Annotated in this window: 43 protein-coding genes (1 of these 43 only partly in view); 29 read left to right on the forward strand and 14 right to left on the reverse strand. The window is 40.1% G+C overall.

Annotated elements, in window-relative coordinates:
- From H5203_RS06850 to H5203_RS06860, 3 genes are all read right to left on the reverse strand, one after another.
- A protein-coding gene (locus tag H5203_RS06850) for a hypothetical protein (protein ID WP_145237303.1) crosses the window boundary here: on the reverse strand, positions 1-137 show its 5' end (the start). The gene continues 535 nt to the left of window position 1, outside the view; 137 of the gene's 672 nt are visible here — the first part of the coding sequence; the start codon lies at positions 135-137; its stop codon lies off the left edge, out of view.
- A gap of 227 nt (positions 138-364) precedes the next feature.
- Complete coding sequence (dapE, locus tag H5203_RS06855; protein WP_145237306.1) at positions 365-1552, reverse strand: succinyl-diaminopimelate desuccinylase; 1188 nt, start codon at positions 1550-1552, stop codon at positions 365-367.
- Positions 1553-1833: 281 nt separating this feature from the next.
- On the reverse strand, positions 1834-3252 hold the full coding sequence (locus H5203_RS06860; RefSeq protein ID WP_145237310.1) for an MATE family efflux transporter: 1419 nt from the start codon (positions 3250-3252) through the stop codon (positions 1834-1836).
- A gap of 237 nt (positions 3253-3489) precedes the next feature.
- Here H5203_RS06860 and H5203_RS06865 point away from each other — a divergent pair, with 237 nt between their 5' ends.
- Complete coding sequence (locus H5203_RS06865; protein ID WP_145237312.1) at positions 3490-4143, forward strand: OmpW family protein; 654 nt, start codon at positions 3490-3492, stop codon at positions 4141-4143.
- Between the two features lie 46 nt (positions 4144-4189).
- On the opposite strand, the gene H5203_RS06870 is transcribed toward H5203_RS06865, so the two are convergent.
- Positions 4190-4726, reverse strand: a complete 537-nt coding sequence (locus tag H5203_RS06870; RefSeq protein ID WP_182731090.1) for a thioesterase family protein — start codon at positions 4724-4726, stop codon at positions 4190-4192.
- A gap of 110 nt (positions 4727-4836) precedes the next feature.
- On the opposite strand from H5203_RS06870, the gene H5203_RS06875 reads away from it, so the two are divergent.
- Positions 4837-5325, forward strand: a complete 489-nt coding sequence (locus H5203_RS06875) for a hypothetical protein (protein WP_145237744.1) — start codon at positions 4837-4839, stop codon at positions 5323-5325.
- Positions 5326-5352: 27 nt separating this feature from the next.
- On the opposite strand, the gene tyrR is transcribed toward H5203_RS06875, so the two are convergent.
- On the reverse strand, positions 5353-6909 hold the full coding sequence (tyrR, locus tag H5203_RS06880; protein WP_145237318.1) for a transcriptional regulator TyrR: 1557 nt from the start codon (positions 6907-6909) through the stop codon (positions 5353-5355).
- A 252-nt stretch (positions 6910-7161) separates the two neighbouring features.
- Here tyrR and H5203_RS06885 point away from each other — a divergent pair, with 252 nt between their 5' ends.
- From H5203_RS06885 to H5203_RS06945, 13 genes are all read left to right on the forward strand, one after another.
- Positions 7162-9387: a CapA family protein gene (locus tag H5203_RS06885; protein WP_220491207.1), complete on the forward strand. Its 2226-nt coding sequence runs from the start codon at positions 7162-7164 to the stop codon at positions 9385-9387.
- 25 nt (positions 9388-9412) lie between these two features.
- Complete coding sequence (locus H5203_RS06890; protein ID WP_145237321.1) at positions 9413-11404, forward strand: hypothetical protein; 1992 nt, start codon at positions 9413-9415, stop codon at positions 11402-11404.
- Positions 11397-14513 (forward strand): poly-gamma-glutamate biosynthesis protein PgsC/CapC, encoded by a 3117-nt coding sequence (locus H5203_RS06895; protein ID WP_182819524.1) that lies wholly within the window; start codon positions 11397-11399, stop codon positions 14511-14513. The genes H5203_RS06890 and H5203_RS06895 overlap by 8 nt, the downstream gene beginning before the upstream one ends.
- The gene (locus tag H5203_RS06900; RefSeq protein ID WP_145237327.1) at positions 14500-16773 is read left to right on the forward strand and encodes a hypothetical protein; all 2274 of its coding nucleotides are present in this window, start codon (positions 14500-14502) and stop codon (positions 16771-16773) included. Before H5203_RS06895 ends, H5203_RS06900 begins: the two co-directional genes overlap by 14 nt.
- Positions 16757-17527, forward strand: coding sequence for a hypothetical protein (locus tag H5203_RS06905; protein WP_145237330.1), 771 nt, complete (start codon positions 16757-16759; stop codon positions 17525-17527). Before H5203_RS06900 ends, H5203_RS06905 begins: the two co-directional genes overlap by 17 nt.
- A gap of 77 nt (positions 17528-17604) precedes the next feature.
- Positions 17605-21852: a hypothetical protein gene (locus H5203_RS06910; protein ID WP_182819525.1), complete on the forward strand. Its 4248-nt coding sequence runs from the start codon at positions 17605-17607 to the stop codon at positions 21850-21852.
- A 1-nt stretch (position 21853) separates the two neighbouring features.
- Positions 21854-25966 (forward strand): poly-gamma-glutamate synthase PgsB, encoded by a 4113-nt coding sequence (locus tag H5203_RS06915; RefSeq protein ID WP_182819526.1) that lies wholly within the window; start codon positions 21854-21856, stop codon positions 25964-25966.
- A 313-nt stretch (positions 25967-26279) separates the two neighbouring features.
- On the forward strand, positions 26280-27494 hold the full coding sequence (locus tag H5203_RS06920; RefSeq protein ID WP_182731084.1) for a hemolysin-type calcium-binding protein: 1215 nt from the start codon (positions 26280-26282) through the stop codon (positions 27492-27494).
- Positions 27495-27911: 417 nt separating this feature from the next.
- Positions 27912-29342 (forward strand): peptide MFS transporter, encoded by a 1431-nt coding sequence (locus H5203_RS06925; RefSeq protein ID WP_182819527.1) that lies wholly within the window; start codon positions 27912-27914, stop codon positions 29340-29342.
- 624 nt (positions 29343-29966) lie between these two features.
- Positions 29967-31013 (forward strand): 4-hydroxyphenylpyruvate dioxygenase, encoded by a 1047-nt coding sequence (gene hppD, locus H5203_RS06930; protein WP_145237345.1) that lies wholly within the window; start codon positions 29967-29969, stop codon positions 31011-31013.
- 153 nt (positions 31014-31166) lie between these two features.
- Positions 31167-32480: a fumarylacetoacetase gene (gene fahA / locus H5203_RS06935; RefSeq protein WP_145237348.1), complete on the forward strand. Its 1314-nt coding sequence runs from the start codon at positions 31167-31169 to the stop codon at positions 32478-32480.
- Positions 32481-32622: 142 nt separating this feature from the next.
- Positions 32623-33780: a M23 family metallopeptidase gene (locus H5203_RS06940; RefSeq protein ID WP_145237350.1), complete on the forward strand. Its 1158-nt coding sequence runs from the start codon at positions 32623-32625 to the stop codon at positions 33778-33780.
- Positions 33770-34261 carry a polymer-forming cytoskeletal protein gene (locus H5203_RS06945; RefSeq protein ID WP_182819528.1) on the forward strand — a complete coding sequence of 164 codons (492 nt, stop codon included), beginning with the start codon at positions 33770-33772 and terminating at the stop codon, positions 34259-34261. The genes H5203_RS06940 and H5203_RS06945 overlap by 11 nt, the downstream gene beginning before the upstream one ends.
- Positions 34262-34271: 10 nt before the next feature.
- On the opposite strand, the gene H5203_RS06950 is transcribed toward H5203_RS06945, so the two are convergent.
- Complete coding sequence (locus tag H5203_RS06950; RefSeq protein WP_145237355.1) at positions 34272-34745, reverse strand: hotdog fold domain-containing protein; 474 nt, start codon at positions 34743-34745, stop codon at positions 34272-34274.
- A 153-nt stretch (positions 34746-34898) separates the two neighbouring features.
- Between H5203_RS06950 and H5203_RS06955 the strand changes: the two genes are divergently transcribed.
- The 3 genes from H5203_RS06955 to H5203_RS06965 are packed head-to-tail and all read left to right on the forward strand — an operon-like array spanning position 34899 to position 37215.
- Positions 34899-36092 carry a multidrug effflux MFS transporter gene (locus H5203_RS06955; protein WP_145237358.1) on the forward strand — a complete coding sequence of 398 codons (1194 nt, stop codon included), beginning with the start codon at positions 34899-34901 and terminating at the stop codon, positions 36090-36092.
- Positions 36093-36097: 5 nt separating this feature from the next.
- Positions 36098-36733, forward strand: coding sequence for a LysE family translocator (locus H5203_RS06960; protein ID WP_145237361.1), 636 nt, complete (start codon positions 36098-36100; stop codon positions 36731-36733).
- A gap of 17 nt (positions 36734-36750) precedes the next feature.
- Positions 36751-37215, forward strand: coding sequence for a methylglyoxal synthase (locus tag H5203_RS06965; protein ID WP_145237363.1), 465 nt, complete (start codon positions 36751-36753; stop codon positions 37213-37215).
- Positions 37216-37222: 7 nt separating this feature from the next.
- Here H5203_RS06965 and yegD read toward each other — a convergent pair whose 3' ends face one another.
- From yegD to H5203_RS06990, 5 genes are all read right to left on the reverse strand, one after another.
- Positions 37223-38590, reverse strand: a complete 1368-nt coding sequence (yegD, locus tag H5203_RS06970) for a molecular chaperone (protein WP_182759000.1) — start codon at positions 38588-38590, stop codon at positions 37223-37225.
- A gap of 64 nt (positions 38591-38654) precedes the next feature.
- Positions 38655-39503: a DNA ligase gene (locus H5203_RS06975; RefSeq protein ID WP_182819529.1), complete on the reverse strand. Its 849-nt coding sequence runs from the start codon at positions 39501-39503 to the stop codon at positions 38655-38657.
- 34 nt (positions 39504-39537) lie between these two features.
- Positions 39538-40194 carry an HAD family phosphatase gene (locus H5203_RS06980; RefSeq protein ID WP_182759004.1) on the reverse strand — a complete coding sequence of 219 codons (657 nt, stop codon included), beginning with the start codon at positions 40192-40194 and terminating at the stop codon, positions 39538-39540.
- Between the two features lie 61 nt (positions 40195-40255).
- A complete protein-coding gene (locus H5203_RS06985) occupies positions 40256-40555 on the reverse strand; it encodes a hypothetical protein (RefSeq protein WP_145237374.1) in 300 nt (99 codons plus the stop codon).
- Positions 40556-40670: 115 nt separating this feature from the next.
- A complete protein-coding gene (locus H5203_RS06990; protein WP_145237377.1) occupies positions 40671-42953 on the reverse strand; it encodes a TonB-dependent receptor in 2283 nt (760 codons plus the stop codon).
- Between the two features lie 497 nt (positions 42954-43450).
- Here H5203_RS06990 and H5203_RS06995 point away from each other — a divergent pair, with 497 nt between their 5' ends.
- Positions 43451-43999: an HdeD family acid-resistance protein gene (locus H5203_RS06995; RefSeq protein ID WP_145237379.1), complete on the forward strand. Its 549-nt coding sequence runs from the start codon at positions 43451-43453 to the stop codon at positions 43997-43999.
- A 77-nt stretch (positions 44000-44076) separates the two neighbouring features.
- On the opposite strand, the gene H5203_RS07000 is transcribed toward H5203_RS06995, so the two are convergent.
- Positions 44077-44949, reverse strand: a complete 873-nt coding sequence (locus H5203_RS07000) for a mechanosensitive ion channel family protein (RefSeq protein ID WP_145237382.1) — start codon at positions 44947-44949, stop codon at positions 44077-44079.
- A 180-nt stretch (positions 44950-45129) separates the two neighbouring features.
- On the opposite strand from H5203_RS07000, the gene H5203_RS07005 reads away from it, so the two are divergent.
- From H5203_RS07005 to H5203_RS07030, 6 genes are all read left to right on the forward strand, one after another.
- A complete protein-coding gene (locus H5203_RS07005) occupies positions 45130-45339 on the forward strand; it encodes a hypothetical protein (RefSeq protein WP_145237750.1) in 210 nt (69 codons plus the stop codon).
- A gap of 252 nt (positions 45340-45591) precedes the next feature.
- Positions 45592-47724, forward strand: coding sequence for a M3 family metallopeptidase (locus H5203_RS07010; RefSeq protein WP_145237386.1), 2133 nt, complete (start codon positions 45592-45594; stop codon positions 47722-47724).
- A 144-nt stretch (positions 47725-47868) separates the two neighbouring features.
- A complete protein-coding gene (locus H5203_RS07015) occupies positions 47869-49296 on the forward strand; it encodes an amidohydrolase family protein (RefSeq protein WP_145237389.1) in 1428 nt (475 codons plus the stop codon).
- A 91-nt stretch (positions 49297-49387) separates the two neighbouring features.
- Positions 49388-50233, forward strand: a complete 846-nt coding sequence (locus H5203_RS07020) for a DMT family transporter (protein WP_145237392.1) — start codon at positions 49388-49390, stop codon at positions 50231-50233.
- A gap of 69 nt (positions 50234-50302) precedes the next feature.
- On the forward strand, positions 50303-51628 hold the full coding sequence (locus tag H5203_RS07025) for a glycerophosphodiester phosphodiesterase family protein (RefSeq protein WP_145237395.1): 1326 nt from the start codon (positions 50303-50305) through the stop codon (positions 51626-51628).
- 69 nt (positions 51629-51697) lie between these two features.
- A complete protein-coding gene (locus H5203_RS07030) occupies positions 51698-52432 on the forward strand; it encodes a dienelactone hydrolase family protein (protein WP_145237398.1) in 735 nt (244 codons plus the stop codon).
- A gap of 8 nt (positions 52433-52440) precedes the next feature.
- Here the strand turns inward: H5203_RS07030 and H5203_RS07035 are convergent, their stop codons facing one another.
- Positions 52441-53364: a LysR family transcriptional regulator gene (locus H5203_RS07035; RefSeq protein ID WP_145237400.1), complete on the reverse strand. Its 924-nt coding sequence runs from the start codon at positions 53362-53364 to the stop codon at positions 52441-52443.
- Between the two features lie 144 nt (positions 53365-53508).
- Here H5203_RS07035 and H5203_RS07040 point away from each other — a divergent pair, with 144 nt between their 5' ends.
- The 3 genes from H5203_RS07040 to yghU all read left to right on the forward strand — a co-directional run bounded on the left by H5203_RS07040 (position 53509) and on the right by yghU (position 55967).
- Positions 53509-54192 carry a type 1 glutamine amidotransferase domain-containing protein gene (locus H5203_RS07040; protein WP_145237403.1) on the forward strand — a complete coding sequence of 228 codons (684 nt, stop codon included), beginning with the start codon at positions 53509-53511 and terminating at the stop codon, positions 54190-54192.
- A gap of 103 nt (positions 54193-54295) precedes the next feature.
- On the forward strand, positions 54296-54892 hold the full coding sequence (locus H5203_RS07045) for a rhomboid family intramembrane serine protease (protein WP_145237407.1): 597 nt from the start codon (positions 54296-54298) through the stop codon (positions 54890-54892).
- Between the two features lie 235 nt (positions 54893-55127).
- Complete coding sequence (gene yghU / locus H5203_RS07050; RefSeq protein WP_145237410.1) at positions 55128-55967, forward strand: glutathione-dependent disulfide-bond oxidoreductase; 840 nt, start codon at positions 55128-55130, stop codon at positions 55965-55967.
- Positions 55968-56011: 44 nt separating this feature from the next.
- On the opposite strand, the gene H5203_RS07055 is transcribed toward yghU, so the two are convergent.
- On the reverse strand, positions 56012-56515 hold the full coding sequence (locus tag H5203_RS07055; protein WP_145237438.1) for a DUF6622 family protein: 504 nt from the start codon (positions 56513-56515) through the stop codon (positions 56012-56014).
- 361 nt (positions 56516-56876) lie between these two features.
- Between H5203_RS07055 and H5203_RS07060 the strand changes: the two genes are divergently transcribed.
- Positions 56877-57476 (forward strand): FMN-dependent NADH-azoreductase, encoded by a 600-nt coding sequence (locus H5203_RS07060; protein WP_182731070.1) that lies wholly within the window; start codon positions 56877-56879, stop codon positions 57474-57476.
- The last annotated feature ends 195 nt before the right edge of the window (positions 57477-57671 follow it).

The raw sequence follows: 57671 nt of genomic DNA on the forward strand, positions 1-57671 counted from the left end.
AATGAATTTATGAAAGACATATTTGCTTGATGGGTTAATTTATCATCTAATTCATCCGTGCTTTCACCACATCCACTTAAAGCAGCTGCCACACCAAACAACAGTGCAATACTAAATCCTTTATTACTGGTGCTCATAACAATCTCCATAATGTTTAATTTTATCAACGCTAAAAACCGCACTAAACGCTGTTATTACTTTAATAATTTTTTATTAATCAATTACTAAGTATTTTATTTCGAATAGCGAAATTTACTGAAAAAATGTTAGCATATCCTTTACGAGACATCTCTCAGCGCTTGTCGGACATTGTCAGAAATTGTCTGTTTATAATGAACAGTTTAATGATGGCCTTGCGTTATAGTCAGCTGATACGGCTAAATACCTGCTCTAAAAGCTGTGTATATATTTTCTCAATTTTTAGTAAGTCATTAATAGGCACATGCTCGTTAACTTGGTGGATGGTATTATTTCGTACCCCGCATTCAATCACTTGGGTGTAATCATTGGCAAAAAACCGCCCATCAGAAGTTCCGCCACTGGTACTTAAAAAAGGATAACTGCCTGTCACATTAAAAATAGCTTGTTCAACTTGAGTCAATAAACAGCGACGCGTTTGATGACTCGTATAAAAAGGCTCACACGGACGCTCCCATTCCACACTCAGCAAAGCTTGTAAATCGTCTAACGCGAATTGAATCTCATTTTTTATATCACTGCTTTTATAACCATGGCTATAACGAATATTAAATGTCATTTCACATCGTGCTGGCACCATGTTATCGACAACATTAGCAATATTAATCCCGGTTATTTGCAAGCTCGTATGTGAACTTGGCTCGTCACGCTGCCAAGTTATGCTAGTCAAGCGCTTGATTACTTCTGCACTAAGATGAGCTGCATTGATGGTGTTTTCTGGATAAGCAACATGCCCTGCTTTGCCGTTGATCACTAACCGCGCAGACAGTGCACCTCGACGGCCATTTTTGATTGTATCACCAACATGCAAATGACTGGTTGGCTCGCCGACAATGCAGCCGTCAAGTTGGATGCCCTGTTGCGCTAAACGCTCGGCAATCAGTAGTGAACCATATTCCGCTTCCCCTTCTTCATCAGAGGTGATCAACCAGTAAAAAGTACCTTTTTTTGCAGCTACGTTAGCCAGTAATGCACGACTGGCACATAACATGGCGGCAACGCCCCCTTTCATATCAGCAGCGCCTCGGCCATAAATCGCGCCATCAATAATATCACCTGAAAATGGTTCTGCTCGCCACGCTCCTCCAGATGCGGGGACCACATCAATATGCCCCGAAAAAGCATAGCGTGGCCCATCACCAAAGCTTACTTTAGCTATTAAGTTAGTAACATTATTAAAGGTAAACTGTTCACAGTTAAAGCCAAGGTCTGTTAACTGCTTTGCTAACCAGTCTATTGCCCCGGCTTGCTGTGGCGTAACAGATTTAAATTGGATCAGCTTTTGAAGGTAACTGACCACAGTATCAGTGTGGATTGCATCATTCGTGGTGTGAGATTGGATAGCTAAAGTCATAATTAACACCCTTATTAAGAGAGAGTGTATTCATTACAACCTGAATTCATGACCGCTTTATGAAACACGGATTATACTAATCGTTTTAAGTTACTGACCATTTATAGCGACAGAAAAATACAGTGATAACAAGGCAGAGATTTTGACATGTAGTTGTTCTCGGCAATTGCTCCTGCATTGCTCTACCTATTGCATCCATGCAGTCGTACATGAAAAATTACTAACGCAGTTAGCGCTTTATTTAGCGCGCTAGAATGGTTAAATATTTAAGTCGATTGGTATTAGTGTGCACCTTCTTCGATGAATGCTTCTTGGCTGACTTTAGCGATATCTTTATCATCTTTGGTCAATTTTGTTTGTTGCCAACGACCACGACAAAACCACAAATACGATAGCGATGCGACGATCACATTGGTGACAGCAAACGAGTACCAAATGCCGTGATCGCCCAGATGTGTGTGTTTTGACAAAATATACGCCACCGGAAACTGTACTACGCATTGAGAAAACAGCGCCAACAACATCGCATTAAGCATGTTCCCTGATGCTCTAAATGCAGCCACCACACATAATTGCACGCCTATTCCGCCCCAAGTTAAGCACATAACACGAATAAACTGTGCGCCTTTGGCTATCACACCTTGATCATCGGGGATAAAAAATGCCACTAAGTAAGGTGCAAATATAAATGCAATCGCCCCAATAAAAGACAAACCACATAATCCCCAAAGTACCGCCAACTTAGTAATTTGCTCTGCTCGTTGCGGGTTACCTGCGCCCATATTCTGTCCAACTAAGGTCGACACAGCCATCGAGAGTCCCATAGCCGGGATCATCACCATCTGTAATATATTTGAACCAACACCATAAGAAGCAATGGTTTGAGTGCCAAAACTAGCCACTAAAAAAGACATGATAATCAAACCAAATGCACGCGCTGACAACTCCACAGAGCCTGGTGCACCTAAATAAAACGCTTGTTTGATATAACTGTAATCAGGAATGAAACTTGATAATTTTAGCTTAATACCATGGCGACCACGCATAAAAATAACAATGCCAGCAATGGCTGCCAAACTTTGTGTCACCAATGTAGCCAGCGCTGCCCCCATCACCCCAAGACCTGTAAAGCTGCCATAACCAAAAATAAATAATGGATCGAGTACAAAGTTTAGCAACACGGTTACGGAAACAATGATCAGTGGCACCTTGGTTTGGCCAATACCCCGCATTAAGGCTTGAAACATGGCATAAATAAATACAAATACCACACCCACAAATGACACATGCATAAATTTTAAAGCATCGTTATAAACGGCATCTTCAACACCCAGTAAATGTAAAAAGTAAGGAGATAGCAAATAACCGATAATTCCTAAACAAATGGCCGTCACAGTCACCATTAACACTGTTTGTGCGGCCACATGGTTTACTTTATCTTGCTGGCCAGCCCCCATATATTGCGCTGACAAAATAGCCCCCGCCATCGCAAGTCCAGAGCCAATCGCAATCACTAAAAAAGTCACTGGCATACTTACTGACACCGCTGCAACTTGTGCCGCCCCTAGACGACCAACCCAGAACGCATCGGTTAATTGATAGGCAGATTGTAAAATATTGATAAGAATAATAGGAACTGCAAGTTTTAACAGTGCTTTGCTAATAGAGCCAGACAGAAAAAGATGGTTGGTTTCGTTCATTGTATACCCTTGCTTTAAGCAGCAATTATAACTTATTTTCCTGACCTATTGATGAATAGCAATAAAAAAGAGTGCACTGTCAATCGATTTTAAACGTCAATTAAGTAAACCTTAATCTAAATCAAACAAACGCTGCGCCGTTTTATACGCTGTTATAAAGCTTGATCTAGAACAGTTTTTTATTTTTTTTTTGGCTGATAATAACGCCAATTCAAAAAGTAGTTCTCGGAGAACAGCATGAAAAAACAACTTAGCGCAGCGTTACTCACCTCACTTTTAATCGCATCTCCTTTCGCCAGTGCAAACTTAAGCGTTAATGTCGGTGCTATTAATGTTAATCCTGACAATAGCAGCTCAGCGATCAATGAAGATCCAAGTTTAGGCTTAAAAGGTAGCTCGGATACACAACTGGGTATTACAGTTGACTATGCATTTAACGATCAGTGGGTTCTAGAATTGGTTGCTGCAACACCCTTTTCTCATGAAGTTAATGGCACCGGTGGTTTAGCTGGCAATAAAATAGCTGATATTAAGCAATTACCGCCGTCACTAATCGCTCAGTACCACTTTTTAGAAAGTACTTCAGCATTTCGCCCATTCGTTGGTGTAGGTATTAACTACACAGTGTTTTTTGATGAGCAACCTTCTACAGCGCTAAAAACAGTACTGGGCACCAACGACGTTGAAGTAAAGCTTGATAACTCATTTGGTTTTGTAGCTCAAGCAGGCTTTAACTATATGCTAGATCAAAACTGGGGCGTACATGCGATGGTATCAATCATGGATATTGAAACCGATGCAACTGTTTATGCCGATGGTAAACAAGCTCTTACTTCAACAGTAAAAATTGATCCTGTAGTTGCCATGTTAGGGGTTAAATACGCTTTTTAAACATACTCTAAAAAGGCCTAACGACCTTTTATCAGTGTATGTAAATTCAACTGGGAAGATTTGTTATTTTTTTCTGCTCTAACATTTCTTTCCAGTGCATAATTTCCGTAGGTAATATAGGCACAATACCATCAAAGTTTACCGCCTCTAGCATTTCTTCTACGCTGACGACACCTCGCTTGCGCTTAAACACACCTCTTACATAGGCGATCGCATGCAAGCCACGCTCGGAATGAAATTTTTGCTCAATATAAAAATACTTATGATCCCAACCAACTAAGCGCGTGCTAATGGTATATCGTTGCATTGGCTTAATATCACGAATATAAGTGATGGCCGTGGCGTTAACGATAGGAAACCAACGTTTTTTCATAATCGTTTCAAGCAAGCCAACTCGCTCAGTCATCCAAGTGCGAGCTAAATCCATCATTGCTAAATAACGAGAGTTAGTAAGATGTAAATTAATATCACAATCACTTGGCAGCGCTTTGTAATCTATATCCACAGTGTCTAACAATGATTGATAATCACGGTTACGTTTGATTTTAAAAAATAATAATAAAAGACGAAAATATAAGTTCACAATAAAGGTCTTACCAGTTAACAGTTTTGTGAGTGCAGCATAGCGTATTGCATTGGAGAATATTCTGCTCTACTCTGAATTCTCTGATTATAAATAATAGTAGAAAAATGATGAAAAAATCAGTTTCTTATTTGAGTATGGTATTTGCATTGATGAGTACCAGCGCGATGGCCGACTTTAACTATCCAGGCGAAGGAGACGTACGTTATCCAACTGGGGTTGAAAAGCCGTTTCAATTTGGGTTTGCTTGGCAGCAACAAAATAGCAAGTTTACTATAGGTAAAAAAAGCTATGATATGCAATTACCTGAATCCTATTCCATTGCTATTACTTTAGCAAAAGACGACCAACAAGTGTGGGTGCAAGAATTTAATAATGGCTTTATTGAAGGATTCAGCTGGGAAATTGGCGAACACACAATCAAACTTGAAAAACGTCAATATAAAGGCGCGGTAAAAGGGGATTATGTTATCAGTTTAGATAACAAAGATTACTTTTTTGCCCGTAATAACATCAGTATCTTAATTAAGTTCACCGCTGAGGGTATCGATACTGTCGCTATTGACGGTGTAACCAAAGATATGGGTACTAAGCAATAGTACCCAATACTGTTGATTTGAGTCAGTTTACACTTTTACCGTTTTACGATTAATGCCGTAATCACGTAGCTTATTTGCAACTGCGGTATGACTTAACCCTAAACGCTTAGCCAATTGTCTCGAACTTGGGTAAGCAGGGTACAACTTACGTAATAATGTAGCCTCAAAACGCTTTACAGCTTGATCGAGCGAGCCCTCAAAATCAGACTCCAAGTACCCTAAATCATGGGTAAATGCAGGTAATTGTAAATGCTCAACACGCAGCTCGTTATCATCTAATAACGAGACCGCACGGTATATCGCATTTTCTAATTGGCGGACATTGCCCGGCCAAGGATAATCTTGTAAAAACGACAAACACTCTGCAGATAGTTCCGGAATTGCATGACCATTTTGCTGCGCATATTTTTGAATAAAATGTTCTGCAAGTGGCCCTACATCAGCTTTACGATCACGTAGTGGAGCAATTTCTAAAGTCAGTACATTGATCCGATAGTATAAATCTTCTCTAAACGTACCCTCTTGTACCATCGCGGGTAAATCTTTTTGCGTGGCGGCGATAATGCGTACATTTACTTTTACTTCGTTCTCATCGCCAACTTTGCGAAATGTGCCATCTTGTAAAAAGCGCAGTAACTTAGTTTGAAGTTGGGTAGACATTTCACCCACTTCATCTAAAAATACCGTGCCACCATCCGCTTGCTCTAACACGCCGCGTTTTGGCGCTGCATTTTCTTCATAACCGGCATAACCAAATAATTCAGACTCAGCAACATCATCAGGCAGTGAAGCGCACGATAAAGCGATAAAAGGTTTCACAGAACGATTAGATGCATAGTGACAAGCGCGTGCCAGTAACTCTTTGCCGGTACCGGTTTCACCAGTGATAAGTATCGGAGCTTCAAGTTGCGCCATTTTACGCGCTTCACGAACCACACGACGCATCGCAGTGCTAAAGTTGTGAATAGTTGCAAAGCTTTCTTGACCATAACGACGAAACGCACTTACCTGCTGACCTAAACGGCTTTGTGATTTAATGTTGATCACCGCACCGGCCAATACATCACCTTCATTGCCTTGTGGTACTGCGATTGGCAAGATATCCGCGATAAAATCTTCACCAGCCACCTCAACCCGGGTTGTTTGTCCCAGTACTTCTTTGCCTTCTAACCAACGGGTAAAGTTAAAGCCTTTCAATAGATTATTAATATTTGAACCAATAACTTCTTTTTCAGTTAACTGTAAGTCTTTACATGCAGCATCGTTGCAAAGCCTTACCCAACCTTTGGCATCAATTGAGATCACACCATCTGGTAGCGCACGCAACAATGTGTTGAGCTCATTATGCTCACGCTCAGAAGGTAAAAAAGCGGTGGTACGTACATCCTGTACACCATCAATTAATCGAATTGAGGGCATGATTTTTTGAAACTGCTCAAATTCAATCGGTGGAAAACTCACATACATACGACAGTTAATTGAATCAACTTCAATACCTTTTAAATCAACGCGATAGTTGACTAAAATATTGAGTATTTCTTGAGCAATACCGATGCGGTCTGCACAATGGATATCTAAACGCATTTCACCCTCAAAAAGAGAAAACCTACTATGTCGCAAATAATACGCTAACTACCCATCGCTGGGTAGTCTATTGTAAAGATTTTTGGACAAATGATACTAACCATTATTGCAAAGACTTTTTATGGCAACTGACTATAATTTAGTATGAATGATATTAGAAAAATTCAAATACTTGGCTAATATCATTTCCACAAAAAATCCGTATAATGAAAACGTATTAAAAAATGTAACTACAGTGATAACGAGGCTTGTTTGAAAATTAAAAAATATAAACTCTTTTCTATTCTCTGCTTAGCCCTAATTATCGCTGGCTGTAAGGTTGAAGACCCCTATGATACAGGCGAAACACAAGCCCAAAAGAGCGATGCACAACTGCGCGATGATTATTTAAAAAAAACGTTTAATGGTGTAATCACAATAACCGATCAGCAAGCTAATAGTGTGGCTGGCATCATGGTTGAGTTTGCAGGACAGCAGTATCAAACAAATGCCAGTGGGCAAATTAATTACTCAGGTATTACAACAGGTAACCATCGGTTAATGATCGCTGATGAAAGTTACTTCCCTGCTGTCGCTACAGTCAAAATTACTGCTGATAACACTCAGCAACAGCTGACCCTAACAGCTAAGAGTAGTAACTCGGTTAGCCTGCTATTTGCTGGCGATACTATGTTTGCACGACGCTTTTTAGATCCCTCTTTGGCAACTATGACGGCTGCGATCCCTGATGTCGCAGGGGCACTTATTCGTCCAGCAACAGCCAGTGAAAATGCTCAAGCATTAACACATTTTGTCGCACCATTTTTTCAAGCTGCTGATTTTTCATCAGTAAACTTAGAGACACCGATAACAAGTAGTCCTGAAGCAGCACATCCAACAAAAGAGTTTAGCTTTTTTTCATTACCTGAGACGCTAGATGGGATCAAAGCCATTGGTATTGATTACGTCGCACTAGGAAATAATCATGTGTATGACTTTTTAGAAGATGGCCTCAATGATACTTTGCTTGAAGTAGATAGCGCTGGCCTTGCTCACAGTGGCGCAGGGAAAAACATAGCCAGTGCTTACCAAGCAAAGTTCATGGATGTGGGAACACTCACGTTAGGACTTTTTTCAGCGACCTCCATTACAGGTAAAGAACATGCAATTACCTATGTTACCGATGCCACAAAAGGCGGTGCCGCAGATTTAACAGAAACAGAATTAGTCTCCAACTATCTTAATGATGCAGTGCAAAATAGTGATTATGTAATTGCCCAAATGCATGGTGGTGATGAATACACTTATCAACCCAGCGGTTACATTAAAGGCAGGTTTAATTCTTTATCCAAACAACAAACCAATTTATTAGTTGCTCATCATCCGCATATTGCCCAAGGCTTTGCAGTTTTTAATGGCGTACCTGCCATTTTAGGCTTAGGCAATTTTGTGTTTGACCAAGACCGCTTAGAAACGCTGCTTGGCGTTGCGGTGTTAGTAAATGTAGACAAAGATGCATCTCCTATGACGAAGCGCGCTTTTGCTTACCCTGTTTATGTTGAAGGGTATCAGCCTAAATTTACCAATGGTTTTTTGAGTGATTATTTATTACGACGTCTGGCTGAGTTTTCTGATAATAACATTACCTTGATCCCACGAGATGGTTATGCCGATGTATTTTTCACCGCAGATCAAGCGACTGTTTCTCAGCACACGGAAACAGTTACAGTTACCCCAAATCAAAGCATTCTAGATTTACGCAACTTTGCTCCATCAACAAAAGCATTTTTATCTAAACTTGAAATCATTGACGGATCGCCAAGTGATGTCACTTTAGGGCGCGATTTAATGATTTTCGGTGACTTTGAAGATTGGGATAACGATGATGAACAACTAGAAGTTGCTCGTTGGGATCACACCGGCGACAGCGTAACGCCTTGCTTAAGTGGTGCTCGTTCAGGTGCGCAAGGCTTATGCTCTGCTCGCACCCAGTTTGATAACACGCCATCGCTGCTCCCATTTAGACAAACCATTCGTGCAATGGAATTACCTAATGATGATGGCTCAATTGACGTCTTCAAGGAGTTTAGTTTGTTTGGTTACAGTAAAGCTGAAAACGCCGGAAAACTAGACGCAAAAATAGTTTATACCACCGCTGAGGATGGCCTTGAATTTTCTACTCAATTGGTCGATATTGAACCGGCTGGTAACCATGACTGGCAAGCCTTAAACTATGACTTTTCACTGCCTTCTGACGACTTAACACTTGGCCCAGAAAAGTTACCACCGCGCGGTATTAAAGTTACCTTGCGTCACTTTGCGCCAAATAGTGGCGAAGCAAGCTTGGCGTTGGATGATATGGCAATGATTTCATGGCAACAAAAAGTAAACTTCACTGATACGATGTGGCGCACGGATAAAATCCATGGATTTGACTTTTTACGTTTAAATGCAACGTCTTCTGTTACGTTTAAACTAACGTATAGCACCTTTAATTAATCTCTATTCTATTTTGGAGCTAATCGTGGCTTTTAAACAACAGTTTTTTTTACTTAAACGCCAGCGTTCTTTTTGGCTTACTATTTGCCTGTTTATCATTGTGGTGATCTCAAATTCATTATCACTGTTTAATTCATCAAATGCCTTTTTCTATAGCCGTTTAGCAAATCTTACACAAAGCCAGCAAAGCAATGTTGTGATCATTGAAAGTGAGCATTTAAGTCGCGAACATAATGAACTAGTACAACAACTATTAAGCTATCAACCAAAAGCAGTATTGGTTTTTGCTAATGAACAACTAACAGTAAATAAAACCTTGACGGACATGGCACAAAACACTGTTTTTTACCCACACCCTAAAAATGACTACTGCCTACCACATATAAACGATTGGTCTGGCTACAATGTTGAATTAGCCGCTATGGCTGACAGCTCATGTCTGGCAATTTGGCCGGCACTGTTTAACGACCTTGATAGTAGCAAAAGTGTATTGCTTAACTTCGCTTTAGCCCCTTCTGCACTGCCAAAGTTTTCAGCTGAACGGCTGATGACAATGGACATTATGGCCAGCCAGTTACAAAACAAAATCATTATTCTCGGTCAACATAATGCTGGTTTAGGGGTAAAACTTAATGCGCCTAAATTAACCCAGACATCAAACTATTTATTACTTACTGCTTATATTGCCGATACACTTGATAAGCAAAGCAGCATATCGCTACTGACACTATGGCAAAGCACCCTACTGCTGCTTAGTATTTCTTTACTACTGCTGTTCGCTTTTCAAAAATTATCAATTAGTTACAGTATCGTAATTGCAGTGCTAACAAGTATATGTTGGTTTGGCTTAGGGTATTTTATTTTAGTGTTTCAGCATTTATTTTTACCCGTTGGCCAGATGACCATTTTTACCTTTATTACACTAGTGTGGGTAATATTGGTTAGAAAACTCAACGAAGACAGGGAGCTCACTAGCCTAATTGGGAATATTCAACAGAAAATGGCTGGGCGCTATTTACCAAAGTCATTTATTTCTCAAAGCTCGCCTTGGGATGCGATTATTCGCCTGGTAACTCAACAACTTGCTTTGAATAAATCGATATTTTTAGCGCGTAAAGAAGGCGATCACCGACTAACCGAAATAAGAGCCGTCAATTGCCACCTTAGTGATATTAAAGAAATGCGCCGCGATTATAAGCGCGCGCCATATTCAGATGCTTTAAAAGAATTTGGTGTTGTGCCAATTTTGCGCCCATTTTTTAATGAGCTAAGTGACGGTGAGCTGCAATATATCGTGCCATTGATCTATGCCGGTGATGTGCGTGGTTTTTGGGCAATGACAGTAATGCCTGATGCACAATTTAACAAACAAGCATTTGAGCGCAATGTAAATGCCTTTGCCGGACAAGTGGGTGAATTACTGTTCCATTATCGAATTATTGAATCACAAAATAATGCTAATGATAGCGCCCTATCTCAACTACTCACTTTGAAATTACAAGAACCGCTCAGCCAGCAAGTGAAAACGTCGATAGCGGAAATGGAACAAAAGCTAACGACCTTAGAGCATGTGTTTAATAATGTTCGCTCTGCGACTGTATTATTTAATTTATTTGGTCAAGTGGTGCAAATAAACAAATCGTTAGAAAAACTAGCTGCGCAGCATCAATTCTCTATTTTTGATATGACAGCATTGGATTTGCTCTGCTTAGTTACTGATTTAGATACTGAAACCGCGAAAGGTAAATTACGCTTTATCACCTTACAAAAAGGCGATATTTATCTTCAAGCTAAGCTTGATGAAAATACCTATATACTCAATGTTCGAGCAATGGATGCAAGTCATCTACAAAATGCATCTGGCGAGCCATTTCAGGTTTCAGGTATTTTATTTGAGTTTATTGATATTGCGTTTTTTATTGAGCAAATGCCCAACAGCAAACAACTGTGTGATTCATTATGCAAACAACAGCAATTTTACGCTCAAAACTTGATGGAGCCATCAACTAGTGGGTGATTTTATTTTACAATTGTTTCCAGCAGGTGGTGGCTTAGGTCAATCGGTGATCACCACTGTATGGATAGGCATTACTGTTGTTTGTTTGTTAAATTTACGATTTGGTTTTCCGCTTACTGGGCTTGTTGTGCCTGGTTATTTAGTGCCACTACTTATTGTTAGCCCAACCTCAGCCGCCGTTATCTTAATTGAAGCGGTAGTAGTGTATGGCCTAATGCTCTTTAGCGCTAAGTACGTAATGCAAAAATTTGGCTACGCCGAGATGTTTGGTCGTGACCGCTTTTTTGCCATTATCTTGATCAGTATTTTAGTGCGTGTAGTCATGGATACTTTGTTTTGGCCATTGATTGCTAACGTGCTCAGCGGTTGGGATATAACCTTTGATTATTCATCACAGCTTTATTCCCTGGGGTTAGTTATTATCGCCCTCACTGCCAACGTGATGTGGAATGGTGGCTTTAAGTACGGCATGAAAGTTACCATTGTTCAGCTACTAATTACTTTCTTATTAGTTCGTTTTGCACTCATGCCAATGACTAACTTTAGCATCGCCAATTTAGCAATTATGTATGAAGCGGTTGCCGCATCAATTATAGCGGCACCAAAAGCCTATATTATTTTGGTGATCACTGCGTTTATTGCGTCGCGTGCCAATATTAAATATGGCTGGGAATTTAATGGCATTATGCTACCCGCATTATTGGCGCTGCAGCTTATGCAGCCAACTAAATTGCTCACATCCTTTGCAGAAACAGCCATTATACTGATCATTGGTGCTTCGCTATTAAACTTTACGCGGTTACGTAATGCCAATATTGAAGGTGCAAGATTATTGCTATTTTTCTTCAATATCGGTTTTATCTATAAGTTATTTTTAAATTATTTTGTGGTGCACTACTACCCTGAAATAAAAGTTACCGATACCTTTGCTTTTGGTTATATGCTGTCTACGCTTTTAGCATTAAAAATATATCAAAAAAGCGCACTAGGCTTAGTGATCCGAGCCACCTTTCAAACTTCAATCCTAGGCGGTGCGTTAGCCATTGTGATCGGCTTTATTATCATGTTTATCCCTTCTTTATTTGTTACAACTGACATTAAAGAATTGCAAAGCACAAACAAAGTCAGCGCTCTTGGTCAACAGATCAGTGAATATAAAAGCTACCTTTATACGAGCAATAAAGGACAACTAGACATCAGCAGTTATCAAGCTAGTCAGGACAAAAATAACTTTAAACAAGCGATTTATGAAATTAATAAAGCCCCTAATTCAATAGAAAACTTACTGCTGAATAAACAGCGCTTAGCTAAACTTGATTTTCAATTGCAATTTGATGATAGTTATATTTACATTCGCGATGCTAGAAAAACCTCGCAACGCGGGTTATTTGTTATTTCTCGAAAACCAAGCGCAGATTTCATAGTCACGGTACCATTTCCCACTTCAGAAAGTTTAGCGAGCGACTCTGCGGGGCTTATATTTTCACACTTTGACAGTCGTGCCTTAGTATTTGGTACCAGTGCTACACCAACGACGGAATTAACTCATAATAATAAACAAAGTCCTTATTATTTAGCATTTATTGAAGCGCTGGGGCTTGAGCAACTATTTCAAGTACGGGAAGTTAACAATCGCACAAATCGTTTGTTAATCAAAACCCCTGTCGGCGCAACAAGTCAGTATTGGATTTACAATCAGTTACCAAGCTCACTCAGCCAACGTTTGATCCAACAGCTATTAGGACATCAAGAGACTTTTTTTGGTCAAGCAACCAATAGCTCTTTACCTGCAGCAAATTTTAATGGCCAGCTGTTTGAAGTGTTTTTAAATAGTGATAACTACACTACGTTATTAGCTAACATATCTCGTGATGAAAGTAATAACGAGGACAACGCAATTAGCTATGCAACGCAGAGCCTGAATGAAGTGATTGAGCTATTTGCTGACAACATTACCGCTAAAGGCAGTGGCGCTTATAAACCATTAACGGCAAATCAAGCCGCCTTGTGGGAATTTGAAATATTACACCCTCTATACCGTTTAAAAACTAAGCTGACGGATCAAGATGTAGATGAGAATATAATCAATCAACTAAATCAAATTAATGCCACAGCCAGACTAATGGGCTATCAGCTAACATTACTCAATAACGCGCAAGGTCGCTTTTTACTTATCGCCCCTTTCGTTGATGGGGCTGCAATAGCCTATGGTCAAGGTTTCTATGTCATCAATCTGACATCAAGTACCCAACTTAATATTGAAGTACCGCGACCATTATTTGAAAGTAATACCTTAAAGTTTGCCACTGAACTATTTGTAAATAGCCGGGCAGAGCATTTACTGATCGCCGGTGCCCATCCTTATGCGCATCCACAAGCGAATGTATTATTACCCAATAACGTTGATTCATTATTTAATGTGGTTCATCAAAGCTATTTACGGTTTGCACAAAATAATGCCATTTTAAACTTACAAATTCGTAGTCACAGTGCACCATTATGGATCAGACCCACCGCCCTAGCTTTTGAATATACGCAATCAAATAACGCCCACCAGCATCTTTTACAAACACTTAATCACAGTTTGCAAGATTTGGCTGTTGATTACCAAGTTGTGCAAGGCCAAACCGCGACAAGAGGTTTAGAGCTTGGTACGTCGCCGCAATCTGGCTATCAAATATTTGCTCCCCACAGCGAACTAGCAACCCTGTGGCTTGCATCTGATTTTAAACAGCAATTTTCTGTTAACCAGCAAAGTCTTTTACAACGCTTGCTCGCGATTTCAGCGCAACCAACAATTAAAGTAATGAATATAACCACATTATCGCCTGCCAATTGGCAAGCTGTAAGTTCACAGCAGCAAAGTCATTTTTTAAAAACGATTGAGCGTTATGCCAGCACGCAACGCTTGACGGCACTGGCACAACTATGTAAACCATTCGCTAACTGTGAATTACAAACAATTGAATTTGAAGGCCGCCAAGAGTATGCCCTCGCGATCAGACAAAAAGGTAAGCTGTTGGCAATTTTTAATCCGATAACAAACCGTCTCACTGACCAAAACCGTTTTAACACTATAATGATTGAGGGATCGTATGCAATTTATTAAACGACTCTTAAAAATACTCATATTGCTCCTAATACTTACTGGGCTTAGTTTTGCGCTGTTTAGTTTTTATCTGTGGATACAGTCAGCTGAACCTATAACTAGCCGTTCGGATGAAGAGACACGCTCTAACGTTCAATGGCTAAGCACTGAAAAACCATTGATTTTTTCGTTTTCTAGCACTAGAACACACTCGATCCGAGTATTATCAAATGCGATATTTTCTGAACCACAGGATTTAGATAAACCGATAAACTATGCCATTGAATACGCATTCTTAAATGAAAAAAAACAAGTAATTAGTAGTCATGTCTATCACCATGCGTCAAAACTAACACCTCCCGACAATGAGCAACAAATAAAGCAAATTATTGAAAATCGGCAAGCTTTACAGGTCTCATCTGGGCAATCTTTTTATATCAGCCCAGAACAATTAAAGAACGTTACCAGCGTATCATTAAAGTTAATTAGCGAAGATAGCCAAGTTATGGGAGTTGTAGTGCGAGTCCATGCTAAAACACATAACGATAATGATGATAAATACAGCGCGTGGCTCAAGTTACCATTAGAGCGAAGAGAGCGAAGCAGCGCATATCACAGTATTGGGGTTAATGCGTTATCAACCACAGAAATAAACAATGCAGTTACCTATTCATGGCTAAAACTTGCTCCACAAGGTATTCCTGGGATCGACTTTAAAGCCGACATTTTATATGAAACGCTGCCCTACAATGTTGTTACTTATGACTTTGCGCAGCAACAACTTAATTTAAATGACTATTACACCGATGCGACACTGTGTGCGAGCATTGAACTAAAACAGCCAGATTCGCTTATTTTCAGTCTGGACAAATCAGCTGAAATCAATTTAACTTGGTATGATTTAAGTCAGTTTATTGCACCACATACTGTGCTTTATCGCGCAAATACAGCGCAGCCACTGAGCTTTATTACCGAGCCATTAGATATTGGTTTAGTAACTATATGCAGCACCGAGCCACTGTTAAGTAATTGGTCTTTTAGCTCACTACAACCGTTAACGACCGCACAAGATGGTTACTATCAAATAAGTAACTTATTAAATGCTCGCTTCACACTTGAAGGAAGTAGCGATATTAACATCGATCTCAGATCATCTAGTCGAGGTCATGCTACTGTGATTGTTTATGATCAAAATAATCAGCCAATTGATACCTTTACTATTTCTTATGACGATGAATTATCTGAATTTGATCGAGTTATTCTAGATTCCACACAACGAGAAAAAATCCCTAAAGCAAATAGCTTTTATTTACGTCTTAACGAACGTGCAGCGGCATTGGTAATTACAACTGAGCAACCGACTCTTGTACGTGTCAAATCACGTAATAGCCAGTTTAACTATCAACGTACGGTATGCCATACGCAATGTATTGAAGATCCAAACTTTCATGATATTGCCGCTTGGTATGAGCAACAAGCTGATAACCATTACGACTTTACTGAACAAGATAGTTACGTCAATATCCGAGTTTTCCAAGAGCCACCAGAGATCCTAATTAAAGACAGTTTCTATCAATCAAGAGAGCTGTTTAAACAATTACCGATCTCTAATGTCGCATTGGTCAATAGCCCAACAAAATATTTTACCCCAGTTACTGAGCCGAGCCCTTATAACTTTGCACCATTGCAAAATAAGCATCTGCTGCAAGCGGCGACTAATGCGCCAAGTACAGATCCAGGCAGTGTGGTTTATCAACTAAACAACAAAACAGCCAGAGAAGTAAATTTAGTAGACACTGACTTTGAACAACTGGCAAGTATTGAAAAAAATGCCCAACACATTTATCAAAACTGGCAAGGGCAACGCCCGTGGCTCAAACAACGGTTGTATAAACTTACAGCAAATACGCCACTAAAATTAGCATATCCAACGCAACGCCCGTACAGTGTGGTATTAAAAGCGTACAGCCATTATGCTGAGCAGAGCATTATCCTCGATATTGCTCAACGTGCTAAATACCAAAGTGGCTTAACCCATGATTATAGTATTGCAAACAAGCGCTATGGACTTCAGCCGAGCCGCTTAAGTGATGCCTTTTTGATCCATCCAAAAGACAGTCAACTATTTGCTTACCCGGCAATTACTCAACAGCTCAATGCTGATGTTCGTGCGCTCAACAGTTTAACCATTACAAGCAATAAAACCGTCTGGATCGCAGTATTAGAAGAGTACGCTAACGAAGAAGTAAAAATAAGGTGGTGGAATGATGATGCAAGCTAAACGGTTACTTGCGATAATATTACTGTTATTAACTAGCGCAAGTTACGCTAGTTCGTCATCACAAAATGGTGCCTATGCGGTTACAAAAGCCCAACTAGCGCAATGGCTGAGCACGCAAACAAACTTGGCGCAAGGCAACGAACTAACATCAGCGTTAACTTTAGTAACGAAAGATGAACACGTTATAGCAGGAGAAATAAAATACCAGTCGAGTGGCAGTCAGTGTATTGCCTATGCTCCGCACCGCTATTTTGACAAACACAGCTACCCTATTGCGATGGCTCTATTTACTGAATGCCAGGTTTTCTTAGCCAATACCATACATCGCAATACACTTGCAGCTGATGGACAAAAAAGTGATCTAGGTAAATACCACTACAGTGTTACCAATGCGTTTATTCAAAGCTACGCCAACACAGTCGATCAGTTCGTTATTTATCAGATACACGGCTTTGATCCAAAAAAACGACACACTAAAAAAGCACGCAATAGTGATGTAATAATCAGTCATGGTGCCAAGCCAGCTACAGCTAAATTACAGCAAATAAGCCAGTGTTTAACTGACAAATTACAACTTGCCAGTTATGTATATCCGTTAGAAGTTACAGAGCTTGGCGGCACAAAAAATATTTTAAATAAAATTCTGCCAAGCAATGGCGAATTTTTCCATATTGAATTAAGTGATATATTACGCGCGCAACTTGTTCAACAGCCTACTTTGATGAGTCAATTTAAAATATGCATTACGCTATAACTGCTATTATTTTCAGCCTATTGCTTACTTTGAGCCCACACGGCTTAGCCAGTAATGACAATATTTTGAGTTCGCCTATGTGGCTAAATGTGACACCTAACGTGCATTTAGATAAATCTCAGCAAGCGATGTATTTTGAAGCTAAACAAAGTCGTTATCTTTGGCTGGCAAAAGGTCAATGGCTGGAGCTGGATAGTACAACATTTAATTCGTTTATTTACAGCTCGGGGACCAGTCACCTTGCCCAGCAGAGACTCAATGTGAGTCGCGATTTTATCTGTGAACAAGCCAAGTGTCAGTTACCGATTGCATCATATAACCGCATTTTAAAAATCACCAATCACCTTGATGAAGGTGTAACCTTAACGGCAATGGTCGGTGAAACAAACCGTCACCGTGATAGCTTCCGTCGCGCCGTAAAGCTACCACGAGCGGTAACTCGTTTACAATATGGTCAAAATATTGAGCATTATTATCACTTTAAAGCGGGCGAAAAAGTAAAACTGTACTTTCAACACGCTAAAAAATTAAAACTAACTGTGCGCAAAGATTTACTAAATAAAGATATTAACGGCAAAGTCTATACCTATGTAAATGAGCAACCGATCAGTGTGCTCGGTGTTATTGCCAGTCGCGCCAGCGAGTATAGTGACCAACACATTGGTTTGGCCAATACCGATTACTTAGCAATAGATAAAGGTGAATACCTAACTATACGTAGTGAAACAGACGCTTATATTAAACTTGAGCAAAATCACAGAGCAATTTTTGATGATCGAGCAATGGATAAGCAACAAGAACGTTTATTTCAACCATATTGGGTTAATAATTTAGACAACACGCTGCGTGCTATCTACTCGCAACACGACTTATCACAGCTAAACAATTCACCTTATCAAAGTGGTGAATTACTTTCGCAACGTCGTTATCAAGATTTACTTAGCACAATTTCATCTCGCGATTTTCTTGTTCCGAAGTCGCAGGATAAAGCGTACTTTAATAGTCAATTTAAGCAGTTTGATAGCTTTAGCGGACTGCGGATGGTTGATGATACTGGCTACCCTGTACTATCAGAGCACTATGCGCAAATACATCAATTAGGCCAGCAACAGCATCAATTTTCTCTAAACAATAAACAGCGCGTGAGAACGACGATAACACTGCATGCGCGCAGCAGTGTCGATAGCCAATTGTTAGTTCGCAGTGGTAACTTAAAATGGCATTTAACCTTGCTAAAAAGCGAAAATTTTGCCGCTTTTGAGTTAAACGTGCCTTTAACAACAACTCAATTAAGCATTCAGAATCTTCAGCAACAGCGCCAACCAATTGAATACGTAATGCAAAGTGATCAATTACTAGATTTACCAAATAATGAATTGCTCTATGCACAAGCAGGTACGCTAAAAGAAAAAAGTAATCTTATTCATAACTTATTGGCCCAGCAAATTAGCCAAATCGGTGATGAGTTTACTGCCGCACTGCTCCCTTATAAACCACTGAAAACAAAAACTGCGGCAATAACTTCCACTGATACTATGCATTGGCAACATCAACTCGGTGAAGCTCAGTATTTAATGGCAGAGCATCCACTTCAGGCACTGCAATTAATTAAAAAATTAGTCAACGTGCCCAATACAGATATTGCAATTAAAGCGTGGCAATTGCGTCTCACTATTTTGATGGCGCAAGGGCGCGACGCTTTAGCCAAAAGCTACCTTGAAGGGCTCTACAAAAGCAGCCAAGAAGTGGCTATCAAATCCTATGCTGGCAATCAGTTGATACAACAATATCAAGCATTGGAGCAAGACTATAAACTGCAAGGTTTATGTGCCAATGCTTTAGATTTATTAGCGCCATGTAGGAACATTTTGATTGCGCTTGCAATCAAACAACAAAAAAACTTACTGGCATTGTGGTTAAGTCATGACTTACCTAATCAAGCGGCATTGCAAACAAGCTTTGCAAAATTAAATTGGCGCGATTACAGCGAAGCAGATATTCAACAGCCCAGCTACGAACTTGATTACCCAGGCACGCAAACGCTTGCCAGCCCAACGGGGTTAATACAAGCACTGGTGGTTAATAAAAGCCAAGCGGTAACATTCAAAGCGCAAAGCCAACCACTCACAATTGCCCTAAGAGCGCGCAGTACCAGTGTTCAAAATGGTCAATATAAAATGAGCTGGTTGTTTGCACAACAGACATCGCAATCATCAAAATCAGCGCAACACACTGTACTGCCAATTTTTTCTGATATTAACTCGCAAACCCTATTACGCAATGATGCTCAACCGCTGTCGATCTCCAGTGACGCGTTGATCACATTACAAGCTGGTGAGTCAGTTCGCTTATATAGTGATCAACAAACATTTATTTCCTATAAAATACTCTCGCAGCCATTGACGACGACGTATAATTATCAAAATATGGCAACCCGCTATTTTTGGCAAACACCATTTATGGCGTTGCTATATGACACCGATATCAACATGCAGACGTTATTGAATAATACCTTATTTAAGTTAGCGGATAAAACGCTAACCACCAATGAGTACACGCAAGTTTTAGCGAAAGTAAATGCCCTGAGCTTACCTCCACAACTCGCGCAGTTATTTTCACGTATACAAAGTTATGGCCAGTGGGTTCCTCTACAAGACTATACTGACTTTGCTGGCACGCAACTCATTGCTGTGGATTCTCAAGATGAGAGTAGCTATAGCGACCAATTACTGCGTACCAGTAGCCAAGGCGGTTTTACGCAAGGATTAGTCTTACGCCCACATCATGATTTACATATTGACTTGAGCCAAACCCGCTCAGAACAAATTCGTTTAAACTTTCATTTTTCGGTCGCAGAGTTATCTGCAGCGGCTGACTTATCCCAAGGGAATGTCGCGAACGTTGCAATAAAATTAGCCACATCGGAAAAAGTTTGGTCAATACAACCTGATAAACCAACTGCATTTGGTTTTAATAAAACTGAGCTAACCGATAATGTGCTCTCGTTGCAATGGCTTAATCCTTATTTATCACAAATGATGACAATCAGCGCACAAGAGTACCGTAATGGTCGCTGGTATGACTTACCGCTTAGCAATAACTTGTTATTTTACACTGTTCTGCCAGAGCGGCATTTAATCGCACAATTACCAGCCGATCGCTTAGTTAAGCTCGAGCAAATGCTCCCAAGCAGTATTGTTGGTGAATTTGAACAACGCCTTGAACGCAGCTTTTTCCACCCAGCAGGTAAAATAGAAGTCAGCACCGACAGCATCAAGCACGTTCGCTTATATACTTGGCAATTGAGTGAAAGCAATCATAAAATATCTAATTTTGAAGCCGAGCAAAACAGCTTCGCAAACACCGTAATTTACCAACTGCCCGTTGCTCAGCGTGCCCTGCAAACTGAGGTCGCACAGTTTCATCCAGACGACTTAAGCTGGCAAGCATTTATTAATTATGACCGCCGAGGTATTTTTGAATCTAGCGAAAACGTCCCTATTCGTCATAGTATGGATGTTGGCGCTAGGTTTCGATTAAGTGACGATGAGAATTGGTATCGTCTTGATCTTACTTACTCTTTGAGCGAACAAGATAGCGAACTATTTTCGATTGATGGCTATCATTCTTGGCAAGATCATGACAGTCCTTGGTACGTCGACAGCGCCTTGCAAACCACATGGCAACCAAGTCAAGCAGACACTGACAGCCAATATGCATTTAATACCTATGTGCAGATTGGTCAGATCTGGCGCATTGATGAAAGTCATCGTCATCAATGGCAAATAAGTCCATTCTACAGCTACAGCAGTGCTAATATTGAAGACTTTTTATTTGATCCTAAACTCAATTCAGACATTTATAATTTTTATCGCGAAGATCACCCGCATGGTTGGCGAGGCGAATATCAATATCGCTATCAACCGTGGGTTGATAGTTACTTTAATTTTCTCGCCGGCAGCACGTCCAATGCCGATTGGACAAGCCTAGATATTTTGCGTTTTGGCGCATCTTGGCATCAATATTATCAAGGGCAAATCTTCCAAGCCGGATTAACCAGTTACTATAAGTTTGCTGATAAACATCGCCCTAATAGCACATGGCAATACATCACCAGTGTAGGTTGGCGAAAACAGCTGCCATTAGGTAACTTTTCACAAGGGTGGATCAAAGTACGTTGGGACCAAGATTGGTTTAGAAATGACCATAACATCAGTCTCGAGTTTTCGACTGGCAATATAGCTGACACCGGTTTTGGTGTTTTCTCTCACGACGAAATTATTTTTGAGTCACTGCAACTCAATCACTTTTTAGAGCAGAATTAATATGGCAAACACCAAGAAAGTTACTCCCTCTAGCGAATTAAAAGATCGCTTAGAACATCTATTGTTTGCTGATATTGCTAATTTTTGGCTGGACCTTTATCGCCAAAAATACCGTCAACTTGTTGATGAACTAGCGCAGTGGGAATTGCTGCAAAATATGCCCGATGGCGAAGATCAGGATATTTGGCTATTGCGCCAAGCAATTGCTTTTTTACGTCATCGCGTAGAACATAAACAGCAAAGTTTACAAAAGTTGGATGCCGGTTATCTGCTTTTTATTGAAAGACTCAGTCATGCAGAAATCAGCGCCGAACGTGAATTCCATATTTTAGATTACGCTCAGCAACTAGGCGCCACGTCTGAACAATTACGCCAAGATAAACTTGCCTTTAATCGTTGGTTTGACGAAGGTGCTGTGATCAACCGTTACCAAGATATAGTCGCTGATATTGAACAAACTCTTAAATTTTTAATTGGAAAGCTTGGCGACTTAAGTAATCGCTATTTAAAAAAATCTTCAAACGATATAGCAAAAGCGTGGCAAACTCTGGACTTAGAGAGCTTCTTTTTACAATTATTAACCAAGACCGATAATGAACATGTAAGAAATGCGCTATACCGTGCCTTGGCGAATCAAGTACAACTGATGCATAACCATGATGGCGATCCAGAGCTAAGTGCAAATTTAATTGAAACCTTAGTATTAGCATTAGAAGAGGTGAATACACCGCATTTAGCCCGTTTGGATATATTAGAAATTTTGATCCATCAACGGCCAACCTACATTCATGCATTTATGCAGCAGCTGATCCAACAAACTGATCAGTGCCAACTTAATGCTGAAGAACGGTTATTTATTTTAGCTGCGTTACCAAAAATTTTAACCAGCCAGAACACATTGAGCCACTTATGTGAAAACCTGTTAATGCAGTTAGCCGAACACAGTTATCCACGAGTAAGGCAAAGTGTTATAGAGCAAGCTGGTAATTTTTCTATCAGTTTTTTACAAAATTTATTAACCGAACGATTAAAAATAGAAACCGTTGATGCCGTGCGCTTTACGTTAGTTAAACAACTAAGTAGCCCGCGTATAGATACTGACAACTTTACATTCAAACTCTGGTGGCAACTATTAAGTGGTAATGAAAGCTTTGCCATTAAACGTTTAACGTTAGAGCTCACAGCTCGTATGATGCTCAATCAACAATTAGAGACAAACCAACCAAATAGCGTTTTCACAACTTATATCAATTGTTTAAATGAACGATTGCAGAGCGAGCCGGTGCTGGCTATTCGCCGTTTTATCAGCCGTACCAGAGAGCAATTAGTTGCATTTGAGCATCAAAATTTAATGGCTGAGTTAGAGCAAGTATTACCAAACTCTGCAACCCTATCTCAGCTCGATAAAGAATTAGATGAAGAGTTACTTGGTCGCTTACTCAGTCGTAAAGCTCAGCAAAGCGAAGGCTACAATGTTAGTAAAAATAAATTAACATGGCAGATCCGCAGTGGTTATCGTTATGCGTTTAGGTTGTGGCGTTTTATACATGAATGGCGCAACCCAAGCACAGACAAACGCCAAAGCTTTAATCATAGCAAAGCCCGAAAACCATCTGCCTTTATGCATGTTCCTAGTTGCTCTGTAGCGGAGATAAGCACTACCAATGTTCCTGGCGAACCGTTATTTGATACTGATGAATACTCAGCGCGGCCACATTTACCGTTACCTGACTTCTTACTCTCGGTACTGAGCCAAGACAATTTAAAACAGACAGCAAAAACCTATACGCCAGATGGTATTTTATTAGTTACCCCGCCAAAGTCATTATTTCAGCGAATTAGCAGTTATATTTGGCTAAGTATTAATATTGATAGTTTAGATACGCAACGTAAAGGTAACGAAATAGAGCAAAACAATTACCTGACAGCACTCAATAAGCACGGTTTTAGTTTTGAATTTAAAGCCTATGGTGAACAACTCGGTTGTACGTTTGATGTAGAGCCAAATATTAGTAAGCTTTATAACAAGCTAAGTTTTTCTCCACTACTGGTAAATATTTGGCTGAATTTTAAAGAGTATCTTTACTCAATCTATCAAAACAGTATTGGTCAGCTTATCTTTTTTGTAGTTGGTTTTATGGTTTATTTTTGGGGACGTCATATTCGCATAAGCCGACGTATAAAAACCGACCGTCAAGCAATTCCAGTCAGTATTGGTGGTTGGGGCACCCGAGGTAAATCTGGCACTGAACGCTTAAAAGCCGCGCTGTTCAGCAGTCTTGCGTTAAAAGTAATAACGAAAACAACGGGCTGCGAAGCAACCCTTATTTATGCTCGCTCCAATGGTGAACAATTTGAAGTGCCTTTATTCCGCCCATTTGATAAAGCCAGTATTTGGGAGCAAAGTGATGTTTTACATTTTGCTAAAAATGTCAAAGCAGATGTCTTTTTATGGGAGTGCATGGGCTTAACACCTCGCTACGTCAAAATACTCAGGCAGTGGATGCAAGATAACTTTTCAACTATTACCAATGCCTATCCTGATCATGAAGATATATTAGGACCAACAGGTATTGATGTGGCTAAAGAAATGGCAAACTTTATCGCCCCCAAAAGTCAGGTTTTTACTAGCGAACAAACCATGTTCCCTATTTTAGATAAAGACGCTACACAAAAAAGCAGTACCTTAATTCAGGCACATTGGGGCGATGGTTATCAAATCACACCCGACATTAGAGCACTTTACCCATATGAAGAGCACCCGGATAATATTGCTTTAGTATGTAAGATGGCAGCCTACATTGGCCTGGAAAAAGACTTTGTATTTAAAGAAACAGCACAGCGTATAGTACCTGACATTGGTGTTTTACAACACTTTAGCCCTGTACCTTTTACACATTTTAGCATGTCATTCGTTAATAGTATGTCAGCCAATGAACGCTTAGCGACCATAGAGAACTGGCGACGCTTAGATTTATTTGGCCTAAGCAAGGATCCAAGTAAACAAACCATCGCCTTGATTAACAACCGAAATGACCGTGTAGCACGTTCAAAAGTGTTTGCCCAGATGCTCGTCGAAGATTTACCGTTTGATAAAATGGTTGTCATTGGTACCAATGTTGATGGCTTTTATAGCTATTACTTGCACGCTTTTGCTGAGCGCTTTGAACGAATAATTAGTAATAATGATTTACAGGAATTAGAATTGTTGTGCTCTCAGCTACACTGCATTAAAGAAGCAGATACAGTTGCCGAAATAATGAATAAAGCACTTGAAGGTAGCTACCAGGCAAAAGAATTTACCGCCTTGAATAATGCAGAGCAATTTACTGATTGGCTCAATGGACAGGCACAAACATTAAGTGAACAGCAGCGGATAAGTTTGCAAGATGTTTTTAATCACTATTTAAGCTATCAACAGATGCGGCCTTTGTTGAGTGATTTAAAAAAGAATCAACATAATTTACAAACAATATTATTGGAATTAGTCAAAAGTAAATGCATATTAATTACTAACTCCAAGGTCACCCCCGATCAATTAACGATCATGCTAACTGCACTTGCGAGGCCTCACTGTCACCAAGTCATCATTGGTATGCAAAACATTAAAGGAGCTGGCTTAGGCTATGTTTATGGCTGGCAACAATGGCAAAAGATTTACGATAGCATAAGTATGCTTTTAGATAACAATTGCTCAGCTGAACAGTTTAAAAAAACCTTAACGCGCTTATCACTGATCAGTACATTTAGTCAGCTTGAGCATGCTTATTTAAGCAGTGCGTTATTAGAGATAAAAAAAATGCATCATGCGCAAAATGAATACAGCCAAGCAGAGCTTGTGCATATTAATGAACGTTTGAATAAACATCAGCAACAGCTAGACAATAAAACCGACAGCCAGCAACAAGGCCCATTAAAAAGATTTGCCATACAAGTGGCTGAATCATTTTTAGATGCTGGGGCTGCTGTTAAACGCAAAAAAATTGCCAACCAAGTTTATAAAGATATCGCAACCCAGCGTATTACTCTTGAAAAAGCTATTACGGTCTTAGGAAAGCTAAATCGCAATCAAAAGCCCGGCTGGTTAACATTTTCAAATAAAGATAATAGCTAAGTTAATCATACCGTAAAAACCTACAAAGCCTTAATTACTAATTAAGGCATACCGACCTAAACAAATGTATTAACTTAATTTTCAGCTAAAATTTTAGTTATAAAATAAGTAAAATATTTTCAAAGTAATTACATTTAGCAAGTCACTGTTTGCAAATGAATTATTTAAAAAAGACAAATAAAGCAGTGAATTATTGCGAAAACGCTCATGTTCAACATTTGACCGAACCCAATATTTATAGCAAAATAGTACCATAAATTGTTAATAAAAATGTTAACAAAAACAAAATGAATTACTTGGTAGGAAAAGTACTATGAAAAACTCATTGTTTAAGCTTGCAACATTACCTTTATTGATCGCTTCAGGCTTTGCAGCAGCATCAACGAACCTAGTAGCAAATGGTTCTTTTGAAAACACTGCAACAATTTCTGGAACATGGGGATTATTAAATCAAGTCTCAGGTTGGCAACGTTCAAACAATGCTAAGTTTGAAATCCAAACCAATAAGCTTGGCCTTATCAAAGCTCAAGATGGCAGCCAGTATTTAGAGTTAGATTCGACAGCTAATTATAGCGTTTCGCAAACATTGAATACTGATGTTGATCATAACTATGAAGTAAGCTTTTATTATTCAGCACGTGTAAGTGGCGATGCAAATACTAATAAAGCAGAAGTATATTGGGATGGTGAGTTACTCGATACGTTAAATTCAACCACCAAAGACTGGCAAAAGTTTACGTACACTGTAAAAGCAAGTTCAGCAGCAACCGAACTTAAATTTATCGGCGCAGGTAAATCTGATTCATTAGGTGCGTTTATTGATGATGTTAAAGTAACTAGCCAATGTGCATCTGGCTTATACGGTATTAATAACTTCGGTACGAATGAAGAAGGATTTGTTTACTTTTTCAATACTGACACAAACACATACTCTAAAGTAACGGGTTTAAGTAACACGGCATCAAATATTGCATCACATAATGGTGTTTTATATTTCATGGAGCAATTAGATAGCTCGACTAAAGTCTCGCAAATTTTATCACTTGACCTTGCTACGAATGAGCAGGCATTGGTTACATCTGCAACTTCGTACCCGATTTACCGCTCTGCAATGAACGCTGATGGCACAACATTACGTACCACAAGCAAAACATACATGTACGATTTTGACCTAGCTACAGGTGATAAAACAGTACTTGGTAAATTAACTTTCCCTGGTGATTCGTTCGCTGATGGTGATATTGCTTATTCAGCTGATAATAATGTTCTTTACGTTCTTACCGGTAAAGCACTTTATACTATTGACCAAGGTTCAATGGAGTTGTCTTTAATTGGTGAGCATGGTGTTGATCAAGCATCTGGTATCGCAATTGCTGCAGATGGCACAATTTATGTTTCAGGACGTGTAAAAGGCGAGAACGCTAAAATTTACCGATTAGATCAAAATACTGCGGCGGCAACATTCATTATGGATGGCCCTTCACATGTTAATGATTTAACGTTTGTTGATAGTAACTACTGTAACTAATTTACACTGTTAATAAGTCTTTATTTAAAGGCCGAGTAATTTATTACTCGGCCTTTAGTATTTGTTACACAATGCCACCTTATTTACCCGCTATACAAAAAATGAGCAAGTGTCATTTCATTACGCTTATTACCGCAAAGCCCCTTAGTGCCTTACGCTGACGCTTTAAAGCCATCAGTAATCTAACTATCGCAAGCACTTCCCCTGCACTGCCCGTGTATGTATACTTAGGCGCAATTGTAGCTAGGATAAGGGTGTGACTCTTACCCACTAAGCAATCTTAGTGAGCAAACCATTACCTTAGCTGCATTAAAAATAATATTCATGGCCACCCGTTCTGTTTGTGTTGAAAGCACATGAACGACCAAAGCAAAAAATATAAGGCCGCAATAATTAACGTTGAGTTAGGAAGTAAATATGAGTTCATTACCTAAAGCAGGTGATTTTTTAGGGCATCCTAAAGGATTATTTCTGTTGTTCGGCACAGAAATGTGGGAACGATTTGGTTATTACGGCATGCGTGCCATTTTAGTACTTTATCTTGTTGCTATTGTCCAAGACGGTGGTTTTGGTTGGAGTAATGCAGACGCACTAAGCCTTTATGGTACGTTCACAATGGCGGTTTATATCACTCCATTATTTGGTGGTTGGTTAGCTGATAACGTACTTGGTCAACGAAAAGCTATTATCATCGGCGGTCTACTAATGGCTGCTGGCCATTTTACTATGGGTATCCCCCACGATATGTTAGCCGGCCAACAGGAAAACGTATTTTATATCGGTCTTGCTTTATTATGTATGGGTAACGGTTTATTTAAACCTAACATCTCAACTATGGTTGGCGACTTGTATAAAGAGGGTGATCAACGTCGTGATGGCGCCTTCACAATCTTCTATATGGGTATCAACTTAGGTGGTGCGCTTGGGCCACTTGTTGCGGGTTTCGCAGCTGCATCTATGGGTTGGCAATATGGCTTCGTTGTTGCTGGTATTGGTATGCTAATTTCGGTAGCGATGCAAGTAGTACTTAGTAATAAGTACTTAGGTGATATTGGTGTTGTTCCTGCCGCTAAATTAGCGCAATCACAATCAACTTCAAATACCAAAGAGCCGCTCACAAAAGTGGAAACTGACCGTATAAAAGTTATTTTCACTATGAGTGTATTTAGTATCATATTTTGGATGGGTTTTGAGCAAGCCGGTGGCTTGATGAATTTATTCGCTAATGATTACACTGATCGTATGTTGTTCAACTTTGAAATTCCAGCGTCTTGGTTCCAATCATTAAACTCAATCTTCATCATTATTTTTGCGCCTATGGTTGCCATAGTATGGTTGAAACTTGATAAACGAGAGCCTAATTCTCCAGTTAAATTTGCCATTGCGTTGATATTCTTAGCGCTTGGCTTTATCACTATGATTTTAGCACTTATGACCCAAGGTCAAGGTGAGCCACTACAGATCAGCATGATGTGGTTAGTATTATTTTACTTATTCCATACCTTGGGTGAATTATGTTTATCGCCGATCGGCTTATCAATGGTGAGTAAACTAGCACCACTGCGTTTAGCATCAATGCTAATGGGAATTTGGTTCCTATGTACTGCTGTTGCGAATAAGATTGCTGGTTTTGTAGGTTCATTCTTAGGTGAAGGCGAAGAAGCGCTTGATAACGCATTGGGCATTTTTATTGATTTAGGCGCTACTGCTGTTCTCTCTGCTGTGATCATGTACTTACTAAGCGACAAGCTTGTTAAATGGATGCACGGTGCTGAAGGTCAACACGAGCCACAAACACAAGAGCACATTTTAGCTGAAGAGCTTGAAGTAGTTGCTGAAAAACCGTAACGTTGTGTTTATTATCTCCCCACAAGCTATGCCGCTTGTGGGGATTTTAGTTGCTCTATTTATATCGCCATGATTAATTCCTGCCAACCAAACGTCGATTTAAGTTACGATATTAACAAGGCTGACTTCAAAGCGCGTAACAAAAGATTATAAATTACTTTTCAACAGCTTCATTAAACACATCTGATAGGCCACCACGCACGTTCAAAGAAACGCTGTAGCACTGCTAGCAAAATGCCCCAGCCATTACTAGTAACCTTAGCTTAGCGCAGAAGAGTTAGTTTTTTAACAAATACGGCTCTAGCGTAAACAATTTATTACACCACGTATATTTAATAAGGGGTGAATAGTTCCTTTATTTGATTATTTACCCCCTTAAATAAGAATAAATTAATTCTATTTATCAATAGGTTAACAAAAGTTTAAGTTACTTAATACAAGGCCTTTCAATACAAATCTCAAAACCAAGCATTAATGCTTATGCATTTTAAAATGATCGTCCCATTTAATTTACAAAGAGCCGTTTGCCTAAATAGCTATCGGCTCTTCCCCTGCTGCCAATTATGGTTAATTATCTGCGCATCAGACACAACAAGACGCAGTGTTTATTGCGGGAGAATTATAATGAGTGAAGTAACTAACCCTTTAGGTTTGGTAGGTATCGAGTTTACTGAATACGCTACACCTGATGCAGATTATATGGATAAAGTATTTACCGATTTTGGTTTTTCAAAGCTAAAAACATTTAAAGGTAAAGACATTGTTTATTACAACCAAAACGATATTCACTTTTTACTAAATAATGAACGTGATGGTTTCTCTGCAGAATTTGCAAAAAGTCATGGTCCTGCAATTTGTTCTATGGGTTGGCGTGTAGAGAATGCTCAACAGGCATTTGACACCGCAGTAGCACGTGGTGCAAAACCAGCGACTGATTCAACTCATAAAGACCTACCATACCCGGCAATTTACGGTATTGGTGACAGCTTAATTTATTTTATTGAGCAATTTGGTGATAAAGGTTCAATCTATGAGCAAGACTTTGAAGACTTAAGCGAACAAAACATTGTTGATGATAAAGGCTTTATCCGCATCGACCATTTAACTAATAACGTTTATAAAGGCACTATGGAAACATGGGCTAACTTTTATAAAGACGTATTTGGTTTTACTGAAGTTCGTTACTTTGATATCAAAGGCCAAAAAACAGCCTTGATCTCTTATGCACTTAAATCACCGTGCGGCACCTTCTCGATTCCAATCAATGAAGGTAAAGGCAACGATAACAACCAAATCGATGAATACCTTGGTGAATACAATGGCCCAGGCGTGCAGCATTTAGCATTCTTAACAGATGACCTAGTAAGCTCACTAGATAAGCTTGATAAATCAACCATTGCCACGCTTGATATTATTCCTGAGTACTACGATACAATTTTCGATCGTGTACCTTGGGTTGCAGAAGATAAAGAAAAGATCCGTGAACATCAGATCTTAGTCGATAGCCAAAGTGAAAATTGCTACTTGTTGCAAATTTTCTCGAAAAACTTATTTGGCCCAATCTTTATCGAGATGATCCAACGTGTTGATGACGGCGGTTTTGGTGAAGGTAACTTCCAAGCACTGTTTGAATCAATCGAGCGCGACCAAGAGCGCCGCGGCGTTTTATAAGCACCGTATTGTAAATTTAAAAAGCAGCGTACTTCGCTGCTTTTTGTCGTTTCATCAATATTATAAATGACAATCTGAATTTCACTGTTTAAATCGCGCTATTCATCACCATATCCACTGTAAAGCGCGACTGACTAAACCAAAGGAAATGTAATGAGTTTAATTAACGAAACCCATGATATAAATTTAACTAGCTGGGTTGCCTCAGCGAACGTTGCAAATTGTGACTTCCCAATTCAAAACCTACCATTTGCAGAAGTACGTCGTAAGAACTCTGACGAAGCTTTTCGTGGTGCCGTTGCCATTGGCGACCAAGTTATCGACCTTGCCAAAGTAAACGAGTTAGCTATTTTCTCAGGCGATGCACAAACAGCCATAGCAGCAGCAAGCCAAGCAACATTAAATGAATTTATGGGTCTTGGTCAGCAATATTGGTCAGCGCTACGTTTAGCATTATCTAAAGCATTACGCGAAGGCGCCGCTGAACAAGCTAAGTTAAGCGACGCATTAATTGCCCAAGCAGACATTGAGTTTGCATTGCCATGTCGTATTGGCGATTACACTGACTTTTACACATCTATCTATCATGCAACAGCAGTCGGTAGCTTATTCCGTCCTGACAACCCGTTACTGCCTAACTATAAATGGGTACCCATTGGTTACCATGGCCGTTCTTCATCAATTGATGTGTCAGGTCAAACCTTTCATCGCCCAAATGGTCAAACTAAGGCGCCAGACGCTGAAGTACCATCGCTTGGTCCGTGTAAACGTTTAGATTATGAGTTAGAGCTAGGCATTTATTTAGGTAAAGGTAATGAATTAGGTGATGCCATTGCTATCGAAAACGCTGAAAACCATGTATTTGGTTTTTGTGTATTCAATGACTGGTCAGCACGTGACTTACAGGCATGGGAATACCAACCATTAGGTCCATTCCTTGCGAAAAACTTTGCTTCAACTGTATCACCGTGGATTGTAACCACCGAAGCATTAGCACCTTATAAAACATCATGGACTCGTGATGAAAATGACCCACAACCATTAGATTATTTAGAATCAAGCCAAAACCGTGAGCTTGGCGCCTTTGATATAAAAATGGACGTGCAAATTGAGACCGCTAAAATGCGTGAACAAGGTGCTGCACCTTCATTAGTATCTAAATCAAGTTTCAAACATTCATACTGGACAGTGGCACAAATGGTGACTCATCACACAGTAAATGGTTGTAACTTTATGCCAGGTGATATGCTGGGCTCAGGTACGCAATCAGGTCCGACTCATGAAGAAGCCGGTTCATTACTTGAACTGTCTCGTGGTGGTAAAGAAAAAATCACCCTTAATAACGGTGAACAACGCAGCTTTTTAGAAGATGGCGACAACGTTATTATGCGTGGTTGGTGTGAAAAAGCCGGTTTTGCTCGTATCGGTTTTGGCTGCGTAGAAGGAACGGTTCTTCCTGCTAAGTAACTAAGTTGTAAACATTTATTAAATGTATTTATTATAAGGAGGCGACCAACGCCTCCTTTTTTAAGATTAATTACAATTTTTTACTGGCTTTTTCAGCTCAGATTGCTATCTTAATTCGGTTAATAGCCAGTGTTTATAAGCCATGTCAGCATTTATTAAGTCTTTTTATCACAAATTATTCCCAGCTAGACAGCTGTTGATCCGCCAAAATGGTGAGGTTAAACATGTGATATTAGCACCTTGGTTACAAATATCAGCCGTAGCTATTATTTTAATTGCTTTAATTTGGTTGGCTGTTTCGACCCTGCGAATATACTCTCAAACCAACAAGATTTCCGATATCGAACAAAGCCAATTATCAAAACAACAACAGTGGCAGCAACAAAGTAAAGAACAACAAGCACAATACGATAAACAGTTAGCCCAGCTTGCGGTGCTAGAGCAAAAGCATGCTTTATTGCAGAGCATGATCGATTCTTTACCTGAGTCGATGAGTAATCCCACACTGCCAGCAGCGCCGCCAGAAGGTGAACTCGGCGAACAACAAGAAGAGTTCCACGAACCATTAGTTGATGAAAACCCTAACAGCGCACACACTCTTTCACTCTCTGAATCTGTTAATATCGAGCAACGTTTTGCACTACTCGATAGCCAATACCAACACAGCTTTTTACAAATAGAGCAACAAATAGAACGCCGCCAGCACGATATTTTAGCGATGCTCAAAGGTGCAGGACTTGATACCGCCTTGGCGCGTCGTCTAGATGGTGATATGACAGAAACCGCGCAAGGTGGTCCGCTGGATTTATTTGATGAATCAAAGATCCCAGCTGAATTTTTAGTCATCGCAGATAAACTATTGGCGTTGAATAAGCTTGAAAATTTACTCAGTGAGTTACCGCAAACTCTGCCTGCAGCAAATTACTATATTTCGAGTAGTTTTGGCCTGCGTAAAGATCCAGTGAATAACCGTCATGCTTATCATAAAGGTGTTGATTTAGCAGGTTGGCATAAAACCGAAATATTCGCCCCCGCTGATGGCACTGTATTACGCGCAGGACGCAACGGTGGTTATGGTAATTTTATCGAACTGCAACATAAAAACGGCTTTGTAACTCGGTTTGGTCACTTAAATAAAATCAACGTTAAAAAAGGCCAAACGGTAACCAAAAATGATGTTATCGGATTAATGGGCAGCACTGGCAGAAGTACTGGCACTCACCTACACTATGAAGTATTACTTAACGACAAACATGTCAATCCAGTCAAAATAACAAAGGCGCTTTCTCGTGTTCGGTAAAAAAAAATCAACAGTAAGTAGTTCTGCAAATTCTCAACTAAAAAGAACTAGCCACACTCCTTCGATCATTTCTGAAGATGTTCGCTTAACGGGCAGCTTAGTGAGTCAAGGTGAAGTACAGCTTGATGGTCGCATAGATGGTGATGTTCGTGTTAACCATTTAGTTATTGGTAATACCGGTTGTGTTGAAGGCTCAGTGGTCGCTGAAAGCGTGATTGTAAAAGGTAAAGTAATCGGCTCGCTCAACGCCAGCAAAGTAGTTATTGAACGTTCAGCGCAAGTGCACGGGGATGTTTATCAAGATACTTTAAGTATTGATGCTGGTGCAATTATTGAAGGTAACTTAAAACAACGCCATGAAGCTGAAACGGTTGAATTAATTACCAATAACGCAGAATCAAAGCCGGAGCTTACATCTGCGCTCAGTGAAGGTGATAATGACTTGTCGTTTTTCAACAAACAAGCCGTAGAGAAAAAATAATCGCTTTATTTTACTTTTTCTTAGTAACGTACATCGTAATATCAGCAGTGAAGACCAATTCACTGCGAGTATTGTAAAGCTTCACTGGCACCACTAAATCCTCTTTATCTAGCCATTGTCTTGGCATTGCAATTTCTGCCACAGCTGTGACATCAGTATCAACCTTCGCTAAGTACTGCACCGTCATTCCTTTAGGGATCCAGCGATGAGTTTTATACGGCACGGTAGCATCAACCATCACACCGGCACATAACTCAGCTAAATTACACTGCGCAATAGCATGGATAGTCCCAATATGATTGTGCACACTCCGTCGGTTTTTAACCATTGCGCTGCAATGTCCGTCACGTAAATCTAAAACAGTGGGTTTCATGGAGCCAAAATAAGGAGCTTTAAAACACACTACTTTAGTAAATAACCAATTGCCAAATGGTAGACGCTTAAAACTATGCCATGCTGTTAAAACTGCAGATTTATTACTCATTATTATTTTCCATTGAATGTCGCTATTGCAAAATTAGCACATCAGACCAGTTAGCAAAAGTGCATTTATACTTATAATCTTATTGATAGATGGGTCATATGCCCTTTCTTTTTTATCTTTGCAGACCTAAAATACGCGGCAAAAGGAGCACTCATGCCAACAACCGATCGCCGCAATCATCTTAGTGTTATTTTAATTCTCGCTCTTCTGGTTATATTCTGCCCATTAGCGATTGATATTTACTTACCCGCATTTCCTGATATTGCGCAAGCATTGGCTATTGATGAGCAGCAAGTGCAACTTACCGTCGCTATTTTTATGCTGACGGTTGGCTTAGGTCAGCTTATAGCAGGTCCTTTAGCCGACAAGTTTGGCCGCCGTCCAGTCGCACTATTTGGCATCACACTGTATGGATTTGCTGGGATGTTGGCTTTTTTAGCACCTAGCTTTAGCATTCTGATGCTTGCACGTGCACTGCAAGGTTTTGGGGCTTGTGCCACTTTTGTGGTTGCATTTGCGATTGTTCGTGATACCTACGGCAGTGCTAAAAGCGGCCAAATGATCACTTACCTAAATGGTATTGTGTGTTTTATTCCCGCGTTAGCGCCTATTTTAGGCGCTTGGCTGACTGTGCAATTTGGCTGGCGGATGAACTTTTTATTTTTGGCGGGGTTTGCTTGTGTTGGACTAATGATCACTGCCATATATTTTAAAGAAACACGCCCTGCGGATAGCCACTATGAGGGCCACATACTCGATTTACGTCGTTTTATACCAATCATTAGCACGCCTATTTTTCTTTTTAATAGCCTAATTTGTATGGTGGCAATGTCGGCTATTTTAGCTTTTGTAACATTAGCACCGGGATGGATTATGACCGAGTTAGGTGGATCGGTCAGCGATTTTACTTTTTGGTTTACTCTCAATGCCATTGTTAGCATTGTAGCTAGCTTTATTGCACCATTGTATATCAAACGCCATAGTCAAAAAGCGTTACGCATAGGTATGAGTTTATTAATTTTCTCTGGTGTACTGATTTTAATTCTCGGCCAGTTTAAAAGTGCCTTTGCTTTTATGCTGCCAGTGTTGATTGCTGCGCTAGGCTTTGCACTTAGCTTAGGCTCAGCGGCTGGAATGGCATTGTCACATTTTGCTAAACAAGCAGGTACTGCATCTGCGTTAATCGGTTTAATGCAAATGAGCGGCGCTGGAGCATTGGTTATGCTCACCCAAGTGCTCCCTTTCAATGCGCCCGAGTTTATTGCTTTTCACTTATTATTATTGCTGCCACTGTGGGTTATACTGCTCAGTAATAAAGCACACGCTTATCACCCTAAAAACACATAAAAACAATGATCAATTTTGAATTTTTACTGTCATTTTTAGCCGCGAGTTTTTTAATCGCTGTTGCACCAGGTCCTTCCAATGCTTTTTTAATGGCGCAAACTTTTGCCAATGGCCGCGCAGCAGGCTTACAAAGCGCATTTGGTTTTGCTTTAGGCGGAGTGGCGCATACTTTATTTGCCGTTGTCGGTCTTACGGCTATCCTAAAAGCCTCAGAAGTGGCTTATACCAGCGTACAATACGCTGGTGCTGCCTACTTATGTTATTTAGGTTTTATGATGTTTAAAAGCACATTTATCCAGTCAGAGTGCAGTAGCGAAGATAAACCCCATGTAAACACCAAGAAAAAAACTAATGTTATGTTTCAGGCTATGATGACTGAAGTGCTCAACCCTAAAGTAGCGTTATTTTTTATTGCGTTTATTCCGCAGTTTGTTGATCCAACCCTGTCATCATCAACTACATTTCAATTAGCTTTCTTTGGCTTACTGTATCCACTTTTTGCGTTTCCGATTGACTGCACGTATATTTACTTTGGCGATAAAATTGCAGGCTACTTTCGAGAGCACCCGCAAAGCCAAATTTGGATTGATCGTATAACAGGTGTAGTATTTGTAGTTCTTGCGGTTAATCTACTCATCTAAAAAGAAAAAGAGTCAACATGGAACAAAAACAGCAAACCCTTCCAGCGCAAAAAAATATTGCTTTAGTTGCACACGATGGTAAAAAAGCAGCCTTGCTAGCCTGGTGTAATAAACATCGCGATAACCTCAGTAAGCACACTTTATATGGCACAGGCACCACAGGTCATTTAATTGAGCGAAATACTGGACTTGAAGTTATCAAACTACTTAGTGGCCCTATGGGGGGCGATCAGCAGTTAGGCGCTAAAATTGCGGAGCATGAAATTCATGTGTTGATTTTCTTTTGGGACCCCCTTGCATCTCAACCTCATGATCCGGATGTTAAAGCATTATTACGCTTAGCTGCGGTATGGAATATTCCAGTGGCGTGTAATGAAGTCAGCGCAGATATGATTTTAAGCTCGCCTTTGATGCATAACGAGCTTGAACGGTCATTGCCAGATTACGAGAAATACCTCGCAACCCGACAAGTCATACTATAAGCACCCTTTAACTATAAAGCATACTTGCCCATTTAGTGAGTCCGGCGGTTACACTACCAAAGTGATCGCCGTTTACCATTTTAATATCACCTAAGTGCTCAACTAATGCGGCTTTTATTAGTGGCGATTGCGCGCTGCCACCGGTAAGGTAAATCACATCAGGAACGGTCCCTGCATCTTTAATCGCTTGTTTTGCCAAACTTACTATTTGCATAATCGAATCATCAACCGCTACAGCTAAATCAGCTCGTGATAGCACTTTATGTAATTGCGGCGCTAAAAACCCTAATTCACAGTCATACTCAGTCACTGACGAAAGCGCAATTTTTGCCGCCTCCCCTTGCTGTACCAGCTGATGACCTTGCTTATTTTGCTGCAAATCGATCAGTCGTTGAAATAACTCAGGTGCTTGTACTTCACGTAACTGCGTAAGTAATTCTCGGTGATGGCTTTGACTATAAAACTGGCTTTGTAAGTTCACATCGTTAATTTTACATGCTTGCCAAAATGCTTGATTAGGCAGTGGTAAACCTGATTTAAACTGACTGCCTAAACCAAGCAATGGCATTAATGCGTGATAGCTTAAAGCAATGTCTAAATCATTACCGCCAACACGTTTACCTGTATGCGCTAAAAAGTCATGATCACGGTCACTACTATCACGAAAGCTAGGTCCCATTTGCACAAATGAGCAGTCACTGGTACCACCACCAATATCAATAACCAATACTTTTTGATCGTGATTTAAGTCACTTTCATAATCAATTCCCGCTGCGAGTGGTTCATATAAAAAAGCCACATCTTTAAAGCCAGCTCGTTTTGCTGCACGCTCTAAAATACCAATTGCTTGTTGGTTTGATTGCTCTCCACCCACGGCTTGGAAATTTACCGGGCGGCCAATAACCGTTTGTGTTAACTCTTTTTGTAGTGATGTTTCAGCACGCTGTTTGATTTTTAAAATCATTGCGGTGGCAATATCTTCAAAGAAGTTAATTTGTCCTTGCTTTAAGCCTATAGCCCCAAAAAACGATTTAGGGGATTTAACAAAATAGCCTTCTTCAGGAAATTGCACATATTCGTTAATTGCTTCTCGGCCAATAAAAAGACTTTCATCACCAGGGGCTAGATCTAAGTCAGACTTGATCCGCACCATACTATTGAGCAGGGCTTGGCGCTGGGTTTTAAAATCAGTTTCATAACTTGTACCTGTTAGATGCTGAGCAACAAAATCGACAACTAAAGCACTGTGATGTGTGTATAAGGTTGAAGGGAGGTAAAACTTACCTTGCTCTAGGGGCACCAGCTCAACAGTATTTTGAGCATTCATTACACCCATTGCGCAATTAGAACTACCATAATCAAAACCAACTACCATTACTTCACCACAACTAACATCAAAAGGCCGCGCAATTTAGCATACTTACGGCTTTTTTTAAATGTTAATCAGGATCGCGTTGACGTAAAAAACTGGCAAACCGTGGTAAACCGTTTTTAGTAAAACCATGGTATCGGTATGTCACCGTCGCTCCTATTGCGGGTGGATTTTGGCGCTGTGCGTTACTAAAGCCAGTACCAATTGAAAACTCTTTTCCTTGTGGTGTAACTACTTTTAACGCCCCTAGCATGCCAGTAAATTTGCCTTTTCCTGGAAGATGAGCAATGACGACCGCTTCACTATCAAAATAAGGTTTTAACTTTAACAGCGCATCAGAACGGCCACTTTTATGCATTGCCGAGGCTAAATGCAGCATTACACCTTCACCACCTTGCTGAGTTACTTTATCAAAGTACGCAGATAATGCCTGCTCTGTGGTAAATTGATACTGCTGTACTGCTTGGATGTGAGGCTTATTTAATGTTTTTACTAAACGTAGATAATTTTCATAGCGTACTGCAAAGGGATTATGTTGATCTGGCATGTCAAATATCTGATAGGTGACTTTTTGCCAGTCACTATCCAACGGCTGTAAAGTGCGCACAATACCACTGAGGTCTGCAAAATCACCGCGCTTGGTCCACAACTCACCGTCTAACCTCAAATTAGGTAAATCAGCAATAAACCAGCCTGGCGCATTAATGGCATTGCCATTACGGGTTATCAACTGTGTTCCCATCCAAATCGCACGGACCCCATCAAACTTCTCACTAACGAGATAGTTTTCAATGGCAAGCGCTTTATCTTGTGGGTAAACCTTGGCAAGTTGGGCATCAGCGGTGATCTGTGTATCAGTTGCTAAGCAAGTAAAAGTAATGATCAGCAACCATAATACTGTTAGTCCTTTAAGCATATCGGTCTCCTTGTTTATCACCAAGCAGACTAAACTATAGCTTAGTTTGTACCCATTGCCATAGCTGCTGTAAATTATCCATGCGAGAAACAGCTAAACTTAAATCGTGGCCTAGGGTGTGTTTATTCGGTATTGCAACCACAGCTACGTTTGCATTAGTTGCTGCTGTAACGCCGGTGTGTGTATCTTCAACAGCAATTGCTTGCTCTGCTGAAATCCCTAATGTTGTCAGTGCAAGTAAATAAGGGTCTCCCGCAGGTTTTGGATTTTGCACGTCGTCTTTAGTCACTACGCAGTCAAACCATTCATAAAAGCCATAGCCTTTTAAGATAGGTAAGGCCTCATGGCGTGAACTACCCGTCACTAATGCCATTTTAAGATCGCTTTGCTTCACTGCCTCTAATACCTCTTCGGCAAAAGGCATTAAAGGAGGTAAATTAGTGGTAACAAATTGCTCGAATGCATCATATTTAGCCTGCGCTAACCACTGCGCTGAAACCGATAAGTTATATTGCTCAACCACTTCAATTGCCGCATCTAAGGTCGGTCGACCTGAAAAACGTTGGCAAAAATCATCTTCTTCATAGCGCACGCCAAACGGTGCTAAAACATCATTCCAACAGTTAAAGTGGACACTTTCTGAATCAACTAAAGTGCCATCCATATCAAATAATACTGCTTTTAATGTCATCCTCATTCCTTTATTTTTCAGCAACAAAAAAGGCGCTCATAGCACCTTTTTGGTTTAATACTTATGCTGTTAAACCTGCTGGCGGCTCTGCAAATGCTTCTTCACCCGTTTCAACATCTACCAACTCGTAGCCACGTTCTTTTCTAACAACTTTTAGTACAGGTTTTTCAAATGCTGTTTTTAAACGCTCTGCGTCATCTCGTAACGCATCTAAGGTGTTGCCAAAAGGCGCTGCGCCCGTTTCTGACCAATTCGTTACTTTACCATTTAGGTTATATTCAACCTCATGTATTTGATATTGCGCCGCTTCATCTTTAGTTGCTTCACAAAAAATCACTCGGTAGTTCCAAAATCCAGCCATTGCTCTTCTCTTATTAAATTTAATTGTCGCTACTTTAGCAGTTATAAATCAGGTTTTACAATACAAAAGCCCGCAACATGTGCGGGCTTTTAATATTAGCAATTATAAAGTCTACTTAGAAAAAGTTAACTTTAAATTCAGCGCCAATAAAGCGAGGCTCATTAACAATTGCAGAGTTATTGCTAAAATCTACACCACCGATGAATACTTGCTCATTGGTTATATTACGTGCAAATGCCGCAACTTCGTATTCGTAGTTATTATCAAACCACTTATAACCCGCGCGTAAGCCACCTTCTAATAATGCTTCACCAGTAAACTCCACTGATTCATATAAAAAGAAATCAATTTCACTACGGTATGACCAATCTGTAAACGCATAAAACTCACCATCGCCAAGCTCTTTAGTATAGCGTAGAGTAAAGTTAGCAATCCACTCCGGCGCATGTGGCAGGCTATTACCGTCTAAACTATAACCTTGGTTTGTTAGCGGATCAGTAATCGTACAAGCAAAACAGCCTTGCGAATATAAATCATCATCTTGCAGCTCAGTATTGTTATAACTGAAGTTAAAAGTTGCATCAAATTCATCAGTCAATACCCATTGAGTATCAACTTCAAAACCGTAGCCAACAGTTTTATCAGCATTCAACAAACGAGCTGAATTTCCCGAGTCACCACCAACAGCTGTTAACTGTTGGTCATCCATTTGATAATAGAAAACAGTAGCATTGACACGTCCACGACCGTCAAGCACGTCTGATTTAATACCCGTTTCAATTGAGTTAATTGTTTCAGAATCAGCAACCGTTACATCATCACTAAATAAGATACGACCTTGAACGCTCGGTGCACGAAAACCATTTGCAGCACGAACGAATAAGTTTATATCATCAGAATATTTATACGCAGCAGCTAAATCCCATGATACATGGCTATCTTCTGGTGCAACTGACTTAGTTAAATTAGCAACTGCCGACTCTGGAGATGCGTAACGTGACGCTGTAAAGTCACGTTTATCATCTGAGTAACGTAAACCAGCAGTGATTTCTAACTTCTCAGTTAATTGATATTCACTCGATGCAAATACAGCCCATGCTGTTGTGTCTTGATCTTGGCGAACATAGCCAGTTAAGAAGTTTGCACCTAACCCATCGTAACCGTAAGTCTCAATCACTTGCTCTTCATTATAATAAAAAGCACCAACTTGGTAATTAAAGTCACCAGCAAAATCACTTGCTAAACGTAGTTCTTGTGTATATTGATTGTGATCTGGAAGGGCATCAGCGGTTTCAGACGCTAAGAAAATAAAACCAGGTCCCATTTCTGGTGTTGGGCAACCAGGAACAAAAGTATTCCCACAACCAAAACCACCATCTACATCAGCACGAGAGAAAATTTCTGCACTTTCCCAGCCACTGATCGATGTCAACGTGTAATCAGCAAAACTGTACTCTAGCTTTAAGCTAGCACCTTGGCTATTTACATTCTGTGTAGCAAATTGCACAGTATCTTGATATATCACTTCAGGATCAAAGCCCGGGCGCGGGTTATTTGTGCCTGTTTCAATTGCATTTGCATGAAATACAATTGGCTTACCATTTAAGTCACGAGTGTGGTAATTCAATAATGCACTGAAATCATCTTTCTCATATAAGAATTGGATACGCGCGGCAGTTTCTTGATAACCTCCTGTTACGTCATCAATCTCATTGCCTGCTAAGCGATTATCAATATAATCATCGCGCTCTTGACGTAATAGAGAAACACGTGCTGATAAGTTATCAGTTAAGCCACCACTTACAGCCCCTTCGAAGTCAATTGAATTGAATGAACCATATGATAAGGCTGCATAACCTTCAAAATCTTGACTTGGGCGAGCTGAATCAATTTTAACTAAACCAGCTGGGGTATTACGACCGAATAAGGTGCCTTGTGGTCCACGGAGAACTTCTACGCGGCCCGTGTCAAATATAGGAAAACCTTTTAAAATAGGGCTTTCTTGAACAATTTCATCAACCACTAGGGATACTGGTTGTGATGAATTCAAATCGAAATCTGAATTACCAAGGCCACGAACATAAAAACGTGGGAATGAGCGACCAAATGAAGATTCTACAGTTAAGCTTGGAATTTTTGCATTTAAAAAACGAATATCCATGCCGGCAGAACTGGCAGCATCAAGGCTATCACCTTGTAAAGCAGAAGCAGCGACAGGTACTTCCTGTGCGTTTTCTACACGCTTGCGCGCAGTGATTTGAATAACTTCTAATTGCTTGCTTTGCGCAGTTGGAGCTTGTTCATCAGCAGCAAGAGTTGTAAATGAAGTACCTGCTACGGCAGAGAACAACGTTGCATTGATTAGGGTTGCTAACGTAGATCTTTTCATTGCTTTCATGTCGGGGTTTAACCTTTTTAGTGCACTCTTATTCAACGGTTGATGTGTTGCGCCAAATTCACTCGGCGGGCTCGGCCAATTTTTCGCGCCTTAAGTTAAGCTGCGCGGACCTCTTTGTCGAGAGTGCAAAACGAAGTAAAGAGGCTGAACGAACGCTGAAGATTATAGCATTGTGTGACACTTTTGCTGCATTAATATGTACAATAATATAAACTTTTTACAACAAATAACGGCACAATAAGCGAACTTGAGAGATTTTATGCAATTATATTTATTTTATACGGACATTTGTCCTGTCAATAAAGTGATTGTAAATGTAGCAGGTATCACAAGTGGGAGCCGCTAAGTGACTATAATGATCATTGAGTAAACATAGCATAGCCAAATTTAATTCTGCTATACAATGCTTCTGCAAAGTTAATCGATATATTTTATTGATAAATCATACCTTATGCTAATGTATATAAACACGACAGAGCTAATCATTAAGGATTAAGATGGATCTAACCACCACACTTTCAAAAAACTGGTCAGTACTGTTAGTACGCGGCCTCATTGCAATTATTTTTGGCGTTATTACTTGGTTAGCACCCAATGCATCTCTGAGTATTATGTTGTTATTTTTTGCGGGCTATTTTTTATTTGATGGCATGCTAAGAACATGGGTTGCTTGGAACTCTAAGCAACACAATCCCTATTGGCGCTGGTTATTGGCCGGTGGGGTGTTATCAATCATCGCAGGACTAGTTACCCTATTTGCACCAAACGTTACCGCGATACTATTACTTTATTATGTCGCTGCGTGGGCCATAGCGATTGGCGCTGTTGAAATTTTAATTGCGCTTAAATTAAGAGCGGAAATATCTAATGAGTGGATATTAATTATTACTGGGGCAATATCAGTATTATTTGGTTTATATTTAATCTTTAATCCTAGCGCAGGGATCCATACTTTACTTTGGTTAGTCGCCACTTACGCCGTACTATTTGGTGCTTTAATTGTATTATTTTCATTAAAGCTAAAAAAGATGGTGCAACAGCAATAACTCATCAATAAAAACGAAGTAATTTGCTACTCGTTGCAGCAAATTACTTCTCCAAGACTATACCGGTACCGCTGGATTTATTTCGTTGCTCGTCCCCGCCTTAATGCAATTTCACCATCAATATGTATATCGCGTTGTGGGAAAGAAATAACGACATTATGCTCAGCAAATATTTTATATACGCTAAAACGAATATCACTGCGGACTTGGCGCAACATGGTTTCTGATTCAGCACAAACCCAAAAAATAGCATTGAACACTAAAGAGCTTTCAGCAAAATCATCAAATAACACTGAAGATGCCGGCGTCGGGAGTATTGCAGGATGTTCGCTCAACACTTGTTTGATCAGTTTTTCAACTAACAATACATCTGATCCATATGCCACACCAACACTGACAGACGAACGAGCATTGCGGTCAATCAAGGTCCAATTCGTCACTGTGTTTTCGAGTAGTTGACTGTTTGGTATAAGCATGTGCACACCATCGTTACGACGAATGCGCGTGGAGCGGGTATTAATCGTTTCAACCACCCCTTTAGCGTTGCCCACTTCTAAGAAATCTCCAATACGAATTGGCCGCTCCCACATTAAAATCCAGCCACTAATAAAGTTATTAATGATATTTTGTGCCCCGAATCCTACACCAATAGCTATAGCGCCAGAAACAAAGGCAAATGCTGTTAACGGAATATTTAACACTTCAAGGGAGGTAAATATTAAAATTGCGATACTTAACACTAAATAAATACGGGTAAATAAATGCACCGCATCAGGGTTCATTTTACGTGCGAGCAGAGTTTTTCGTATTAATCGACCAATCCATGTAACCACAAACCACATGGCAAAGAGTATCAAAGGCACTTGAATAACTTTAGCTACAGTAATTTCGATATTGTTATAACTAAAAATTACATACGATAAATAATGAGAGATTGACTCTAACGTCATACTTTTTCCAAAATTAATAAAACAAATAGCTATTCAGGGTTAAGTAAGTTTAGCACGCCATAATGGCATTTACGGAGAAGTTAAAGTTCAATATGTTTTTTATGAACAAATCATTAACATTTTCTTACAGGTAATGCTATATAAGTACTGTAAGCTTAAATAAAGCACGAGGAACGAATGATGTCACAACTGACCTTAAATCAAAAATTAGCCACGTTACAACCTTTAGTTGATTTGCAACTGTTTGAATCAAGTATTGAATACCGCAATAAAATTTTGTCTGTGCTTGCAGAGCAAGAACATACTCTTAATTGCATTAATAAAGAGTTTGGTCACCAACAACCGGCTAGTTTTGGTAGCGAAAAAAAGTTTGTTTTAGGTTACAACTAATTTTGCTACTTCGCGCATGCAACATAAACCAAAATTCCCAATTAAGTACCAACCTGTAGTAGCTTTAATACGTCCTACTGTTTAAGGCTACTATTTCTCGATTTGCACTATTTTTACCTAAAAACACGTTTTTTGCGCTTAATCCCCACCTTAAACCGATAAACTTAGTTGTATATACATGAAAATTTGCTAAGTTATGGGTGTTTTATGTCTCGCCTGTTTTTCAAGGCTCACCTATTTTATGGAGTTCTCATGCGTAAGACCCTTATAGCAACTACAATTGCTAGTGCATTATTATTATCTGCTTGTAGTTCGCAAAACGATGCTGATACAAAAGAGCAAACGACTCAAGTACAAACAGTCAATGTAGACAACGTATTGATGAAACCAAGCCCATTACAATATATGGCACCAGAATTTGATAAATTTGGTACCAGTGATTATGAACCGGCATTTGATGCAGGTATTGCCCAGCAAAAAGCGCAAATCACGGCTATCGCAAACAACCCAGCTCCAGCTACATTTAAAAACACCTTAGTTGAATTAGAACTATCGGGCGAATTGCTTGATCGCGTTTCAACCGCTTTCTATAACTTATCTGGTTTGATCTCTAATGATGAGTATCAACGTATTGCAGCAAAAATGGCCCCAGTGTTATCTGCGCATTCTGATGATATTTATCTTAACAAAGCATTATTTTCACGTGTTGAAACCATTAATGGCAATAAAGCGAAGTTAAATGCCGAAGATCAGCGTTTAGTTGAGTTTTACTACACTAAGTTTGTTAACGCTGGTGCAAAATTAGATGAAGCACAAAAAGCCAAAATGCGTGAAATCAACGCTGAGCTTGCTAAGTTATCAACAGCCTTCTCGCAAAACGTATTAAAATCGTTTAAAGAGGACGTAGTATTAGTAACCGATAAAAGCGAACTTGCTGGCCTTTCTGACGCTGAAATAGCAAGCCTTGCCGCTGCCGCTAAAAAAGCAGGTAAAGAAGGCTACATGATCACGTTAGTGAACACCACGCAACAGCCGATTCTCAGCAGCCTAAAAAACCGTAAGTTACGTGAACGTATTTTTAAAGCATCAGCGACTCGTGCGCAAAATACCAATGGCCCTATCATTATCAAAGAAACCAATTTGCGCGCTCAAAAAGCAGCACTACTTGGCTATAAAGATTGGGCTTCATATGTAATGACCACACGTATGGCTAAAACCACTGAAAACGTTTATGGCATATTAGATGACTTGGCACCTAAAGCTGTAAATAAAGCAAAAGCTGAAGCTGCTGAAATTCAAAAAGTAATTGATGCATCAGGCGAAACGTTTGCCGTACAACCATGGGACTGGGCATTCTATTCTGAAAAAGTGCGCCAAGCTAAGTACGACCTAGATCCTGCTTTAGTTAAGCCATACTTTGAAATGCAATCAGTGATCCATAACGGTTTATTTTTTGCGATGGAAAAACTGTACGGCATTACTTTCAAAGAGCGTAAAGATTTACCACTTTATCACGAAGATGTAATGGCGTTTGAAGTGTTCAACGCCGATGGTAGTGCTATTGGTTTATTCTACATGGACCCTTATGCTCGTGAAGGTAAACGTGGTGGTGCTTGGATGAGTGCATATGTTAGCCAAAGTGGCTTAAAGGGCACAAAACCTGTAATTTATAACGCACAAAACATCCCTAAACCTGCAGACGGTCAGCCAACACTGATGACCTTCTCTGAAGTTACGACTATGTTCCATGAATTTGGTCATGCGGCACACGGTTTGTTCTCAGATGTAAAATACCCAAGCCTTGCAGGCACTGCAACAGCTCGTGACTTTGTTGAATTCCCGTCACAAGCGAACGAAGATTGGAACATCGAACCAACTGTACTTGCTAACTACGCGAAGCATTACAAAACAGGTGAACCAATTCCTAAAGAATTACTCGACAAAGTACTTGAGTCACAAAACTTCAATCAAGGTTTTGGCACCACTGAGTATTTAGCTGCAGCATTACTTGATATGGAATGGCATTCATTTGGTGTTGATAAGAAAATAACTGATGTACAAAAATTTGAGCATGATGCGTTAGAGAAACACGGCATTGCTTACTACCCAGTACCACCGCGTTATAAGTCTTGTTACTTTAGCCACACCTTTGCTGGTGGCTATTCAGCAGGTTACTATGCATACCTTTGGACTGAAGTATTTGCAGCTGATGCCTTTGCACATATGACAAAGCAAGGCGGCTTAACTCGTGACAACGGTGATAGCTTCCGCAAAGAGATTTTATCAAAAGGTAACAGCCGCGACTTAATGCAAAGCTATATTGAGTTCCGTGGTCAAAAGCCAACTACCGACGCCCTACTTAAGCGCCGTGGTTTAGTTAAGTAAACCAAAATGATTATAATGGGAGTCCGTAATGGACTCTCATTTTTTATCGCCATTATTCATCCTAACTTTGTTACCTTCTAACTCAAATCAACACCTTACAGAAGATATATATGCTAATCTAAATAAAAAATTTAGAGTTACACAATGCAAAATATACTTTTATTTTCAACTTGCTTACTACTGACTGCATGTGCCACAGAACCAACTGAGCACGCCGATATAGTGATCGCTAATGCGACGATCATCGACGTAACAACCGGACAACTCAGCGTTGAACAATCCCTTGCTATTCGCGATGGTGTGATCATAAAGCGCGCTAACAACTCACTAAAAAATAACTACATTACTGATAATTACATTGATGCTAATGATCAATTTTTAATGCCAGGCCTTTGGGATATGCATGTCCATTTGGGCGGCGGTGAAGCGCTTATAGCCGAAAACAAAGCCCTGTTACCACTTTACCTCGCGTATGGCATTACTACAGTACGTGATGCTGCTGCTGATTTAAGTGAGTCAGTTTTAAGCTGGCGAGAGCAAATTAATAATAACCAATTAGTTGGCCCGACCATTTATACATCAGGGCCCAAACTCGAAGGTAAAGACTCTATTTGGCCTGGCGACTTAGAAGTTGAAACTGTCGAGGAAATGAATGCTGCTATTGATACGCTTGATGCTATGAATGTGGATTTTGTGAAAATCACCGATAGTGCATTAACACCTGAACTTTATTTAAAAGCGGTTAAAGAAGTGAAAAAACGTGGCTACCAAATATCTGGTCATATTCCGTTTTCGCTATCAGTTACAGATGTATCAAATGCAGGGTTAGATGCCATTGAGCATATGACCTACTTGTTAAAAGCCGCAGCAATTAATGAACCTGAAATATCAGCAAAAGTGGCTTCAGGTGAACTGAGTTACCGCAGTGCTTTGCCAATTATTACAGCAAATATTGATAACCAAACAGCTTTAAATAAATACGCCGTGTTAGCTCAAAATAACACGGCCGTAGTACCTACTTTAATTGGTGGTCAAATCACCGCTTATATTGATGAAGATAACCATCAAGATGATGAGTTTTTAAATTATTTAGGTAAAGGTCTTAAAGCCACTTACCAATGGCGTGTAGACAGAGCCAATAAAGATACCCAAGATCAAATCAAACAACGTAAAGAACGCTTTGTTAAAACAGCTCAATTACTACCTTTAGCACAACAGGCTGGCGTATCAATTATTGCTGGGACCGACGCTGGATTTTTAAATTCGTATATTTACCCAGGTTTATCTCTTCATCAAGAGCTGGCTATTTTTAGTGATTATGGCTTAACGCCATTACAAACATTGCAATCAGCAACACTTGCTGGACCACAGTTTTTAGGTAAAACGGCGCAGTTTGGAGAACTTACAGAAGGCAAAACCGCCGATATCATTTTCTTAACTGATAACCCATTAATTGATGTACGTAACACGCAAAAGCTCACTGGGGTTATTTCTCATAGTCGTTATTACAATCAAGCAGCACTTGAACAGCTAAAAGTAGATGCCAAGCAATTCGTTAGTTCACAACAGTAAATTAATCACCGGGCTCAGGTTACTTGACTGAGCCACTCCCTTTAATACTCGTTGTAGTATACACTCGCGCTTTTAGTTTGGAGTAAGCACTATGGGCTACTTATTTGCCGTCACTCTATTATGGGCGTTTTCATTTAGTTTAATTGGCGTATATTTAGCAGGTCAAGTTGATGCTTGGTTTAGTGTATTAATTCGCGTAGCCCTAGCCACACTGCTATTTTTACCGTTTTTAAAACGAACACCTCCCCCACTTGCTTGCAAACTCATGCTGATAGGCGCAGTACAACTCGGTATTATGTATAGTTTTTATTACCACTCATTTTTGTTCTTAAGTGTGCCTGAAGTACTGCTATTTACCGTAATGACCCCGCTTTACATCACGTTATTAAACGATGCGTGCAACAAGTATTTTAACCCACAGTTTTTTATAGTCGCTTTTATTGCCGTGCTGGGTGCAATTACTATTCGCTATGAAAACTTAGACAGTAACTTCTTAGTCGGATTATTACTGGTACAAGGGGCTAATATTAGTTTTGCTGTAGGACAAGTAACCTACAAACGCTTAATGCTGGGTAAGCAGCTTGATGATAAAACTGTATTTGGCTGGTTTTTTATTGGTGCACTGATTGTTGCAAGTAGCTGTTATGTCTTATTTGGTAACTCAAACAAATTACCAAGCACCTCAACACAATGGGGCATATTGATTTATTTAGGAGTTGTGGCATCTGGTGTTGGCTATTTTATGTGGAATAAAGGCGCCACGCTTGTCAATGTGGGCGCACTGGCGGTGATGAACAACTTGCTTATTCCTGCAGGCATTGTTGTTAATGTACTTATTTGGAATAGAGACGCGGACATACTCAGATTAAGTATTGGCGCGGGGGTTATGCTATTTGCCTTAGTGGTAAACCAAATAATGGCTAAAAGAGTAAATTAATTACTCTGTAGTTAAACTGTCACTAATAATTAGTAAGGTAGCGTCCACTTTGATTTTTAAGGACAAATAATGAAGCGCATACCTTTACTGACTAGTTGTTTATTATTAATTACACTAGCTGGCTGCGATGACGATGTAGAAATAGTCGAAAAAGAAGTGGTTGTTACCAACACTGAGGTTGAAATTGTTAAAGTTCCTACCCCGGTTATTGTTGAAGTAGCGCAAGGTACGAATATTCAACTCGGTGCTCGCCCCGACTACTTAATTGACGATATGGCCACCAGCGCACTAAAAACAAAATTAGAATCGTGCAAAGACGGCCCTTTTTATCGTACTGATTTTTCAATTGGTCACCGCGGTGCACCTATGCAATACCCAGAGCACACTAAAGAATCTTACATTGCAGCAGCTCGTATGGGCGCTGGCATTGTCGAGTGCGATGTGACGTTTACAAATGATAAAGAGCTGGTATGCCGCCATTCACAATGCGATTTACATACCACCACTAATATTTTAGCGATCCCAGAACTTGCCGCTAAATGCAGTGTGCCATTTACGCCAGCGGATCCTAACAGTGGCACACCCGCTGCGGCTAAATGTTGCACCAGCGATATTAGCCTGGCGGAATTTTTAACCCTTGAGGGTAAAATGGATGGCGCGAACACCAATGCCACCAATGTTAACGATTATATGAATGGAACACCGAGTTGGCGCACTGATTTATACGCCACCTCAGGTACACTCATGACCCATAAACAAAGTATTGCGCTATTTAAAGAGCTGGGTGTAAAAATGACCCCGGAGCTGAAATCGCCTCAAGTGAGCATGCCTTTTAATGGTATGACTCAAGCGCAATATGCACAAAAAATGCTGGATGAATACACGCAAATGGACGTACCCGCAAACCATGTTTATCCGCAATCATTTAACCTAGCCGACGTAGAATATTGGATTAGCACTAATCCTGAATTTGCAGCGCAAAGTGTGTATTTGGATGGTCGCGACAGCAATGCAGGGTTTGATCCTAATAACGCAGCAACATGGCAGCCAAGCATGGCAGAGCTAGCTACTGATGGCGTTAAAATTATAGCGCCCCCTATTTGGATGCTGCTAACCATAGATAACGACAGTAATATTGTACCCTCACAGTACGCTATAGATGCTAAGGCCGCAGGGCTTAATATTATTGCATGGAGCCTTGAACGCTCTGGCCCTCTAAATGAAGGCGGCGGTTATTATTATCAATCTATTAGTGATGTTATAGATAACGATGGCGACATGTTAACTGTGGTTGATGTTTTAGCACAAGAAGTGGGGGTCATGGGGATATTTTCCGATTGGCCAGCAACCGTAAGTTACTATGCTAGCTGTAATAAAATGCCTGCAAGTATTTAAACTTTAAGGCGTGTTTATTTTATCGCGCTCAGTTACCATATATTTTATATTATTTAACTGAGCGCTTTTATGATCATCCAACACCACCATGCAGACTTGCCTACCCCAACAGGTTTAATGCGCACCACGGTTTACCGCCCCGAAATATCAGGGCAATTTCCCGCGATTATTTTTTATTCTGAAATATTTCAGCAAACCGCGCCTATTGCTCGCAGCGCTGCACTTTTAGCAAGCCATGGTTTTGTAGTACTTGTGCCAGAAGTGTTTCATGAGCTAAACCCTATCGGGACAGTGCTTGCCTATGATGATGCGGGTAAAGATAAAGGCAATAACGATAAATGGGCAAAACCGCTTGAATCTCACGACAGCGATACCCAAGCGTTAATCGACTTTGTACAAACACAAGATTATTGCACCGGCTCTGTAGGTACTATGGGTGTCTGTATTGGCGGTCACTTAGCTTATAGAGCCGCATTAAACCCACACATAAAAGCCGCATTTTGCTTATATGCCACCGACATTCATAGCGATACACTCCCCGCACAAGCCGGTAATAACTCGTTTGAACGCATGGCTGATATACAAGGTGAGATTCACTTTATTTGGGGAAAGCAAGATCCCCATGTGCCACAACAAGGTCGCGACAAAATTTATCAACAAGCTGTTAGTACGGGTATTAATTACCAATGGCAAGAAGTTAACGCCCAACATGCCTTTATGCGTGATGAGGGTGAGCGATACGACGGCGCACTCGCAATCACCATGTACCTGCAAGCCGTTGCATTATTTAACCGTACTTTGTAAGCCATAAATTAGACATTTTTAAGCATACCCAATGCGGTATGCCTTTTTATAAAATAATCTTTTAAATAATCGATAAATAAGCGCAGCTTCTTAGAATCGGCGCCGCCGGGTGGAAATACGCCGTAAAGTTCTATATCTTTACTTTTATAGTCATCGAGTACAATTTCCAATAGCCCAGCTTGAACTTTTGGCCATGCATCGTAAAGTGGAATACGCCCGATACCATGGCCTGCTTCAACAAAAGCAGTTCGCGCCGCAGCGTTATTAGTCCTTAAACCACCTTGCATAGTTAAGTTATGCTTTTTACCATCTTTTTGTAGCGTTAATGTTTTACTGCCGAGCTGATACACCACCCATTGATGTTCGCTTAATTGCGCTGGAGTTTTAGGTTTACCGTAATGGGCAAAATAATCTGGCGAGCCACAAATACAGGTACTCATCGTAGTGAGTTTAGTCGCTTGTAAATTGGAGTCACTAAGCGCCACACCGCGAATTGCAAAATCAAAGCCATTTTTAATAATATCAATCACTTCGTCACTTAACTGTAAATCAATATCGATTTTGGGATACTGACGTTTAAAATCATTGATTGCAGGCACAACTAACTGCATACCGACATTCACCGGGCAGCTAATTTTAAGTAAGCCTTGTGGTTCGCTTTTTATATCTTCTATTTGCTGTTTAGCCGCATTAGCTTGCTCAGTAATAATTCTGCAGCGCTCATAATAAGCAATCCCCGCTTCGGTCAGTGCCATAGTTCGCGTTGAACGATTAAGCAGCGTCACTTCCAGTTGGGTTTCTAATTTTTTTAAGTGATAACTTGCCACTGCACGAGTAAATCCCAATTGTTTGGCGGCCGCCGTTAAACTGCCCTGCTCTACAATTTGTGCAAATACCACCATACTTTTGAGTTGCTCAAACGATACCTTCATAAGACCTCCTATACTGACTTACTTTATTGTATCAATTATTAAACCAATAAAGTTGAATTTATCATCGTTGTTTAAAGTGACCTTAATGCATATAGTAGTTAGTAAGATAAATTAAAAATTTAAATCATCAGAAGGAATATGGTTATGGCTAAAAAAATACTTATGGTTCTTACCTCTCATGTAGAGCTTGGCAATACAGGTCATAAAACGGGCTTTTGGGTCGAAGAATTTGCGGCTCCTTATTATGCATTTATTGATGCCGGTGCTGAGGTTACACTCGCATCAGTAAAAGGCGGGCAACCACCGATTGATCCAAATAGCGCCGCACCTGATGCCGCAACAGATGCTACAAAACGTTTTGATAACGACAGTGCAGCACAAACATTGATGGCCAATACAAAAGCGCTTGGTGATGTAAATGCCAGCGACTTTGACGCCGTATTTTACCCAGGCGGTCATGGCCCATTATGGGACTTAGTTGATAATACAGACTCAATTTCATTGATTGAAGACTTTATCAAAACAGAAAAGCCTGTTGCAGCTGTTTGCCACGCAAGTGCCGTGTTTTTAAATGCTAAAAATTCAGATGGCAGTGCATTGGTTGCAGGTAAGAAAGTAACTGGCTTTAGCAATAGTGAAGAAGCCGCTGTGCAACTTACTGACATTGTTCCATTGTTGGTAGAAGATGAGCTGATCAAAAAAGGCGGTGATTACCAAAAAACGGATGATTGGGGTGTGCTCGCATTAGTCGATGGCTTATTGATCACCGGTCAAAATCCTGCCAGCTCTGAGCTTGCAGCGCAAAAACTGCTAACCCAATTAGGCTAATTCTTTAATATTGTAACTAAAGCCTTGCTTAACCCAGCAAGGCTTTTCAATTAAGCATCAGGATAGGTATACTCAGTCAAACATATTTAAAATTAAGTGATGTATGGCAAACCCAAAAAGCTCTTTGAGCATTCCTCCTCTAGTCAGTAAACGCTTTACGCTTATTGGTATTATTTTATTGTGTGTTTTACTGCAAATTATTAATAGCTTACCAGGCGTTAACTTAAATGGATTAGGTATTTACCCTCGCAGTCTAAGTGGCTTAACGGGTATTTTTTTCGCGCCTTTTTTACATGGCGGCTGGGCACATTTGCTTAGTAACTTAATCCCATTTGCAGTGCTTGGCTGGCTAGTCTGCCAATATAGCGTCAAACGGTTTTGGGCTGTATTTATCTTTACTGCTGTGGTTGGAGGATTACTGGTTTGGCTATTTGGTCGCGCTAATATTCACGTTGGCCTGAGCGGTGTACTTTATGGCTTGTGGGGCTTTTTAATTTGCTACGGCATTATGCATCGGTCATTTAAGGCCATTGCTATTAGTGTCGCGGTGGTATTTTTATATAGTGGTTTAATTTGGGGTGTTTTGCCACAGCGTCCCCATGTGTCATTTGAAAGCCACCTGTTTGGCGCACTCGCTGGTATTCTTATTGGCTATTATTTAGCAAAACAAGATAAGAAAAGCGCAAGTTACAAGCTTTAAAGTTAGCAAGGTTAAAGATAAAATATTAACCGTCATTATCTCGGATTAAATAAATTTGCGCTTTCTCTATTTCGGTTAGCGCTTTATACCCTCGTGGATAAGGCCATCCATGACCTCATCTAAATGATCTTCATATTACCAATGAAAGTTATCTTTGCTTCCCTTGCTCTAAATGATCAACTAGGATGGGTTGTTCGTAACCTTAATTAAAGTAACCAACGTTTAAGGAGTTTTGATGAGTAACAGCGAAAACTATACCCCGCCTAAAGTATGGCTGTGGGACGCGGAAAGTGGCGGTGACTGGGCAAAAATAAATCGACCAATTGCAGGCGCTACGCACCAGCAAGATTTACCCGTTGGTGAGCACCCTCTTCAGCTTTACTCACTGGCAACCCCTAATGGCCAAAAAGTCACCATCATGCTTGAAGAACTATTAGAGCTTGGTATCACTGAAGCCGAATATGATGCGTTTTTAATTAAAATCGGCGATGGCGATCAATTTGGCTCAGGCTTTGTGAGTGTTAACCCTAATTCAAAAATTCCAGCGCTGATGGATCACAGTACGACCCCTATAACGCGGGTGTTTGAATCAGGTGCTATTTTACAATACTTAGCAGAGAAGTTTGATGCGCTAGTGCCAAGCGACCACACCAGTAAAACCGAATGCCGTAACTGGTTATTTTGGCAAATGGGATCAGCACCTTATTTAGGCGGTGGTTTTGGTCATTTCTATGCCTATGCACCACACAAAATGCAATATCCTATTGACCGATTTACGATGGAAGTTAAACGCCAGCTAGATGTATTAAACCGCCATTTAAGTGATCATGATTACATGGCTGGTAGTGACTATTCAATCGCAGATATTGCTATTTGGCCATGGTATGGCTCGCTGGTATTGGGATATTTATACGACGCCGCCGAGTTTTTAGATGTTGAATCATATACCCACGTGATGCGCTGGGCAAAACAGATTGAACGCCGCCCTGCAGTAAAGCGTGGTCGCAGAGTTAACCGGACTTGGGGCCCAGAAGATGAGCAACTAGCCGAGCGCCACAGTAAAAGCGACTTTTAACGAAAACCTAACAGCGCGATTAGTATGACTAACCGCGCTGTTACTTATGCTGGCTGTAAATCTATTTGGTTATTTCGCGCCTGCAGGATCTGTAAGCCGCGAGCTAAGAATATGCCACTTAAAATACCGTAAATCGCGCTAACAATAACCATAAATTCTGTACTTTGCGTAACTGCTAGTTGTATTGCCAGCATCACTCCAACACAATATTTAGTAAAGAAAATGGCCATTATTAATATAAATGGTACTTTGCTACCTGGTATATGAAACACATGCTGCTCATTTATGTAGCGCACTCCCTTTGGCAAACCGAATTGACGAGCGACTCCCCAACCAAGTACTAAACACACAAACCAAACTGCTAATGCAATTACACCAGAAAATGCGGAGTACACCCCAAAAACTGACAAGCCAGCCATTGCGACAGGTAACACACAAACACTGCGTAACGTGACCTCTCTTGCTCGAGTTTGTTTGACACCAAGCACAATCAGGCCGGCAAATAACGCAAACACCCACAGCGGTGTATGTTTAATTATATCAATCACTAAACTTCCTTTTTATTGTTGTTATTGCTTATTGTATTAGTGCCTTGAGCTTAATCTTATTTAAATAATTAATAAAGTTACAATTACATTTTTTTAACCTTTATATACGTAGCAAGCTTAATGGGCCATCTCGATGCTAACTTAGAGAATAGTAAAAGGCGACGACGAACAAATATCGCAGAGTGTAATCGCCATCATTTCAGTCGTAGCAAAACAACAGCGCAATTTGATAACCAAAAACCACTCAGCAGCAAACTAAAACATTCTCTTAAATCGAATGGTTAAGCCATTAAATTGCATTGTTAATTTGTAATATAAAAGGATATGCTCTTATTAGTAATTTACAATTAAAGGAACGGCTATGAAGAACGTATTATTAATCAACTCATCACTCAACGGTGAAAACGGTAATTCACATCAGCTTAGTGAGCAGTTCATTGCTGAGCTTACACAAAAAACTGACATTACAGTGACTCGTCGTGATGTTGCCGAAAACTCATTACCACACCTAACTCAAGCTGAAATGGGCGCATGGATGACAGAGCCTTCACAACGCAGCGATGAGCAAAATAAACTGGCTGCTATTTCTGATGAGTTGGTCACTGAGCTGCAAAATAATAAGCTCATCGTGATGGGCGTCCCTATGTATAACTTTGGTATTCCATCTACATTAAAAGCGTGGATCGATCGTGTTGCTCGCGCTGGCATTACGTTTAAATACACTGAAACAGGCCCTGTTGGGTTAGTTGAAAATACTAAAGTAGTTATTCTTGCTGCTCGTGGCGGTATGTACTTAGGTACTGATATGGATACGCAAACTAAGTATCTAAAAGACTTTTTTGCATTTTTAGGTATCAACGATGTGGACTTTATTTATGCTGAAGGCCTAAATATGCCAGGTGGTGATGACAGCAAAAACGCCGCTAGTAAAGAAATTTCAGATTACGTATCGGCACTTTAATTTTTTGATAAACAAGCGGTCAGTAAGGACCGCTTTTTAGTTAGCCATGCTGATTTCATTTATTACACATTCTGATCGTCAGTGGATCCGTGTAACTCAACATTCAATACTTTTGTAAACTTGGTGCTTATGTTGCAACACTCTCTATAAACCGCCCATTTCGCTATGCAAAGGTGAAATCTTTTCACAGTTAGC

This window comes from Pseudoalteromonas sp. SG41-1 (genome assembly GCF_014164575.1).
GTDB lineage: Bacteria > Pseudomonadota > Gammaproteobacteria > Enterobacterales > Alteromonadaceae > Pseudoalteromonas > Pseudoalteromonas rhizosphaerae.

Coding starts and splice junctions, on each gene's coding strand:
- H5203_RS06900 (WP_145237327.1), top strand. CDS start 14,500: ATGCAATTTATTAAACGACTCTTAAAAATACTCATATTGCTCCTAATA.
- H5203_RS06910 (WP_182819525.1), top strand. CDS start 17,605: ATGTGGCTAAATGTGACACCTAACGTGCATTTAGATAAATCTCAGCAA.
- H5203_RS07020 (WP_145237392.1), top strand. CDS start 49,388: ATGGGCTACTTATTTGCCGTCACTCTATTATGGGCGTTTTCATTTAGT.
- dapE (WP_145237306.1), bottom strand. CDS start 1,552: ATGACTTTAGCTATCCAATCTCACACCACGAATGATGCAATCCACACT.
- H5203_RS06865 (WP_145237312.1), top strand. CDS start 3,490: ATGAAAAAACAACTTAGCGCAGCGTTACTCACCTCACTTTTAATCGCA.
- H5203_RS06955 (WP_145237358.1), top strand. CDS start 34,899: ATGCCAACAACCGATCGCCGCAATCATCTTAGTGTTATTTTAATTCTC.
- H5203_RS07035 (WP_145237400.1), bottom strand. CDS start 53,364: ATGAAGGTATCGTTTGAGCAACTCAAAAGTATGGTGGTATTTGCACAA.
- H5203_RS06915 (WP_182819526.1), top strand. CDS start 21,854: ATGGCAAACACCAAGAAAGTTACTCCCTCTAGCGAATTAAAAGATCGC.
- H5203_RS07025 (WP_145237395.1), top strand. CDS start 50,303: ATGAAGCGCATACCTTTACTGACTAGTTGTTTATTATTAATTACACTA.
- H5203_RS06925 (WP_182819527.1), top strand. CDS start 27,912: ATGAGTTCATTACCTAAAGCAGGTGATTTTTTAGGGCATCCTAAAGGA.
- H5203_RS07010 (WP_145237386.1), top strand. CDS start 45,592: ATGCGTAAGACCCTTATAGCAACTACAATTGCTAGTGCATTATTATTA.
- H5203_RS06985 (WP_145237374.1), bottom strand. CDS start 40,555: ATGGCTGGATTTTGGAACTACCGAGTGATTTTTTGTGAAGCAACTAAA.
- H5203_RS07005 (WP_145237750.1), top strand. CDS start 45,130: ATGTCACAACTGACCTTAAATCAAAAATTAGCCACGTTACAACCTTTA.
- H5203_RS06965 (WP_145237363.1), top strand. CDS start 36,751: ATGGAACAAAAACAGCAAACCCTTCCAGCGCAAAAAAATATTGCTTTA.
- yghU (WP_145237410.1), top strand. CDS start 55,128: ATGAGTAACAGCGAAAACTATACCCCGCCTAAAGTATGGCTGTGGGAC.
- H5203_RS07000 (WP_145237382.1), bottom strand. CDS start 44,949: ATGACGTTAGAGTCAATCTCTCATTATTTATCGTATGTAATTTTTAGT.
- yegD (WP_182759000.1), bottom strand. CDS start 38,590: ATGGTAGTTGGTTTTGATTATGGTAGTTCTAATTGCGCAATGGGTGTA.
- H5203_RS07060 (WP_182731070.1), top strand. CDS start 56,877: ATGAAGAACGTATTATTAATCAACTCATCACTCAACGGTGAAAACGGT.
- H5203_RS07045 (WP_145237407.1), top strand. CDS start 54,296: ATGGCAAACCCAAAAAGCTCTTTGAGCATTCCTCCTCTAGTCAGTAAA.
- hppD (WP_145237345.1), top strand. CDS start 29,967: ATGAGTGAAGTAACTAACCCTTTAGGTTTGGTAGGTATCGAGTTTACT.
- H5203_RS06980 (WP_182759004.1), bottom strand. CDS start 40,194: ATGACATTAAAAGCAGTATTATTTGATATGGATGGCACTTTAGTTGAT.
- H5203_RS06960 (WP_145237361.1), top strand. CDS start 36,098: ATGATCAATTTTGAATTTTTACTGTCATTTTTAGCCGCGAGTTTTTTA.
- H5203_RS07030 (WP_145237398.1), top strand. CDS start 51,698: ATGATCATCCAACACCACCATGCAGACTTGCCTACCCCAACAGGTTTA.
- tyrR (WP_145237318.1), bottom strand. CDS start 6,909: ATGCGTTTAGATATCCATTGTGCAGACCGCATCGGTATTGCTCAAGAA.
- H5203_RS06875 (WP_145237744.1), top strand. CDS start 4,837: ATGAAAAAATCAGTTTCTTATTTGAGTATGGTATTTGCATTGATGAGT.
- H5203_RS06860 (WP_145237310.1), bottom strand. CDS start 3,252: ATGAACGAAACCAACCATCTTTTTCTGTCTGGCTCTATTAGCAAAGCA.
- fahA (WP_145237348.1), top strand. CDS start 31,167: ATGAGTTTAATTAACGAAACCCATGATATAAATTTAACTAGCTGGGTT.
- H5203_RS06920 (WP_182731084.1), top strand. CDS start 26,280: ATGAAAAACTCATTGTTTAAGCTTGCAACATTACCTTTATTGATCGCT.
- H5203_RS07015 (WP_145237389.1), top strand. CDS start 47,869: ATGCAAAATATACTTTTATTTTCAACTTGCTTACTACTGACTGCATGT.
- H5203_RS06990 (WP_145237377.1), bottom strand. CDS start 42,953: ATGAAAGCAATGAAAAGATCTACGTTAGCAACCCTAATCAATGCAACG.
- H5203_RS06975 (WP_182819529.1), bottom strand. CDS start 39,503: ATGCTTAAAGGACTAACAGTATTATGGTTGCTGATCATTACTTTTACT.
- H5203_RS06950 (WP_145237355.1), bottom strand. CDS start 34,745: ATGAGTAATAAATCTGCAGTTTTAACAGCATGGCATAGTTTTAAGCGT.
- H5203_RS07040 (WP_145237403.1), top strand. CDS start 53,509: ATGGCTAAAAAAATACTTATGGTTCTTACCTCTCATGTAGAGCTTGGC.
- H5203_RS06995 (WP_145237379.1), top strand. CDS start 43,451: ATGGATCTAACCACCACACTTTCAAAAAACTGGTCAGTACTGTTAGTA.
- H5203_RS06940 (WP_145237350.1), top strand. CDS start 32,623: ATGTCAGCATTTATTAAGTCTTTTTATCACAAATTATTCCCAGCTAGA.
- H5203_RS06905 (WP_145237330.1), top strand. CDS start 16,757: ATGATGATGCAAGCTAAACGGTTACTTGCGATAATATTACTGTTATTA.